Origin of the sequence: Myroides sp. WP-1 (genome assembly GCF_014145635.1) — a bacterium.
Taxonomy (GTDB): domain Bacteria; phylum Bacteroidota; class Bacteroidia; order Flavobacteriales; family Flavobacteriaceae; genus Flavobacterium.
In genome coordinates, this window is the sequence record NZ_JACHTC010000003.1 from 114,369 (window position 1) to 172,039 (window position 57,671).

Below are 57,671 nucleotides of genomic sequence, written 5' to 3' on the forward strand. Positions count from 1 at the left end.
GCTTGGTGTAATAAGTGTGTAGCCGAGTGGTTTGCCATCGATTGCTTACGCGCCTCTACATCTACTTTTGCTGTAAACGTCCCCTCTACATTAGCAGGTAAAGTTCTTACTATATGTAAAATTAGGTTATTTTCTTTTTTCGTATCAATCACCGGGATAGACTCGTTAGCAGATACAATTACTCCACAATCTCCTACTTGTCCTCCACCTTCTGGATAGAATGGTGTAGCATCAAGCACTAACTGGAACAATTTTCCATCTTTCTTGCTATCTACTTTTCTATAACGCGTGATTTTTACTTGATTTTCCAACTGGTCATACCCAACGAATTGCTCTACATTTCCACCAATCAACACCGTCCAATCATCTGTAGAAACTTCTGAAGCAGCTCTTGAACGCGTTTTTTGTTCATTCATTGCGGCTTCGAATCCTTTCTCGTCTAGTTCAAATCCTTTTTCTCTAAGAATCAACGCTGTTAAGTCAATTGGAAATCCGAAAGTATCATATAATTCAAATGCTTTTGCTCCATCTACAACTTTTCCATTGGTTTTCTCAATCACTTGATCCAACAAATGCAACCCTTGCTCTAAGGTACGCAAGAACGAAGCCTCTTCTTCTTTGATTACATTCTCTACTAGTGTTTTTTGAGATACAATTTCTGGAAAGAAAGCTCCCATTTGTACAGCTAAAACCTCAACTAATTGATAAATAAAAGGTTCTTTTGTTCCTAAGAAGGTAAATCCATAGCGAATAGCACGACGCAAAATACGGCGAATTACATACCCTGCTCCATTATTAGAAGGCAACTGTCCATCTGCAATAGCAAAAGCAACAGCACGTACGTGATCTACTACAACGCGGATAGCAATATTTACCTTATTTTGTTGTTCTGTTATATCTTTTACGGTATTATCCGTGTACTTTAATCCCGTAATTTCTTCTACTTTGCGGATTAAAGGTGTAAATACGTCTGTATCATAATTAGATGTTACCCCTTGCATAGCCATACACAAGCGCTCAAACCCCATTCCGGTATCTACGTGTTGTGCAGGTAATTTCTCCAAAGAACCATCTGCTTTACGGTTGAATTCCATGAAAACGTTATTCCAAATCTCCACTACTTGCGGATGATCTGCATTAACCAAAGAAAAACCAGAAACAGCTGCTCTCTCTGCATCGGTACGCAAGTCGATGTGAATTTCAGAACAAGGTCCACAAGGTCCTTGATCTCCCATTTCCCAGAAATTATCTTTTTTATTCCCTAAGATGATGCGATCTTCTGACACATATTGTTTCCAAAGATCAAAAGCTTCTTGATCAAAGGGTACATTTTCAGCTGGGTTTCCTTCAAACACAGAAACATACAAACGATCTTTTTCCAGTTTCAGAACTTCGGTTAAGAACTCCCATGCCCAAGCGATTGCTTCTTTTTTGAAATAATCTCCAAAGGACCAGTTCCCCAACATTTCAAACATCGTATGGTGATAGGTATCAAATCCTACATCTTCTAAATCGTTGTGCTTTCCAGAAACACGTAAACATTTCTGTGTATCTGCAATACGCTTGCTTTTCGGTGTGGCGTTTCCTAAAAAATATTCTTTAAACTGGGCCATCCCAGAGTTGTTAAACATTAAAGTTGGATCGTCTTTCAAAACGATCGGTGCTGAAGGAACAATTAAGTGTCCCTTTTCTTCAAAAAAGTTTAAAAACTTCTGACGAATTTCTTGTGATTTCATATTTTCGGAAACTAATATTTTCTATTCAACATGTAACTATCGAACTATTTATTTTTTTCAAAACTCCCTTTTAGAAGCAAAATGTGTTAATTTTTTATTTCCATTTGACCATTAATCCAATATTAAACCAAAACATTGTTTAAATTTGTTGTTTAATGCCTTTTTAAATCAAACGAGGGCGTTTACAAAATTAGTGCAAAAATAGTGTTTTTTAAATTATGGCTAAGGTAAAATATTATTACGATTCTGAAAAGTTAGCGTTTCACAGAATACGTCCCAAATCTTCGAAGCGAATCGTAAATGTATTGTTATTCATGCTATCTGCAGCGGCATTTGGATTATTGGGTCTATTTATCCTAATCAACTCTAATATTCTAGCCACACCTAAAGAAAAAACGCTAGAAAGAGAAGTTGCTGAATTTAAGACCAACTATACGTTACTCAACAAAAAAATTGATCTAATCACGGAGGTATTGGATGAATTAGAAGTGAGAGACAACGAAATCTACAGAGCCTATTTCAATACGGCACCTATTCCGGAAGAACAACGCAAAGCGGGGTTAGGAGGTCTAAACCGTTACAAAGAGTTTAAAAACTTACAGAACGAAAAACTTCTTCGCTTAACAACCGAAAAAATAGACATCATCGCCAAACAAACAGCAATACAATCGCGTTCTTTAGATGATATCATCAACTTGGCCAAAGGGAAAGAGAAGCTTTTATCGGCTATTCCTGCTATTCAACCTGTAAAAAATGAAAGCTTAAAACACATGGCTTCAGGTTATGGATACCGAAGTGACCCCTTTACAAAGATCAAAAAGTTTCACTCTGGAATGGATTTCTCCGTAAATATTGGAACCCCCATATATGCAACGGGCGATGGAAGAGTTACTAGGGCTAATAATCAACTCTCTGGCTATGGAAACTTAATTGAAGTAGAACACGGGTATGGTTATCAAACGCGTTATGCGCATTTAAGCAAGTACAATGTCAAGGAAGGGCAAACGGTAAAAAGAGGAGATATTATCGGTTATGCAGGTAGTACAGGCCGAAGCTCAGGTCCGCACTTACACTATGAAGTGCACTACAAAGGAAATCCTGTTAATCCGTTGAATTATTACTATGGCGATATTTCAGCCAAAGAGTTTGAGTTATTATTACAAGAAGCTAACCACGAAAATCAATCTTTAGACTAATGAAAGTTAATTTACCTGAAAAGAGATATTACAGCATTGGCGAATTGGCCAAAGCCTTTGACGTCAATACGTCTTTGATTCGTTTTTGGGAAAAGGAATTTGACATTATTAAACCCAAAAAGAACGCCAAAGGTAATCGCATGTTCTCACAGCAGGACGTCAAGAACTTTGAACTCATTTATCACTTAGTCAAAGAACGAGGGTTTACCTTAGATGGGGCAAAGGATCAACTAAAGCTAAAACCAAAAGAAGCCGTTGACAACCTTGAGATTATCAAAAAATTAGAATATATCAAAGAAACTTTAATAAGCATAAAAAACGAACTTTAAAACAGAAAAACAAATGAAAAAAGTCTTACCTATTATCATCGTATTAGTTGTCCTTATTGGTGGATACTTTTTATTATCGATGAATTACCAAAACTCTGCATTAGGTTACAAACAAGCCGTTGACAAATCATGGGCAGATGTAGAAGGTGCTTATCAAAGAAGAAATGACCTTATTGGAAATTTAGTAGAGACCGTAAAAGGGGCGGCTGATTTTGAAAAATCTACATTAGAAGCTGTTGTTAGCGCAAGAGCAAAAGCAACTTCTGTTTCTATTGATCCAACGAATATGACAGAATCACAATTAGCTAACTTCCAACAATCACAATCAGGTGTTTCTAGTGCATTAGGTCGCTTATTAGTTACAGTAGAGAAATACCCTGATTTAAAAGCCAACCAAAACTTCTTAAAACTACAAGATGAATTGGCAAGTACAGAAAATCAAATTTTCACTCAACGTTCTCGTTTTAATGAAGCAGTACAAGGATATAACGGTTACATTTTAAAAGTACCTAATAAATTCTTTTTAAGTGGTTATACTGAAAAACCATTCTTTAAAGCAGAAGCTGGGGCAGAACAAGCACCTAAAGTAAAATTCTAATTGATGATGCAACTAATTCGTCAATTTCTAAGTCCTTCGGATGAACAAGAAATTATAGAAGCTATTACGCAAGCGGAGAAAAACACCACAGGTGAAATTCGCGTTCACATCGAGACAACGTCAACTAAAGAGCCTTATACAAGAGCTCAAGAGGTTTTTTTTGAATTAGCTATGGATAAAACCACGCATGCGAATGGTGTTCTATTTTATATCTGCTTAAATTCTAAAGCTTTTGTTATTTTGGGAGATAAGGGAATTGACCAACGTGTAAAAGCGGAAAATTTTTGGGAAGGCACAAAAGAACTTGTCATCAACCACTTTAAACAGGGGTTATATAAACAAGGGCTAATTTATGGCATACTCAAAGCAGGTAGTCAATTAAAAGTGTATTTTCCTTCTCAAGGGGAAAGCAAAAATGAACTATCAAACGAAATATCAAAAGCTTAACTCAACATGCAAAAACGAAGAAACAACGTCTTATCATTTGTAGTATTTGCTTTCATTTTCCTTTGTTCGCAAATCAATTATGCGCAATTCACTATTCCTGAAAAACCAAAGAAAAGCGAGCAAACATCGGTTTACGATTACGCTCAAATTTTAAGCAGTCAACAAAGCACAGCGTTAGAACAACGGTTACTTGCTTATAGTAAGGAAACCTCAACGCAGATTGTCGTTATTACAATTCCTTCTTTGCAAGGTGAGAGTATTGGCATTTTAGGTCCTAAATGGGGACAAACGTGGGGTATTGGACAGAAAGACAAAGGCAATGGGGTATTAATTTTACTAGCTGCACAGGAAAGACAAATTGGCATTTATCCGGGTTATGGTGCGGAAGTTCAAATAACAGCAGGACAAGGAGGAGAATTGATCCGAAATCGAATCATCCCAGAGTTCAAAAAAGGCGATTACTACGCTGGATTAAACGAAGGGGTTACGGGTATCACAGAAATGCTTGCAGGAACTTACCAGGCAGATGCTCGTGTGGATGGAGATAATGAAATCGGTGGATTAATTTGCGTTTTTATCATTCTTGCTTTAATTATTGGAACTATTTTATTCAAAAATAAAAATAACAATGGAGGTCATGGTGGCAATTCTGGTCATCGCGGCTTCTTAGATGATCTAACTAGCATGGTCATTCTCAGCAACCTAGGCAGAAGCTCAGGTGGAGGTGGCTTTGGCGGAGGAGGAAGCTTCGGTGGCGGCGGCGGTTTTGGCGGCGGCTTCGGAGGTGGAGGTTTCTCTGGTGGTGGATCTAGCGGAAGCTGGTAAATCTAATCTTTATATGATAAAAAAAGCGGTTGTTTGATACAAACAACCGCTTTTTTTTATCGTCTTCCCATTCGCATCATGCCTCCTCCGCGATTTCCACCGCGATTTCCGCGCATTTCTTTTCCGCCAAATCCCTTTAAACTATACGTCAAAGAAAACATAACATAGCGCTTTAAAACTAAACTCTCTGAATCTACAATAGACGTGGCATCAATGGTACGCCTTGAACTTGTATTTTGATTCAACACATCGTAAACTTTTACCTTTGCCTTAAATCGATCATTAAAGAATTCATACGCCAAACTGATATTCCACATATAGAAATCGCGATTATAACCACTGGCAATTTGTGAATTGTAGGTATAATTAAAATCATTTCCAATCGTAAACTTACTCGGCCAGTACAACACCGTTTCCAACGAAGCATTGTGAATATAATTACTAGCGCGATCTACATTGAAGTTCTTGTAACTGGACCAATTCGTGTTATAATTATAGGAAGGTGAAATTCTAAACAACTCACCATAATCTACGTTGACATAAACCCGCGGACTAAGACTATTGGAAATTGCATCGTAAATAACTCCATCAATATAACCTTTTTGCACACTTTGATTGTAACGCATGTTAATTCCATAACGCACACTTAATTCATCCCATTTAGCCGAACGATACCACGATCCATTCAACGACCAACTATAAGCTCCTGATACATTTTTGTATGTAGAAATACTCTTGCGATCTTCATCGTAATCGATGGCATTGACAATGCTATTATTTAAAATATTGACATTTCCATAAACTGAATATCCTGAACGCGTTTGAAAATTATAGGATCTATAACTCAACGTCATGGTATGATTACCTGTCGGACGCAAATCAGGATTTCCAACGAAAGTATGTAGCGGATTACTCACATCAACGATATCCAAAAGCTCTGTAGCACGTTGATAGGTTACGTTGTAATTATACATCAACCAAAACATATTTCCCTTTGATAGTGTGTATCTCAGATTAACTAATACGTTAGGATCAATGTACTTTTTGTCTAAGGTATAATTTTCTTTATTATACAATGCCTCTACACTATTCTTCACCAACTGAGTCGACGTATTAAAATCGGCATAAAATTTCTTATGTGTAAGATTAAATCCGACATAAGGATTCACCGTTGTTCGAACAGTTACATACCGATTAGTCTGCAAGCTATTCAAATCGGTATAATCTTGAGTTGCTTCGTTGTAGTCAAATACTTTTGCGTCTGTAATCTCTTGATTTCTATCCCAACTAGTTCCGATCAACATCGTAAGCGAATCTGTTATCGGTTGGCTATATTCAAAAGACAAAGCATACGAATCATTGGCGTTATTTTGTCTTTGGTATTGGCGACGTTTATCTTCTTCTTGTTCTGTTTTGTAAAAATGAGTTACAGATTCTTGCAAGATATCACTTTCATTCACGCTGTTTGCATTTCTAAACTCCACCGTAAAAAATTGTCGATCTCTTTTTAACTTGCGCATATAACGCATAGAGTTTGCAAAACTATTACTATCCCCTTTGTTTCGTGCATGTGATTCGCTATCGTTGAGTAATTCTCCTTGTTCATTGAGTGATTCAGAGGACGAACTGGTCACCGAACTCGAATAATTCGTTTGAAAATTTGGCGTGATATAAAAGGAGTCTTTTTCGCCTATATAATCAATCGATACATTAGCCGAATGACCTTCTGAATCACTATTAGAACCGGATTCTGAATTAGTTGCAAACTCGCCAGAAGGTAAAAATTGAGTAACCGATGATCGGTTTTTACTTTCTGTGTCGGAGAAGTTATAGTTGTAACTGCCATTTACCTTTAATTTATCCGAAAGATCTTGTACAAAATTTACCCCTAGCATTCTCGACGTTGTAATTCCACCCGAACTTTTTCCCATGCGCATATTGTCAAAAACTTCATCCATAGAAAATCCCATAGCATTAATATTATTGGCAGAACCGATAACGTTGAGTTGCGTTTTATCAAAAAAAGTATTGAAGAACAGACTTCCTTCGTAGCGTTTATCAGACCCATACCCTCCTGTTACTTTTCCAAAATACCCTTTGTTATTCGCTTCGTCAATTGTGATATTAATACTGGCGTCATCTGATTTCGCACGTTCACCGGTAAATTTTTCTTTTTTGGTTTTCTTGTCTGTTACTTGAACTTTATTAATAATTTCTGCAGGCAAGTTTTCCAAGGCAATTTTTCCGTCTTCCCCAAAAAAAGGTTTGCCATTCACCAAGATCTCGTTTACTTGTTTACCGTTTACCGTAATTTTTTTATTCTCGTCAATTTGCAATCCAGGTAATTGCTTTAGCAATTGCTCAAGATTGGCATCGGGACGAACAGTAAAAGAAGAAGCGTTAAACTCAAGTGTGTCTCGTTTTACCCGAATTGGCGGAATATCTGCGGTGATAACCAATTCATCCAAACTCGTAATCAATTCTTGCAGTTGAATAGTCCCCAAGTTGTAGGTTTGTTCACCTGTTGATTCTATAGCCTTACTATAGGGCTTAAAGCCAACCATACTTGCTTTAAAGCGCACTTTTTCTTCAGGTAGTTTCACCTTTAGTTCAAAATTACCTTCCGCATTAGACATGCTATATTCTAGTACGGAATTATCTTTTTCTTTAACCACATAAACTGTCACAGCTTCTAATGGATTTTTCACGCTATCAGTAAGTTTTCCTTGGATACTAACCGTAGATTGACTGAATACAGTCTGAAAAAATAAAACGGTTAACAAGCAAATTAGTTTTTTCATAGTAACAAAAAACGGTCTTTGTTCTTCCAAACAAAGACCGTATATTTTAGTATAATTACAATTATTTTTGTCTAAAATAGATGTCAATAGGCACACCGCTAAAGTCATAAATTTCACGTAATTTATTCTCAACAAACCTTTTATAAGGATCTTTAATGTATTGAGGTAAATTCGCAAAAAACACAAATTGAGGTGATGGCGTTGGCAACTGCATACAATACTTAATCTTGATATACTTCCCTTTAATCGCTGGTGGTGGTGTATGTTCAATGATAGGCAACATTGTTTCATTAAATTTCGAAGTAGAAATTCTGTTCTTTCTATTTTCATAGACCTGAACCGCAGTTTCTAACGCTTTTAATAAACGTTGTTTTGTTATTGTTGATGTAAATACAATTGGCACATCTGTAAATGGAGCAATGCTTTCGCGTATTTTATCCTCAAATTGTTTTGACGTCAGTGTGTCCTTATCGATCAAGTCCCACTTATTCACTAAAATAACAATTCCTTTTCTATTTTTCTCTGCTAACCAGAAAATATTTTGATCTTGTCCTTCAAATCCTCTTGTAGCATCAACCATTAAGATACAAACATCACTGTGTTCGATTGCGCGAATCGAACGCATTACAGAATAGAATTCTAAATCTTCTTTTACTTTTGTTTTTCTACGGATACCCGCTGTATCAACTAAGTTAAAGTCAAATCCAAATTGAGTAAAACGCGTATCGATAGCATCTCTTGTTGTTCCTGCAATATCAGTTACAATATAGCGATCTTCTCCAATCAAGGCATTGATAAAACTAGATTTACCTGCATTTGGACGTCCAACTACAGCAAAACGAGGTAATTCCCCATCTTCTATTTCCTCTCTCACCTCTTCTTCAGGAAGCGCTTTAACAACTTCGTCTAATAAGTCACCTGTACCACTTCCACTCATTCCTGCGATTGGATAAATTTCTCCCAATCCCAAATTATAAAACTCATACGAATCGTCCATGCGTTTCGCACTATCTACTTTATTAACTGCAACAAAAACAGGTTTTGTTTCGCGGTGTAATAATTTTGCTACTTCAGCATCCATAGGAGTAATCCCCTCTTCAACATCCACAACAAATATAATAACATCAGCTTCCTCAATTGCCAAAGCAACTTGACGTCTGATTTCTTCTTCAAAAATATCATCTGATCCCTTTACATATCCTCCAGTATCAATTACCGAGAACTCTCTTCCATTCCATTCTGATTTGCCGTAGTTTCTATCGCGCGTTACCCCGCTAACCGAATCTACAATTGCCTCTCTCCTTTGAATCAATCGATTAAAGAAAGTGGATTTTCCTACGTTTGGTCTCCCAACTATGGCTACTATACTACTCATATACTATTTAAATATGTCGCAAAGTTACTATTTCAATGCAATATTTTACGCTATTATTTAATTTCTCTATTTTTTTTGATTGTATCCGAAACGTTTCAACTGATAATCGCTCGATCTCCAATCTTTATTCACCTTAACAAAAAGCTCTAAGTGTACTTTTTTATCAAAGAATTTTTCCATTTCTATACGGGCAGCAATTCCTACTTTTTTCAAAGCTGCACCTTTATGTCCGATCAAAATTCCCTTTTGCGTATCGCGCTCTACCATAATAATGGCTTTGATTCGAATAATTTCTTCTTCCTCTAAAAATTCTTCTGTTTCTACTTCTACAGCGTAAGGAATCTCTTTTTCATAGTTCAACAAAATTTTCTCGCGAATAATTTCATTGACAAAGAAACGCTCCGATCTATCCGTTAAGGCATCTTTTGCATAAAAAGGAGGCGATTCAGGTAATAATTCAATAATACGATCATAAACGGCTTGTGTATTAAACTTCTCTAAAGCAGAAATAGGAAAAATCTCTGCATTGGGAACCTTAGACTTCCACAACTCCATTTGTTCTTCTAATTGTTGCTGATTAGATTTATCAATTTTATTCAACAACAATAAAATAGGCACCTTAGAGTGAATAATTCGATTAAAAAAAGCTTCGTCTTTCAATTCTTTTTCCCCTACTTCGACCATATAGATCAATACATCTGCGTCTTCAAAAGCAGATTTAACAAAATCCATCATCGATTCTTGTAATTCATACGCTGGCTTAATAATACCCGGTGTATCAGAAAATACAATTTGATAATCCTCTTCATTTACAATTCCTAGAATACGATGTCTTGTTGTTTGCGCTTTTGAAGTTATTATTGATAATCGCTCTCCCACTAATGCATTCATTAGGGTTGATTTCCCTACATTGGGATTACCTATAATATTCACAAATCCAGCTTTATGTGCCATAAAAATATATTTTTCGCTACAAAGGTAGTTTTTATCAATGAGATAGTTGAAAAAAAATGAAAGAACTCGACTTAATTCCCTCTTTCTGTGTTTTTACATGCTGACAAATTTTGATTTATAGGCTATTTTACTAGTTTTATCCTTTTAATATAAAACACCGCATGATGAACGAAAACCAAAAACATTGGTCTAAGGTAGAATATCTACATGAAACTGTACAAAATCCCAATATACATATCAAAGGCAATACGAGTTATTACAGTCATGCTTGGAGTGGAACCTTTGAAGAAAGTGTAGTTCGATACTTATATGGCGATTCTTATAGTTTAAGCCAATGGGAACCGGCTTGGCCTATTGATCAGTTGTATATTGGTTCTCATGTTTGCTTTGCCGCCGAGGTAGTGATTATTATGGGTGGAAATAACACCCATCGCACAGATTGGTTTAGTTTATACCCCTTTGTTGAAACAATCATCGAATCCTACCAACCAAAAGGAGATACAATTATCAAAGATGGCGCATGGATTGGAATGCGTGCTATGATTATGCCAGGTGTTACCATTGGAGAAGGAGCGATTATTGCCTCTGGTGCTGTAGTAACCAAAGATGTTGCTCCTTATACCCTTGTTGCAGGAAATCCAGCCAAACCCATCAAAACAAGATTTGATGAAAATACCACAACACGTTTACTTCAACTAAACCTATACGATTGGGAAGAAGCCAAATTCAACGCCCTACAACCCTATTTAACGGCCAACAACATTGACCTATTGGAAGAACAAAGTCAATTATTCGATCAAACCAATCAACCTTCTAAATAATTCTTTAAAAAAATCTCCCACATACTCTTACTGCACAGCACATTACACCCTAACCAAGTACCATTATCCCAATCAAACTAAAGATTTTGTTTAATTTACTTGGTTTGTACCAATATTAGTTTGTATATTTGCACCACAATAGCGCGGGATAGAGCAGTAGGCAGCTCGTCGGGCTCATAACCCGAAGGTCACAGGTTCGAGTCCTGTTCCCGCTACTAAGCCAAAAGACTTAATCGTTAGATTAAGTCTTTTTTTTGCTTCTACACAAAATATTTTTTGTCTCTCGCCACTTTACCTACCCAAAAGTGACTTTTTTATCCCTTAGAGACAAAAATATGCGGTATTGTCTGTGTAATTTTTATTTAAAATATTTGCCTTAAAATACAGTACACATGAATACATTAGCACAGCAAATTGACGAATTAAATAAGAACTTAACACAACAAGTTCCCCCTGAAGTTTTAACTAGCTTCGGTCAATCTATTGAAGATGTAAAAAAATTACAACTCGAAGACCATTGTATCAAAGTAGGAGACACGTTTCCTAATTTTCAACTTAAAAACACAACGAATCAAGTCATAGAATTAAATGACTTACTACAAAAAGGCCCTGCAATCATTAGCTTCTTTCGTGGTTCTTGGTGTCCCTATTGCAATTTGGAATTACGAGCATTACAACAAAAACTAAGCGAACTAGAAGCTAAAAAAGTTACATTGATTGCTATCTCTCCTCAACTTTCATCTTACAGTGCAACACTAAAAGAAACACTACATTTGGATTTTGAACTCCTAACGGATCAAGACAACCACTTAGCTAAACAGATCGGAATCAATTTTGAACTACAAGATTACGTTAGTCCCATCTATCAAAATTTAGGGATTGATTTAGCTGTTTACAATGGCAATACACAACAAGAATTACCTATTCCCGCTGTTTTTACACTAGATTCTACAGGGCGAGTAACGTACAAATTTGTGGATTCAAACTATATGAATCGCATAGATATGGAAGCCTTAGATTTGCATGTATAAAATTCGACAAGATAATCATTGAACTAAAAAAGCATTCTTATGGGAATGCTTTTTTAAACGAAGCCCTTAACCAAATTACTGAACATCCAAAAAACAAAGAAGACAACTAAATCTAGTAATTTTTCTTACGTACTACTGTTTGCCTTTCTAAATGCAGACATACTACTTCCTTTATGGCGTTTAAAAAACTTATTACAGTGACTCTCATCAGCAAAACCAAACTCATCAACAATTTCATTGATGCGACGTTCACTAAACAACAAGCGATGTTCAATTAATCGAATTTTATAAGCTGAAATATACGATTGGAAAGATTCTCCGCAATGCTTTCGAAAATAGCTTCCCAAATAAGTGGGTGACATGCCAAATTTCGGAGCGACAACTGTTACTTTTAACTGTTCTGGCTCGCGAATATGCTCTTGAATATAGTTGAGAATAGACACCATTTTCATATCCGTATTGTTGGACAAAGGTTCAAACTGAATCATGGCGATATTTCTTGCTGCTATCACTAAAATAGCATTAACCAAGTGCCGAACTAAATCTTCATTATACATAGTTTCTATGGCTATAACCTGTCTCAACGTTTGCATTAATTGATGTACAACGTGTTTATCTTCTTCGTTTACTAAAACGGAAGCCGATAGTTGAGAAGCATAGTAGAGTAAACATTCAATATGATCTATACTCTTCCATTGGTAATCTTTGACATAAGATTCGCCAAATCGAACTACCATAAACTCGCACATTCCCTCTAAATCAAATTCATGACAATCTTGAGGAGTAATCAAAAACAAATCGCCTACTTGAAATTCAATGCGATTGCCGTTAACCGTGTGCTTGCCTTTACCTGCGACAACGTAAACTAATTCAAAAAAGTTAAATATCCTGTCTCGCAACGGACAGCTGTCGATTTGTTCATAATATACTTCTAATGCTTGGTATATGTTTTCTCTTCCCATACCGCAAAGATACCGAAAACAGCTTTATTTATACCGATATATAGACAAAAATCAGTCTATTTTTGCATTAAAATAGAAGTATAAACTATTATTTACCGTCGTAAACCCATGTAATTGACAAAAAAGAACATCGAATATGATCCAACAAGATATCCCTTCAGAATTAGTACAGGCCATCAAAGAGAGTCCTTATAGCGAAATAGATTACGAGTATTTAGTAGCATTTAATCCAACACAAATTCGCATAGAAGAACAAAAAATAGCAGAAACCGAAGAGCCTTTGGTTATTCCTGTAGGATTAACTGTAACCAATATAGAAATTCCCTCTCGAGATAATGATCGCAATATTCGCTTAAGAACTTATTGTCCTACGAATCAAACCGAACTACCTGTACTGTTGTATTTTCATGGAGGAGCTTTTATATATGGCACACCTGAACAGTACGACTTTATTTTTTACGAATTAGCATCTGCCCTTCAACTGGTTGTTGTATCGGTAGACTATCGCCTAGCACCAGAACATCCTTTTCCTGCAGCCTTACACGATGGATATGATGCGCTACGTTGGTTATCTACACAAGCGCATACTTTAGGAGGAAATATCAACAACATCAATGTTGGAGGGAGTAGCGCAGGAGGAACGATTGCTGCCTCTCTTGCCCAATACGCCTTAGCTCAAAGAGAAATAACTATTCGCCATCAGTATTTGATTTATCCCCCTATGGATCACCGCTTGCAAACTCCATCTATGGAATTATTAGCTGATGCTCCCATGCAAAGCAAACAAGCGGCTGTTTGGATGTGGCGACATTATTTAGGAGAAAATCTAAACACACCTCCCCTCTATGCTGTACCCGCTTTGCAAGTCGATCTGAATCATCTTCCACCTGCAACAATTGTCATCGCTGAATTTGATCCTCTCAAAGATGAAGCTAAAGAATATGCTCAACGTCTTCAACAAGCGGAAATTCCAACATCTGTTTTTGAAATAAAAGGAGCTACTCACGTCTTTGACTTTTTCCCTACCCTAATGGCAAGAGAATTTTGGCAAACACAAATCACTTATTTAAAAAATATTTTTACTCGTTAATTCTATGAATATATTAGTTATCAACGGACATCCCAATCCAATAAGTCTCAATGCTACATTAGCAGAAGTTTACATTGAAACGGCACAAACCTTAGGAGCAAACGTGCGTTACCTAGCCATTGGTGAATTAGATTTCAATCCTAATTTAGCTTTTGGTTATGCCAAACGCATGGAACTAGAACCTGATTTAGTGTACGCATTAGAAAACATCAACTGGAGTACACATCAGGTTTGGATTCATCCGATGTGGTGGGTAGGCATGCCAGCAGTAATGAAAGGTTTTTTTGATCGTTTATTCCTGCCTGGATTGGTGTTTAAGCATCATTCCACAACACATACCGAAGGTCTATTACAAGGTAAAACAGCTCGCATTTTAGTAACTATGGGCGATTTATCACCTGAAGTACATCAAACGATCTATCGAGCTAGTGGCTTAATCCCTTTAAAGGAGGGCATACTATCCTACTGTGGTGTACAAATTGAAAATGCAGAGGTAGTGGGTCCATTAAACGATTACAGTGCATTTGATATCGAGCAACTCATCGAACAAGTCAAACAAAAGGCTCGAATAGATGTTGAAAAGCATCAAACCTAGAAAACTTGTTGTTAAATTTAAAAACAAACAACACCACAATTAACTAAAAATCAATAACTTGAGTATAAATAATTAAATTAAACTACTTTTTTAATCACATTTACTTGTTTTGTATCTTTATTAGTTTGTATATTTGCACCACAATAGCGCGGGATAGAGCAGTAGGCAGCTCGTCGGGCTCATAACCCGAAGGTCACAGGTTCGAGTCCTGTTCCCGCTACTAAGCCAAAAGACTTAATCTAACGATTAAGTCTTTTTTTTTGGTTTTATCTAAGCAATGAGCTATTTATAATAGTCCTGTACACAAACTACATCGCGACGTGCTCTAATTAAATGACAGAAGTATTAACCCCCTTGCATGGTTTCCTCCATTGTCGGTCGGTTTCGCTCTCCTTTCATTACACTTTGAATCAAATCTTTAATATTTTTATTTACTTTATCCTTAGGCTCTAAACGAAGTGCTTCTTCAATCAAGCTTAAAGCTTCCTGATCCCGTTCAGCCAACACTAAATTCATCGCGTGATTTCCCATTAAAGCAAAATCGTTGGGTTTTCGCTTTATTGAAGCCTCAGAATAGAATAAGGCTTTTTCTAAATTTTGAAGATGGATAGCTTCTAAAGCAGCCTCCATGGGAATCGAGTGATTTTCTTCATTTACAGTAAAAGCTTTTTCTAACAAAGCAAAAGCTTCATCGTGTCGATTTAATCGTTGAAGCGCTTTAGCAGACAATACCATACTCGGCCAATGGTCATCGAACATAGCCAAGCACTGTTTAAAATATCCAACAGATTCTTCTAACTTCAATTGATCAGCTGGATCCAAGGGTTGCATGCTATAATCACCCAACAAAATAAGTCCTTGTTGTTTTTCACAAGCTAAGTCGTAAAGCCTATTAAAATCATCGATCTTCTTTTGTTCTGTTGCTTCTTCATCGAGTTGATCGTAAATTGTTCCATTCATCAATTGTTCGATTTCATCTGGCAACAACTCTTTACTATAAGGAGAATAGGGGTTCAAAACTAGGGTAGATCCTTTAGTAAGCCCAAATAGATCTTGTCCTTTTAAACTGACATAAGAAACCTTGTCACGCATGATATCTTGATCAAAAATGCGATTTAAAGAAGTAAAAACGGGAATTACTCCATCGTTAAAGGACACCAATTTCACTGTGGTATTCGTCTCTACTTTTTGTGTTCCCTCCTCCATTTCTATATAATCAGGTGTTAAAACGACCAATTGATTCCACATTAATTTTTGATAGAAATACTTTCGCGCATCTAAATCTGAAGCAGCTTCCATTAAATAGCGTTCGAGTTCATTTTCAGGAAAGGTTGATTCTTGTTTTTTCTTCTTTTTAAAAATATCAAATAGTTTCATTTATTCTTTTTTCTAGCCAATATAACTTTTGTTGTAAATAATTACGTTATTCACTTTTTTGCTTTTTATCTAGCGCTCCTTTTTTAAAGTTTTCTTTTGTTTTCATTCTCAGCTGAACAACTACAGTTGGTGACTCCAATCCTGTTTGATCTAGAGATGTTATACTGTAATCTATCATATAGTTTTGATCTAGAATAACTAGCTCTGGTTTAACATTCAACACTACCGCATCAACCATAAAGATTAAATTCCCATTGAAACTAGCATTTTCTTTTGCCCATTGGTCTAAGGAAATTAAACTTGATTTACCGCCATTTTTTTCTTGCAAAATTATTTTTTTATCAAAATTAAGTGTTCCCATTTTAAAGTTGCCCTGTTCTGTTTTCACATAGTCGAAATACTTCGGATTGATCGTTAATTGACTGTAGCCACTATATTCCTTTTTATCAATTTCAATGGTGTATTGAAAATTTAATTTCTCTAAGTCTTTAGCAAATATTTGCGTTGGCATAGCTGCCGAAATATCCGTTGTTTGCTTCTTTTGTGCTATTGCAGTTGTTCCTATTAATCCCATACAAAGGAATCCTAAAACGCGTAAGGTTTGATATGTTCTCATCTGTTTTTTTATTAAATGTAAGTAAAAACACGATATCTTGTACAGCACAATGAAAAAAGGTTTGCGTATAACACACAAACCTTCTCTCTTTATTCTTTACATCAGTTCTGCAGCAACATCTTCCCATTCTTGCATCAATGACTCTACTTTCTTTTTGTTTTGCTCATAAGCCTTAAAAAAGCTTTCATCCTGCATCAGTTTTTCATAGTCTACAGCTAAACGTTCATCGTCTTTTGCTATTTTCTTTTCTAATGCATTGATTTCACTTTCGATTTTACTCAATCTATTTTGCAATGTTTTCTGTTTCTTTTGATCCTCATAGGACAAGGTAACAGTTTTTTTCTCTTCTACTTTAACAACTTGTGGTTCCTGTTTTTCACTTTTTTTCTCAATTTCACGCATATTCTGTGCCTTGCGTTCTTCTAAGAAATAGTTGATATCCCCCAAATATTCTTTAATTTTTTGATCTTTAAATTCGTACACTAAATTCGTCAATCCTTGTAAGAAATCACGGTCGTGAGAAACTAAGATCAAAGTACCTTTAAAATTAAGCAAAGCTTGTTTCAACACATTCTTAGATTTAATATCTAAGTGGTTGGTTGGCTCATCCATCAGCAATACGTTGATTGGCGACAACAACATGCGGCATAAAGCTAAGCGATTTCGCTCCCCTCCTGACAGCACTTTTACTTTTTTCTCTACATCATCTCCTCGAAACAGAAAAGCACCTAACATATCTCGCACTTTAACGCGATTGGCATCGGTAGCAGCGTCTAACATCGTATCTAGCAAGGTTTTTTCACCATCTAAATAATCCGCCTGATTCTGCGCAAAGTATCCTATCTGAACATTGTGTCCTAATTTAATTGTCCCCTCGTATTCGAATTCTTTCATCACCGCTTTAATCAGCGTTGACTTTCCTTGACCATTTTGTCCAACAAAAGCAATTTTGCTACCGCGTTCAATCAGGAAATTGACATCTTTAAAGATAACCTTATCGCCAAAGCGCTTAGTTACCTGTTCCATTTCTAACACAACTTTACCAGGGTCAATACTCACCGGAAAAGAGATATTCATAACCGCATTGTCATCTTCATCAACCTCAATGCGTTCTACTTTATCCAATTTCTTGATCAGTGATTGCGCCATAGAAGCTTTTGTTGCTTTATATCGGAAACGCTCGATTAACTTTTCCGTTTCCTCTATTTTTTTTGCTTGGTTCTTTTGAGCGGCCAATTGCATTTCACGCAATTCCTCACGTAAAACTAAATATTCCGAATAGGGTTTATCAAAATCGTAGATCTTACCCAAAGAAATTTCAATAGTGCGATTTGTTACATTATCCAAGAACATTTTATCGTGAGAAATAATCACTACAGCTCCGGGATAACCTTTCAAGAAATTTTCCAACCAAATAATACTTTCAATATCCAAGTGGTTCGTTGGCTCATCGAGTAACAAAACGTCGTTATCTTGCAACAACAATTTCGCCAACTCAATACGCATACGCCATCCACCAGAGAATGTATCGGTTAAATTATCAAAATCTTCGCGCTTAAATCCAAGACCTTGCAAAACACGCTCGGTATTACCTACGTAATTATACCCTCCGATAATTTCAAATCGATGAGTTAAATCACTTAACTTTTCAATTAATTCGCTATATGATTCTGATTCATAATCTGTTCGTTCTGCTAATTCTTTATTTACTCGGTCTAATGCAGCCTCGACTTCTTTAATTTCAACAAACGCTTGGTACGCTTCTTCTAAGACAGTACGACCTGGAATAAAATCAATATCTTGACGTAAGAACCCTATTTTCAGTTCTTTTTCCATTGCGATACTCCCTGTATCAGGATCCATATCTCTGGACAAAAGCTTTAACATTGTAGACTTTCCAGCACCATTCTTACCAACGAGTCCTACGCGATCTCCAGCACCAATTCTGAATGTTACACTTTCAAAGAGGAATTCTCCTGAAAACGAAACAGACAAATTATGTATATTCAACATAAATATTACTTCTTTAATTTAAACTTTTTGTAGCGGTGGATAGATAAATTCTCATCTAACGCTATATTATTTTCTGTATAGTTATACAGTTGTTCGGCTAAATAAGGCGCCAATAAAACACCTCTGGTTCCCAAACCATTTAGCACCAAAATTCGATCTGATTCTAAACTTCGTCCGAGCAATGGACGTCTATCTTTAACAGTTGGACGAACACCTGCCAAGTGTTTTATCACTTCAAAATCAAGAGATATAAAACTTCTCAGTCCTTCTAGCAACTCTTCCTCACCTGCTTTGGTAGGCTCATCTGTTTTATCCTCCCAATTATATGTTGCTCCTAATTTATAACAATCATCGCCAATGGGAATCAAAAAAACACCTGCTTTCAACATGAAATCACAAGCTAGATTAGGTATTTTGACAATCATTAACTCACCTTTTGTTCCATCGAGTGGCAGTTGATTGAAAAATGGATTTTGCAACAGACCAAAACCCTCAGCAAAAACAATGCGTTTTGCATGAATACCTTTATAGGACACGCCCTCATCATCATACTGTAAAGCCTCATAATCAAAAGACTCAACTTTATAGCACCCCAACTGAGTCAGGTACTGACGATATGCGGGAATTAACTCATCTGTTTCCAAATATCCTGTTGATTGAACTTTCCCCAATCCAAACGACAAATCTACTCCTTCTATTTTTTTCTTTTCTATTTCAGGAGACAAAAAATCTTGTAAATTAGGTCTATCTGCTGCTTGAAACCAGTTGTTTTGTTCTTCAACAGATGCCAAACGGCGGTAAAGATCCATCGGATACCAGCACTTAACTTGTAATTTTGCCTCTAAAGCAGGATAAAAAACTTCTGCGATTGCCAGTTGTTCTTTTATTTTCCAAACATCCGTAAATCGCTTTAAAACAACTGGATTATACATTCCACCCGCAATCAAAGAAGAGGAGCGTTTCTCTGCATCAATCACAATAAACGTCTTTCCTTCCTGTGCTAATTTTTCAGTAAAAGCTATACCAGCTAAACCAGTTCCAACAACGATATAATCCACCATAATCAATCCATAAAAAAAAGCTCTTATTTAATTTAGATAAGAGCTTTATAAATTAGTAATTACAAAATTAGTAATTCCATAAATCATCTTCAAGGTTTCTGATCAATTCTTTGATGCGTTCGCCTTCAAATAATTGACTTAACTCTCCACCTTTGATATAATCGTTGATACGAGTATCACCATATTGATTATCTGCTTTGTAAATCGTAGAACTAAATCTTCTAGCGTTTAGCAAATGATCAAAATTCATTGGGTTCATTGGATTTTTAGAGTTGAATACTTGCGCTTCAAACAAAGTGTTTCTAGCATCCGGGAAGAATATCCAGAAAAGTTCAACCGCGTTTTCAACTTCAGCCCCTTTCGTATATAAATCTACTACTACTGGTGCTATTCCCAATAAACGGTATTTTAATTGACCTTCATTGCGATCAAAATACCACATACCCACTACGTGATAAGATTTTACATCAGATGGACGTAACTCAACACGTTGAATATATTCTTCTGGAATTCTCTCACCAGCATTATAGTATTCAATACCAGCATCTGTAGTATCAATTTTAACGAAAGATGTTTCAAGCTCCTTTAACGATCTTTTTCTTTTAAAGTCGCTATCATCATATACTTCTGTGATAGCTCCAGACTTAATACCGTCAATTAAAGCTTGGAACATAGATTTTCTTCCATCTCCAGAAACTTCTTCAATTGGATAGTAATAAGACTCATTAGCTTTCTCTTCTAGAGAAATGTTTTCCCATACTTTAATACCAAATAAGATGTCCTTATCTGCTACATACCCGTATGGAATTGGTCCTTCGCTTTGTACGTATATTTCTTGAATACTTTTCATTCCAATCTCCTCAGCAGACTTAGCGTTTAATAAGTTGCTTTGTGCAAATGATTGCACTGAGAATATCGAAAATGCTACAAATAGTGAAATTTTTTTCCAGTTCATATTATTCAAAGTTTTCTTCTTTTATTTATTTCGAAATTACATGATTTCGAATGTACAAGGTGCCGTTTTCTTCAGTGCATAATCTCCAGCACCGTCTAAACGTACCTTGATATCAGAAATAACAACTACATCTCCTAGTCTTGCTTTTGAAATCGCAGCTTTTGCTCTTTCGTTCATTCTATTTCCTTGAACTACCACTGAAGGTTGTCCAGGAACTTGCAATACAAATCCTGTAACTGTTAACCCTAATTCAAAATCAAAATCCTCTAATTTTGCACCGATTGTTACAATCTCTAAGTTAGACTTAGGACCTTTCGCAGCGTATTCTCCACGAACTGTACCACGAGGTGCAGGAATATCTTTAATTCTAAATACTTTTTTGTCGCTTACCGATGTTCCGTCAGGTAATTTACCTGTTACGTTGATCGTAACTTCTCTACCAGCTTGAGGACGCATATTATATTGTCCTGCTTTTCCTCCTTTAGATAAACCAGGAGCAGAAGCTACTACTTTATCATCAGAGATACCAGCAAATGAAATTGTCATTGGGTTTATCACCCCACGGTATACAACGTTCATTTTATCTGCAGAGATATTTGCTGAATTTGGTTTTGGCACAACAACATAGTTTCCTTTGATGTCGATTTCAACAGGTTTTCCGTCTTCCATAAATGTAAATTTACCTTTTACATCATGCTCACCAACGTTACCTGTACCAAAGCTCAAGTTAACTTGACCATCTTCTAACGCTCTTGATAAATCAACTTTTTGACCATTCACTACTACTTCTGTAGGAACTGTAGATTTATCATAACGTCCTAATACAACTTTTCCTTTAAATTGTTCTCCAGCGAAGAAAGCTGATTTCTCAGGAATAACAATTGCAGCATAGTTACGCATAGAAGCCGCTTGACTTAATGTGTTTCCTAATAAGCTATTGTAGATCTCATGCTCAATAACCATTGCGTCATTTTGCATTGTAGATAATTTAGTCAATGAAGCGATTGCTGGAAACCCTTGGAAGTTGTAATTCAAATATGGTTTTACAACACCTTCTCCATCTTTCACGTCAGAGATATCAAATCTATTTTGCAAATCTACAACAATTGGTTGAAACTTAACGTCTTCACCAACAATCCCTAAGATTGCGCTTTTATACTTTTCAATTGCTCCAATAAATTCTTCTCCTGCTGCAGAATATTTATCTCCACTAAACCAAGCTTGATCAATCACCTCACCTTTTTCCATACGTTCAGCTGGTAATTTACCATCCACACGTTGTGCTTCTAAAGGATCTGTAATTTGTTTCTTTACAGTAGCAACGTAATCATAAAATTCTTTCGTTACTGTTGCCACTTGCTTCGCTTTCTTATAAGGCTCGCCAAAACGAGTTGGATCATCTGCTGATTTAGCCTCTAATCCTCCTAATAATCGTTCGTTATTATCAATCGCCGAAACGTTCGCCGATTCAAATTTATCGTTTACCATACCAAAAGCTGATAAAACCTCCTTTGACATCTGAAGTGCCATCATCGCGATGAACACAAGATACATAAGGTTAATCATCCTTTGCCTAGGCGTCAATTTTGCTCCTCCTGCCATTATTTATAACTTTATCTGGATTATAAATTAATTAGCACCGCGGTTACCCATTGCAGAAAGCATACCTCCATAAACTGTGTTTAAAGAAGATAAGTTGCTTGTTAAAGCAGACATTTGCTCTTTTAATTTGATGTTATTTTCAGCAACTTCTTTATTAATCTCAGCATTGCGAGTAGCGCTTTCCAACTGAACTTTATACATTGAGTTTAAAGATTCTAATTGAGCTGCAGCCATTGACATTTCTTCAGCATATTTTCTTGTAGAAGCAACAGAGTCAACTGTTGGAGCAATTTCTTTAGAAGCTGCTTCAAAGTTTCTGATACTTTTGCTTAAGCTACTCATTAATTCTCCATCAATTTTTGCTTCTTTCAATAAATCATCTAGTTTTTTAGATAACATACCTTCTTCTTCTGTTGATCCACCGCCAACAAATCCTACAGCACTACCACCACCTCTAACTTGTGTTGGTTCTCCTCCTTTTAATTCAGGATAAACTTTTGACCAGTCTAACTCGTCATCAACTGGTTCGAAAGCAGATATCGCAAAAATAAGAGCTTCTACAACCAATCCTAAAGTTAGCATATTATTTCCATTAATTGGACCTAACTCCATGTGCGTAATTTTAAATAATGCACCGATAATTACAACTGAAGCCCCCATTCCATAACAGAAGTTCATTACTTTTTTAGGTATTGCCATAATTTTTTAAATGTTTTAATTGTTTGTCTATAATCTATAATTGTTTTGGTTCTGTTTATTTAGCCATTTTTGTGGCATTGCTTCTTGACATTGATCCAGAAACAGATTGTACTAATCTAAATCCGATGTAAGATCTAGCTGAATCTGCATACTCAGAATCACGTGTAGCAACTTGTAACATATAAGCAGGGTCTCTCCAAGATCCTCCTCTGATTACTTTTAATGGCGTATCTGATCTTCTGTTTTTTGGTTTTAAGCTTGACATGAAGTCATAAGATGACGAATCATACGGTGAGCTAGTCCACTCAGCCACGTTTCCAGACATATTGTATAAGTTATATCCGTTTGGTGGATAAGCGCGTGCTTCAGCTGTATAAGTAGCTCCATCTGCTGCATAATCAAAACGACTTGGTTTGAAGTTAGCCATGAAACATCCTTTTTCATCTGTTGTGTAAGGACCACCCCAAGGATACATTGCACCTTCTAAACCACCTCTAGCAGCAAATTCCCATTCGCTTTCCATTGGCAATCTGTACTCATGTACTTCTGACGGCATACTTTTTGAACGTAAGAACGTGTTTTTGTATAATGTTCTCCATGCTGCAAATGCTCTAGCTTGATGCCAGTTTACTCCTACTACTGGATATTCACCAAAAGCTTCGTGCCAGAAGTAATCGTTGTGCATTGGCTCATTGTAAGAATATTGGAATTCTTTAATCCAACGCGTTGTATCTGGATAAATCAACAACGTTTCAGTTTTCAAGTGTCTGCTGCGTTTTCCACGAGGATCTGTTCCTTTATCTTTCATTGCTCCTTCTAAATCCACATAGGTATATTTGAATTTAATTTTAGAAGCGTCAAACATACCCAATCCGTTGTACGTCTCTGAAGCTGGGATATACAATGAATCCATTACTTCAACATAGTACTCATCTGGATAACGATCTACAGTTGCAGGTAAGTTTACTTTTTTGTTTAATCTTCTACCAGCATACATGTCATCACTACTATCCATGCTGTAGTAGTTTTCATACATATATCTTTGATAAGGTGTCATACGATCTAGATTTTCTTCATTATCTAAAAACGCATAAGCACCAATACCACCACCATCTGGAGTTAACCCCATATCATCAGCTGCAATAGCTAAACGAGTTCGGATAACCGAATCTTTTACCCATTCAACGAATTTTCTATACTGGTTGTTTGTAACAGCTGTTTCATCCATATAGAACGAACCAACAGTTACCGTTTTTGTTGGAGCATCCTGTGCACCAAGGAAATCTTCATTTGATTGTCCCATTGTAAAAGTTCCACCTGGAACTAGAGACATACCATGAGGCTTCGTAGTTGACCATCTCTTCCCTTCTACTCCTCCTAACAACTCACCTCGATCTCCAGTACCACAGCTGCATACCAAAGCTAAAACTGCTCCTAACGTAATGATCTTCTTCATATATTATTTAGGTTTTCTTATATACTTCTTAAAAATGTAAACGTATTCAATTATTTTTAATTTTCAAAAACAAAGCTAAAAAAAATTTAGTTTATATTTAACATATAAAAATGTTAAATTTTTTTTAGTCACACTAAACTCTTTTTAAATGCTCTCCACCATCTATCAGGCAATTGCTGTGCGGTAGCTTTTTCATAATCTTCATAGCTACAAGGCAACAATGTTTTCTTTGTTAACTTTTCGTTAACACCTGTACCAACATTTACTTCTATCCACCATCTTCCCGAGATATCACTCTTGTAGAATACTAGATTTTCATAATCATCAAATGGCACTATATACTTGATATAATTATCTTTACAAGCAAATGGATATTCATTGTAGCGATAATTCACTCCTTCAATAAAATACCACAAAACCTGTCCTAATAATAACGTTTCGTTCATTTGATTATTGTAATTAAATATTCCAAATGTACTAACTTTATCACTTAAACCACTATACCTTGCCAAAGAACAAATTTCTCGTCCATCAAATCCATTGGGATTAAAAGTCGAAAAATTACCTGAATCGCTTGATTTGACAGCATTAATATCAACACTCACAATATCAGCATCTCGCAACACTGGTTCCGCCAGTGCAATATTATTAATAATTTCCCCAACTCTGTAAGCTTCGAAGAATAAATTTTCAATTAAATCGATTTCTTCTTGAGAATTATAATACGTTTGGTAGCCTAAATTTGAAAAATTGAACAAATTATTGGGTTCTTCTAGAATAATTCGCGATATGAAACTTTCTGCAGCACATCCCCCATCTTTTGCGACATCTAATTTATGATCAATACAAACTAAATTTACCATTTGTTCGAGCTTGTCATAACCGCGATACATCGCATAAGTTAAATCCTGACTTCCACCAATAACAACCGGAATCACGCCATTCTTAACTAAATCTTCTACAACTGTACGAAGCAAAAAATAAGTATCCTCAATAGTATCACCTGGCAGAATATCTCCTAAGTCCACGATTCGAACATGCCAATTTCCGGGAAACAACGTATAAAAAGACTTTCTGACTTTCATTAAGTCTACGATATCAACTTCTGATTCTAACCCTCTATTATCTGTAACTCCGATAAGCGCAATTTTGTATTGACTATACTTGTCGAAATCACCACCAGAATGGAAGTGAACCTTCTTCCCTAGACTTTGACTAGGCAATCCATCGATATAATTCCTGAATTCAACACTAACTGGACGTAAAAGTTCTAACATGTTTTCTATTATTTCTTAGTCGTCGTTTTTTTTGTAGTTGCTTTCTTAGCAGCTGGTTTAGCGGCTGCTTTCTTAGCAGGTGCTTTTGTTTTTTTAGCAGGTGTTTTCGCTTCGATCATTGCCTTTACTTCATCCAAAGTCAAAGCTTGTGCATCTACTTCTTTAGAAAGTTCAATCTTCGTTTTTCCTTTTAAAATAACAGATCTTCCCCATCTTGCTTTTTCTACGCGAATTCCCTCTTCAATCCAATCGTGAATAACTTTATCTTTTTCTTTTTGAATTTTATCCTCAATCAATTCAATTACATCTTGATTGGAAAGATTATCAAAATTATATTTCTTATTGACGTTGATAAAAATATTATTCCATTTTAAATATGGGCCAAAACGACCAACACCTTTTTGTACTGGCAAATCTTTATATGTTGCAATAGGGCGATCCGCTTCTTCTTTTTCTTGAATAAACTCTAATGCTTTTTCAAACGTAACATCCAAAGGTTCTAATCCTTTAGGAAGAGAGATAAACGTTTTACCTACGCGAACATAAGGTCCAAAGCGTCCGTTATTTACTTCTACTTCTTCTCCTTTATACTCACCTAACATTTTAGGTAACAAAAACAGTTTTAACGCTTCTTCTAACGTTATTGTTCCAATATTTTGATCCGGAGCTAAACTAGCAAACTGCTTATTTTCATCTTCTGCATCTCCAATTTGTGCCATAGGTCCAAACTTACCTAAACGCACAAGCACGGGTTTTCCAGACGCTGGATCAGTACCTAGTATACGCTCTCCTGATTCGCGTTCAGCATTTTCTTCAACATCTTTAACCGTTGGATGGAAATGATCGTAAAACTCACGCATCATTTTAGCCCAATCTTCTTCTCCTGCAGCAATTGCATCAAAATCTTCTTCTACTTTTGCCGTAAAGTTATAATCTAAGATGGTTTTAAAATTCTTAACTAAAAAGTCATTTACAATGATACCGATATCCGTTGGAATCATTTTCCCTTTATCAGAACCTGTTTTCTCAACCAACACTTTTTCGGTTAGTGCCTCCTGAGCAAGCGTCAGTACTTTATAAGGACGTTCTTTTCCTTCTGTCGTTCCTTTCTCCACATAATTTCGCGCAATAATTGTCGAAATTGTCGGTGCATAGGTCGACGGTCTTCCAATCCCTAATTCTTCTAATTTCTTAACTAAAGAAGCTTCTGTATAACGAGCAGCTGGTTTACTAAAACGCTGTGTTGCTACAATACCATTTGACAAAAGTGACTCACCTACTTTTAAGTGTGGTAAGATTCCTTCTACTTCTTCCTCTTCATCATCATGTCCTTCGAGGTAAACTTTTAAAAATCCGTCAAACAAAAGCACTTCACCAGTTGCAACAAATAAGTCACTATATTTATTAGCACCTATTTTCACATTGGTACGTTCAAGTTTTGCATCACTCATTTGAGAAGCTAACGTACGCTTCCAAATCAGATCATATAAACGCGCCTGATCCCTATCTAAAGGCACACTGTGTAGTGCCATATTAGTCGGACGAATAGCCTCGTGCGCTTCTTGCGCTCCTTTGCTTTTCGTTACATAACTTCTCGATTGTACATATTCAGCCCCGTACGATTTTGCAATCTCAGCAGCTGCGGCTTTAGTTGCCTCTTCGGATAGATTTACACTATCCGTTCTCATATAAGTAATAAATCCTTCTTCGTATAAACGCTGCGCCAACATCATGGTTTGTCCAACCGAATAATAAAGCTTACGTGCTGCCTCTTGTTGAAGCGTTGATGTAGTAAAAGGTGCTGCAGGAGATTTTTTAGCTGGTTTTGTTTCTAAATCTTTAATCGCATAAGTTGCACCAATATTGAGATTTAAAAAATCTTTAGCTTCTTGTTCGCTAGCAAAGCTCTTTGACAATCTTGCTTTAACAACTTTGCCTTCAGCTGTCTTAAACTCTGCCGTAATCACATAAGAAGATTCAACATTAAATTCGTTAATCTCTTTTTCTCTCTCCACAATTAACCGAACAGCAACAGACTGAACTCGTCCTGCCGACAATCCGCCTTTCACTTTCTTCCACAAAACAGGCGATAATTCATACCCCACTAAACGATCTAAAACGCGTCTTGCTTGTTGGGCATTTACTAAATTATAATTAATCCCTCTCGGGTTTTCAATTGCTTTTAATATAGCTGACTTAGTAATTTCGTGAAAAACAATTCGCTTTGTCTTATTTTGATCTAGTTTTAATTCCTCTGCTAAATGCCATGCAATAGCTTCCCCCTCACGGTCCTCATCGGAAGCTAACCAAACAACCTCTGCATTTTTAGAAAGGTCTTTTAACTTTTTAACTACTGCTTTTTTATCACTAGAAACCTCATACTTGGGTTTGAAATTATCTTCTACGTTTACTCCTATTTCTTTAGAAGGCAAATCCGCTATATGTCCATAACTAGATTCTACCTGATAATCTTTTCCTAAAAATTTTTCAATTGTTTTTGCCTTTGCAGGCGACTCCACGATCACTAAATTCTTTGCCATACTTCATTATTTTGTGAAGCAAAAATATGCGTTTTTTCTTAATATTTCCACTTCAACCGATATAATTCACACTTTCTCTTAAAATCCTCTCCTATGATTTAAAAAATACACAGTTTTTTAACGTTGATTACCAAAAAATCCTCTTTTGTACCTTAACAACGTTTACTAAGAAAAATTCTTCAAAAGTAAAGAAACAAAAGCAATTTATCCGTACTAAGGTAGTATTTTAGCTTCTACACGCTAACAAATAGCTCTTAACTTATCAATTCAATTCTTATTTCACACCACAAACATCCAACTATTTTAGAAACATTCACATATTATTCTCAAAAAAAAGCTTTATCATCTGTTAAGAATAGATCAACAAACTACCTTTTAACTTCCAAACAAGGACATTCTCTTCTTTGTAATGTACTATCAAAATACTATTAAATATAAAGCTGTCAACTTGTCAGCAAATAAATTTAAACTATCTTTGTGTCTTAAAATAAAACTCCCTTTTAAATAATCATATGGAAAAGGTAATTGACGAAAATAAACAAGGAACAAGCTTACAGCTAGCACAAAATAAAGACAATACCAAAAAGCTTTTTATTGAAAGTTACGGTTGTCAAATGAACTTTTCGGATAGCGAGATTGTTGCCTCAATTTTATCTGACGCAGGATACAACACAACCAACAACTTAGAAGAAGCTGATTTAGTTTTAGTAAATACTTGCTCTATTAGAGACAAGGCGGAACAGACAGTGCGCAAACGCTTAGATCAATACAACCGCATCAAAAGAAAAAACCCAGGTATGAAAGTGGGAGTTTTGGGATGTATGGCAGAACGTTTAAAGAGCAAATTTCTAGAGGAGGAAAAAATTGTAGACATGGTGGTTGGACCTGATGCATACAAAGATTTACCAAATCTCTTAAAAGAAGTAGATGAAGGAAGAGATGCGATCAACGTAATTCTATCGAAAGATGAAACGTATGGAGATATTTCACCTGTTCGTTTACAAAGTAATGGTGTTACAGCCTTTGTATCAATTACAAGAGGTTGTGATAATATGTGTACCTTCTGTGTTGTACCTTTTACGAGAGGACGTGAACGCAGTAGAGAACCGCATAGTATCATTTCAGAAATTCAAGATCTACACGAAAGAGGGTTTAAAGAAATTACATTATTAGGACAAAATGTAGACAGCTACCTTTGGTATGGAGGTGGATTGAAAAAAGACTTTGATAAGGCAACCGAAATTCAAAAAGCAACGGCGGTTGATTTTGCTCAATTATTGGAGTTATGTGCAACCAAATTCCCGAAAATGAGATTTCGTTTTTCGACTTCCAATCCGCAAGATATGCATATGGAAGTAATCGAGGTTATTGCACGCCATGAAAATATTTGTAAATACATTCACTTACCTGTTCAATCGGGAAGTACTCGTATTTTACAAGAGATGAATCGCCAACACACTCGAGAAGAATACATCGAATTAATTGATAAGATTTACGCGTTAATTCCAGACATTTCACTATCTCAAGATATGATTACGGGGTTTCCAACAGAAACAGAAGAAGATCATCAAGATACACTTTCGTTAATGGAACACGTTCGATATGACTTTGGATTCATGTTTGCTTATTCTGAGCGACCAGGTACATTAGCGGCTCGTAAATTAGAAGATGACGTTCCTGAAGAAACAAAAAAACGCCGTTTAAGCGAAATCATCGCTGTTCAAGGTAAGATCAGTTTAGAGCGCACTAAGCGTTTTGTTGGACAAACTGTTGAAGTATTAATTGAGAAATCATCGAAGCGTTCAGATTTAGAATGGAGCGGAAGAAACTCTCAAAATACAACAGTTGTGTTCCCGAAAGAAAATTATAAAGTAGGAGATTTTGTTGAAGTGTACATTGAAGATTGTACATCTGCAACGCTTATTGGAAAGGCCGTAGGTTACTCGCCAATGCAAGCTTAATCCCTCTTGTTGAAATAGCTCTCTCAAAAAGTTTACTACATGGAAAACGTTCAAGCGATAAAACAACGATTTGAAATTATAGGAAATGATCCTAAACTAAACCGCGCGATTCAGAAGGCAATTCAGGTTGCTCCAACTGACATTTCAGTTTTAGTAACAGGAGAAAGTGGGGTTGGGAAAGAGAGTGTTCCCAAGATTATCCATTCCCTTTCGCATCGCAAGCACGGAAAATACATAGCAGTCAACTGTGGAGCAATTCCAGAGGGAACGATTGACAGTGAGCTTTTTGGACACGAAAAAGGGGCCTTTACAGGGGCAATCGGCACTCGTGAAGGATATTTTGAAGAAGCTAATGGAGGAACTATTTTTTTAGATGAAGTAGGAGAATTACCTCTAACAACGCAAGTGCGTTTGCTACGTGTTTTAGAAAATGGAGAATTTATCAAGGTAGGTTCATCTCGTGTTCAAAAAACAGATATCCGAATTATTGCCGCTACCAATGTCAATATGATAGAAGCGATTCATAAAGGAAAGTTTAGAGAAGATTTATATTATCGTTTAAGCACAATTGAAATTGCACTTCCTCCGTTGCGAGAACGAGGGGAAGACATTCACTTGTTGTTTCGAAAATTCGCCTCAGACTTCGCGCACAAATACAAAATGCCTCCTGTTCGTTTAGATGCTGCTGCGGCTAATTTTTTAATTCGCTACCGTTGGGATGGAAATATACGACAGCTGCGAAATGTAGCAGAGGAAATTTCCGTATTGGAAACGAACCGCGAAATTACACTTCCCATCTTACAATCGTATTTACCCAATTACGACAGACAATTACCTTCTGTTGTACAGGGTAAAAAAGCAGAAAGTGACTTTAGTACAGAGCGCGAGATTTTGTATAAAATCTTGTTTGACATGCGCAATGACATCACAGATTTAAAAAAACTTACCTTAGAACTTTTAAAACAAGACAAAGGACAAGTACAGGAAAGCAATCAGTTATTGATTCAGCGTATTTATGGAAATAAGTCCAATGAATCAGCAGATTACAACGCAAACCCTTCGGATATTTTACAGTTGGAAAACAGTAATTTACACCCTACTCAACCTGTTCATTCAACGTTTCATCCGACTCTTGTTGAAGACGACGATGACGATGACGATTACCTTATTGCAGAAACAATAGAGGACGAACCATTGAACTTAGAGGAACAAGAAGTAGAATTAATTCGAAAAGCCTTAGACCGCAACAAAGGCAAGCGAAAAGCTGCAGCAGAAGAACTGGGAATTTCCGAGCGAACACTCTATCGAAAGATCAAACAATATAACTTATAAATAATGAAGTTAAAACCGATCATTGCGATTCTTTTTATCGCGTTAGGCTTACAAAGCTGTAAATATTATAACTTTACAGGTACAGGAAAAATCGATGCTGATTCATTTCAAGTGAATTACTTTCAAAATAATGCTCCACTAGTTGAACCCGGTATTGAGCGTACATTTACCTTGGCTTTGCAAGATCTAATCCAAGGACAAACGAGTTTGACATTGACCAATTCGGATGCTGATTTAATATATGAAGGAGAAATTGTCGATTACAGAATTAGTCCAATGACAGCAACAGCAGATCAAAGAGCAGCGCAAAACCGCTTGTACATTGCTGTAAATGTTCGTTTTACAAACAAAAGAAATCCAGAAGATGATTTTGAAAAACGCTTCTCTTTCTACTATGACTACGATGCTAATGCTCAATTGGTTGGAGGTACATTAAACACTGCTTTAGACGAGATTTTTGAACGCATTACACAAGATGTTTTCAACGAATCTTTAGCTAAATGGTAAAAAATTAATCAAATTGAATATAAACACTCTACATACCTACTTAGCTGATCCCTCGCTATTACAGCGATCAGATATCCAAGAATTAAAACAATTATTGGAACAGTATCCCTATGTACAAGCGATAAGAAGTTTATACCTTAAAGCTTTATATTCAAACGAAAGTACTTCTTACAATCAGGAGCTCAAAAAAACAGCGGCTTATACACTAGATCGCGACATGTTGTTTAACTTCATAGTTTCTGATGACTTTACAGTATATCGTCCGTTAACAACCGAAGATGAAACGACAGCAGAAGTTCAAGAAGAACCTGTTGTACTAGCGAAGGAAAAAGTTGTAGAACAAAACATTAGCACACTTTTGGAAAATATTTCTAAAGTTGCTTATGCCATTACGCAAGAGGACCGATCCGTATCGACAGGACAGAGCGAGGAAAAAGGAGAAAAAAAGACAGAAGAAGAACAACTAATTGAACCTGTCTCAACTCAAGATACCGTTGATGGTTCTGTTGAATTGAATATAACTGAGGAGATAGCTACCACTGAAAATACAGTTGAAGCATTAGAGCACAAGTTAGAAATTGGCAAACCTTTAGCATTTGAAACAGGAGAAAAATACTCTTTTCACGAGTGGTTACAATTGTCAAAACAACAGCCAATTCTCAGAGAATCGAATACAAAAAGCGAAGAAATACCACAAGAACAGGAAGAAAAAAAGGAAGAATCTACAGAAGATGAAAAAAAATTTCAAGAAACTTTAGAAAAAAAACAAGCGTTAATTGACAAATTCATCGAGACAAATCCTAAAATTATCCCAACAAAAAAAATCACGGCAAGTCCCATCAATATTGAATTATCCGTTCAAGAGAACACGAGTTTAATGACAGAGACTTTAGCTAAAATTTATTTGGAGCAAAAAAAATATCAAAAAGCAATACAAGCTTATGAGATTTTAATTTTGAAATATCCAGAAAAAAGTAGTTTCTTTGCAAACCAAATATTAGATATAAAAGCGTTACAACAACATAATAGTTTATAAGCATGAACACATTTACAGTATTTTTAGTATTGATTGCTATCGTATGTTTTTTATTAATTGTGGTTATTATGGTACAAAATCCTAAAGGTGGAGGTTTAGACTCATCTTTTGGAGGATCTACTGTTGCAGGAGGTGTAAAAAACACGAATGACTTCTTAGATAAGAGTACTTGGACTTTAGGAGCGGTGTTAATCATCCTTATCTTAATGTCAAGCATTAGCTTTAGTGGTGGTGCGATTGGAGATTCTAAACTTTTAGATCCAAATGCAGAAATGCCAGTACAGCAAACAGTTGTTCCTGCTGCTAATACAGAAAATACAACTGAGGCTCCAGCAACTGAAGCACCAGCAACTTCTGAGACTTCAACGCCAGAAACTACACAAGAATAAAAAATTAGTTTTAAAAAATACAAAATGCCAGCTGTCAAGTTGGCATTTTTTTTTGCTCATTACGTGCCAATACAAGGTTTGGCACACTTTGTGACTAATTATAATCAATTAAAATAATTACTCAATTAAAAACAAAATAATATGTCAGTAAATATAAAGCCCCTTGCAGATAGAGTTCTTATCAAACCTCTTCCAGCAGAAACAAAAACTGCTTCTGGTATAATAATCCCAGATAATGCTCAAGAAAAACCACAAAAAGGGACAGTAGTAGCTGTCGGAAACGGTACGAAAGACCACGACATGACAGTTACAATAAACGACACTGTCTTATATGGTAAATATGCTGGGACTGAATTAAAACATGAAGGAGTTGATTACTTAATAATGCATGAAAGCGATATTCTAGCAATTTTGTAAATCAAACGTAAACAATAAAACTAAAAAAGTAATGGCAAAAGATATTAAATTCGATAGAGAAGCACGAGAAGGTTTAAAACGCGGTGTTGATGCTTTAGCAAATGCTGTTAAAGTAACATTAGGACCAAAAGGAAGAAACGTAATCATTGGAAAATCGTTTGGCGCACCAACAATCACTAAAGATGGTGTTTCTGTAGCGAAAGAAGTGGAGTTAGAAGATGCACTAGAGAATATGGGTGCTCAAATGGTAAAAGAAGTTGCTTCTAAAACCAATGACTTAGCAGGAGACGGAACAACAACAGCTACAGTATTAGCACAAGCCATCGTAAAAGAAGGATTGAAAAACGTTGCTGCTGGTGCAAATCCTATGGATTTAAAACGCGGAATAGACAAAGCGGTTGAAAGTATTGTTGCTAATTTAAAGGATCAAGCACAAGAAGTGGGTGCTTCAATAGATAAAATTAAACAAGTAGCTTCTATTTCGGCGAATAACGATGAAATCATTGGAGAATTAATTGCGCAAGCTTTCGAAAAAGTTAATAGAGAGGGTGTAATCACTGTTGAAGAAGCAAAAGGAACAGAAACTTTTGTTGATGTTGTGGAAGGAATGCAATTTGACCGTGGATATTTATCTCCCTATTTCGTAACAAATTCAGAAAAAATGGAAGTTGAATTAGATTCACCTTACATTTTATTATATGACAAAAAGGTATCTTCTTTAAAAGAATTACTACCTGTATTAGAACCCGTTGCTCAATCGGGGAAACCCTTATTAATCATTGCTGAAGATGTTGACGGGGAAGCTTTGTCTACTTTGGTAGTAAACAAATTGAGAGGAGCTCTAAAAATTGCTGCTGTAAAAGCACCTGGATTTGGTGACAGAAGAAAAGCAATGTTAGAAGATATCGCTATCTTAACTGGTGGTGTAGTAATCTCAGAAGAGCAAGGGTACACGTTAGAAAACACTTCATTGGAGATGTTAGGTACATGCCAACGTGTACGTATAGATAAAGATAATACTATGTTAATTGGTGGTGTAGGTAATGACCACATGATACTTAACAGAGTAAATCAAATCAAAGCACAGATAGAAACAACTACTTCTGACTATGATAGAGAAAAACTTCAAGAGCGCTTAGCCAAATTAGCGGGTGGTGTTGCTGTGCTTTACGTTGGTGCTCCTACGGAAGTAGAGATGAAGGAGAAAAAGGACAGAGTAGACGATGCCTACCATGCAACAAAAGCTGCAATTGAAGAAGGTATTGTTGCTGGAGGGGGAGTTGCTTTACTTCGTGCAAAAGCAAATCTTGATTCAATTAAAGCGGTAAATGCTGACGAAGAAACAGGAATTCAAATCATTGCTAAAGCGGTTGAATCTCCATTGAGAACTATCGTAGAAAACGCAGGTTTAGAAGGTTCTGTAGTTGTAGCTAAAGTATTAGAAGGAAGTAACAACTTCGGATACAACGCTAAAACAAACGAATACATCGATATGTTACAAGCTGGTGTAATCGATCCTAAAAAGGTAACTAGAGTTGCTTTAGAAAACGCAGCTTCAGTTGCAGGTATGATTCTTATTACTGAATGTGCTTTAGTGGATATTAAAGACGAAAATGGTGGAGGAATGCCAATGGGAGGCGGAATGCCAGGAATGATGTAATATCATCCAATTATAAAAAAACGGCTTGAAGAATTCTTCAAGCCGTTTTTTTATTTGAGTTTATTTGTTGTAAAGTTTTGTTTGATTGTGCCTCAAAAAAAGTAAGCTTCATCAAGGTTTTAGCGCTCTATTATTCCACTCTCCATTTTTGTATTCAAACAAAATTCGCTCGTGAAAACGAGCTTCACTAAAAAGGAGAAATTCAATGCGAAAAGGTTGAACCGCCCATGCAGCAAAAGAGGTTGGAGTGGGAAGCGCTTTTCCTTCATACTGTTGCAATAAAGCAGTATATGCCACCTCTAATTCACTTAGATTGATTAAATCTTCTCCTTGTGCGCTAACGATAGAAACGACTTGACTCTCTCTGTTACGCTCCTGAAAATAACGATGACTAGAAAAGGTATCCAACTCCTCGATTACACCTTGTATGCGAACTTGTACATTGGTACTCGTCCACCAAAAAGCAAGTGACACCTTGTTATTCTCCTCTACTTCTCGTCCTTTACGCGCCGTCTTACTTCCCGTAATAATGAAGCGATTATCTATGATCTCTTTACAAGACACAAAACGACTATTGGGAAATCCATCCAATCCAACAGATGTAAAACAACATGCCGAAGGAATTTTGACAGGGGTTAATTTCAATTCTTTTTCATACAATTGACGGAATAAAGAAATCGGTTCTTTCATACCTTTTTAATTTAGGATCAAATTCATCTTCTCTAAAAATAAAAAAACATCTTTGCTTTTAGAAACAAAGATGTCTTTTTTATATAAAATTCGTTTGTACTTCCTTTATTAGTCAGCAAATGCTGTTCGTCATTACAAGAGATTACTTCACGATTTCCTTCAAATCAGCAATTGTCGCCATAGGATCTGCAGCACTAAAAACAAAATTACCCGCTACAAGTGCTTCTGCCCCAGCCTCTACTAAAGCTTTTGCATTTTTACTATTTACACCTCCATCAATCTCAATGATTACATTCGCTCCCTTAGCATCAATCATCGCTTTTAATTTACGCACCTTTTCATACGTATTTTCAATAAAGCTTTGTCCACCAAAACCAGGATTTACACTCATAATCAAAACTAAATCCAAATCTTGTATAATATCTTCCAAAACAGAAACCGGTGTATGTGGATTTAACGCTACTCCAGCTTGCATTCCCTCAGCTTTGATTGCTTGTATAGTACGGTGTAAATGCGTGCACGCTTCGTAGTGTACTGTTAAAATATCCGTTCCCAAGTCTTTAAATGTTTTGATATAACGATCGGGATCAACAATCATCAAATGCACGTCTAACGTTTTCTTTGCGTGTTTGTTGATTGCAGCTAATACGGGCATACCGAATGAAATATTAGGAACAAAAACTCCATCCATAATATCGATATGGAACCAATCTGCTTGGCTTTCATTCACCATTTCAATATCGCGTTGTAGGTTTGCAAAATCCGCTGCCAAAACGGAAGGTGCAATTTTTATATTTTTCATACTATCGTGTTGTTTGTACAAAGATAAAAAAATCCCAAGAGGAAATTCCTCTTGGGATTTTATAATTCTATTATTGCTCTTTTATAGTAGCTTCAAAAAGTTCTGCAAAATACTTGACAATCTTAGCGCGCACCTCATCTTCATCAACATAGTTTACACCAAGCTCTACATGTAGGGACGTAACACCTTTACCTCGAATTCCACAAGGAATAATATTGTCAAAATACCCTAAATCTGAGTTGACATTCAAGGCAAAACCGTGCATGGTTACCCAACGAGAAGCTCGTACCCCCATAGCGCAAATCTTTCTTGCAAATGGTGTACCCGCATCAAGCCAAACCCCAGTTTCTCCTTCACTTCTACCAGATTCAATACCGTAATCCTTTAGCACGAGAATCATTGTTTCTTCCAATAAACGCAGGTACTTGTGAATATCAGTAAAGAAATTTTCCAAATCCAAGATGGGATATCCTACAATTTGTCCAGGACCGTGATACGTGATATCACCTCCCCTGTTAATCTTGTAAAAAGTAGCACCTTTAGCTTTCAATTGCTCGTCATTGAGCAACATATTTTCCATGTCTCCGCTTTTACCCAAAGTATACACATGTGGGTGCTCGACAAACAAAAAGTAATTCGGTGTTTGCTCCTCTGTTTCTTCTCGTCTGTTTTTTATTTTTATGTCTAAGATTGACTGAAAAAGCTCCTCTTGATACGTCCAAGTGTCTTTATAATCTTTCTCTCCTAAATCGATTAAAGTAACTTCTTTATTCATTTTTAAAAAAACTTATCTACTGTATTTCGGATTATTAAGAATAACCAATGCGCCAATAACCCCAGGAATCCATCCCGCAAGGGTAAGAAGTAAAACAATTAAAATAGATCCACATCCTTTATCGTAAACAGCGATAGGCGGAAAAATAATCGATAGAATAACTCTCCAAATACTCATAATCACATATTTATAAGTTACAAATTTCGTCATTTTTTATCAATAACGGGTATAATTTAAAGGAAAGGCGATCTACAAAACCCAATAAAAGCATCAAATGACTAATTAACTGACATTTGGCAAGATACAAATGCCCCTAATTTTTAAAGATTACCTATATTTGCACTTTATAAATTAATTCATAATTCACAATTATTATGCAACTTTCAGAACAAGAAATCATCAGAAGAGAGAAGCTCGCAAAATTGCAAGAGCTTGGTGTGAATCCTTATCCTGCTAACTTATTTCCAGTAAATCATACATCCAAGCAGATAAAGAACGGTTTTGAAGAAGGTAAGAAGGTAATTGTGGCAGGAAGATTAATGTCTTCACGTATTCAAGGAAAAGCTTCTTTCGCAACGATTCAAGACAGTGAAGGAAAAATTCAATTATACATCAATAGAGACGAACTTTGTCCGGGTGAGAACAAAGATTTATATAACGAAGTTTACAAAAAACTAATCGATTTAGGAGATATTATTGGTATTGAAGGGGAGTTATTCACTACACAAGTAGGAGAAAAAACGGTGCGTGTACAAGGGCTTTCTTTGTTGAGTAAATCACTACGTCCATTACCCTTACCTAAAACAGATGCGGAAGGAAATACCTTTGATGCTTTTACTGATCCAGAATTGCGTTACAGAATGCGTTATGTAGACTTGGTTGTTAATCCGCAACACAAAGAAATTTTCGTTAAGCGTACTAAGTTATTCAACGCTATGCGTCAGTTCTTCAACGAGGCTGGTTATATGGAGGTTGAAACACCTGTATTGCAATCTATCCCAGGTGGTGCTTCTGCACGTCCTTTTATTACACACCACAACGCATTAGATATTCCGTTGTATTTGCGTATCGCAAATGAACTGTATCTAAAACGTTTAATTGTAGGTGGTTTTGACGGAGTTTACGAATTTTCTAAAAACTTCCGCAACGAAGGAATGGATAGAACACATAATCCAGAATTTACGGCGATGGAAATCTATGTCGCTTACAAAGATTACAACTGGATGATGGAGTTTACCGAGCGTTTATTAGAGTTTTGTGCTATTGCTGTTAATGGGACTACAAAAGCGACATTTGGCGAGCACGAAATCGACTTTAAAGCGCCGTATAAACGAATTACTATGGCTGATTCAATCAAAGAATTCACTGGTTTTGACATTACTGGAAAGACAGAAGATGAAATTCGTCAAGCGGCTTTAGGTATGGGAATTCCTGTAGACCAAACGATGGGTAAAGGAAAATTAATTGACGAGATTTTCGGTGAAAAATGTGAAGGAAACTATATCCAACCGACCTATATTACAGATTATCCAAAAGAAATGTCTCCTTTAACCAAAGCACATAGAGACAATCCTGAGTTAACGGAGCGTTTTGAATTGATGGTTTGCGGAAAAGAAATTGCCAATGCTTATTCAGAGTTAAACGACCCTATTGATCAAAGAGAGCGTTTTGAAGCTCAAATGGCTTTAGCGGATCGTGGAGATGACGAGGCAATGTTTATCGATCAAGACTTCTTGCGTGCATTAGAATACGGAATGCCACCTACTTCAGGATTGGGAATTGGAATGGACCGTTTAATCATGTTCTTGACCAATAATCCATCTATTCAAGAAGTATTGTTCTTCCCGCAAATGAGACCAGAAAAAACAGCGCCTACTGTAGAATTATCAGATGAAGAAAAAATCATCATTCAAATTCTAGAGAAAAACGAAAATAAAGTTGAACTAGGTTCGTTAAAAGAGCAAGCAGCTTTGAGTGGCAAAAAATGGGATAAAGCAATGAAAGCACTTTCTTCACATAACTTGACCAAAGTAGTGACGGAAGATGAGATTAAATATGTTGTTTATCAACACTAAAAAAAAGAGGGATGTCATCAAGCATCCCTCTTTTTTTACATTCAAACAAGTACAAAAAAAAAGCACTGCGTGGCAGTGCTTTTTTATTATCCTAAATATGTTTTCAATATTTTACTTCTCGAAGTGTGTTTTAGACGACGAATCGCTTTTTCTTTAATTTGACGAACGCGTTCTCTTGTCAAGTCAAACGTTTCTCCTATTTCTTCAAGCGTCATTGGATGTTGATCACCCAAACCGAAATACAAACGAACAACATCAGCCTCACGTGGTGTTAGCGTTTCTAATGCTCTTTCAATTTCAGTACGCAAAGATTCATGGATTAATTCACGATCTGGATTTGGTGATTCACCAGAACGCAATACGTCGTACAAGTTAGAATCTTCACCTTCCACTAAAGGAGCATCCATAGACAAGTGACGTCCAGAGTTTTTCATACTCTCTTTAACGTCATTTACAGTCATATCCAACTCAACTGCAATTTCCTCTGCAGAAGGTGGACGCTCATTTGACTGCTCTAATAATGCGTACATTTTATTAATTTTATTAATCGAACCAATTTTGTTTAAAGGTAAACGTACAATTCTCGATTGTTCAGCTAAAGCGGATAAAATAGATTGTCTAATCCACCAAACCGCGTAAGAAATAAATTTAAATCCACGAGTTTCATCAAAACGCTGTGCAGCTTTGATCAAACCTAAGTTTCCTTCATTAATTAAATCCGGAAGAGTTAATCCTTGATTTTGGTATTGTTTTGCTACCGAAACCACGAATCTCAAGTTCGCCTTAGTTAACTTTTCTAATGCTCTTTGATCACCGGCCTTAATTCGCTGTGCTAATTCTACCTCTTCATCTGCAGTAATCAAATCTACTTTACCAATTTCTTGCAAATACTTATCTAGTGAAGCAGTTTCACGATTCGTAACTTGCTTGGTAATTTTAAGTTGTCTCATATTATTTTACTCCTTATTTGTCTTTGTTCTTATGGTCTACATTAGTTATACGTATCCTTTATTCGAAAAGTTACAATATTTGAAAAAATATTTTTTTTCACAATTCTAGTTGAAAAATATAAAGCCTTAAAAACGGTGTTTCAAGGCTTTAAACGAATTTTTTATTTTAGGAATAAGTTGGAAGTTTTTTAGTAATAGTTTGTCTTACTCAATTCTTTTTCATCTACTTCCACTTCATCTAAATAGCGTTCCAAACTATCATCAAGTTCTTTCATCCAAACCGTATGATGTTCTTCTGCAGTTACGTTACTCATTACTGATTTATACACTTGATCTCGATATGTAAGGATATCCACTTCTTTAGAATCTAAATAACGCTTGAACATTTCTCCTACTTCATCAATATTAAAAGTTGGATAGTCGGTTAACGTAATTAGATCTTTAATATAAGCGGTTTGGAAATCCACTTGTTCATTACTTGTTGTTGTTTGCTCTTCTCCTTTTAGCCACTTCGCGATATCAGCTTCTCGATCTGCTTTTGAAGGAAGAGGAAGTCTTCCTAACATATAATCTCTAGCAAACCATGCCTGAGCGTCAAACATATTAAACGTATAATACTGATCTTGCATTCCCAAGAAGATTAGACGTTCATTTTCATTAAATACAACTCCTTTATATAAATTATCAGGATACAGGCAGTTCTTCGTTTTTAGACGCAGATTATCTGGCAAGAATGGGAATTTGTGTTGATACCCCGTACACAGTACTACTGCATCAAATTCTTTTGACGTTCCATCTTTAAAAAAAGCTTTATTGTCTTCAAAATGAGTAACAATAGTCTTTTCTTCTACTCCTTTAGGCCATTTCACCCCAATTGGATTGGTTCGATATGAAATGGTTACAGATTTACTACCATGCTTAAAACACTGCACTCCGATATCTTCTGCAGAATAACTACTTCCGATTAACAGGATATCTTTATCGATAAATTGATCCGCACCACGGAAGTCGTGTGCGTGCATTACAGTTCCTGGGAAGTTGTCAATTCCTTTAAAGAACGGCATGTTTGGTGTAGAGAAGTGTCCTGTACCCACAACGAGGTAATCAAAAAATTCTTCAAACGTTTTGTTGGCCACCAAGTCGTCAAAAATAACACGGAATTGCTTTTTGTCTTCCAAGTAGTCTACCCAACGAGCAACGGTATTAAACTTAATGTAGTTTCTTGCATTACTCTGTTTGATTCGTCCCTCGATATAATCGAAAAGAACTTCTCTTGGAGGATAAGAGGAAATAGGTTGTTTGAAGTGGTCCATAAAGGTGTAATCAGCAAACTCCAAACACTCTTTAGGTCCGTTTGACCACAAGTACTTATACATACTTCCGTGTAAGGGTTCTCCGTATTTACCAACACCTGTACGCCAGGTATAGTTCCACATTCCACCCCAATTATCTTGTTTTTCGTAACATTTAATTTCAGGAATTGGATTCCCTTTTTTCTGTTCTGATTCGAAAGCTCTTAACATAGCAAGCCCACTTGGACCTGCTCCAATAATTCCTACTTTAAAATTAGTCATTATATACTACTATTTTTAGGCCCCTAACTTTCTTGCGAAATGGAGCTAATTAATAAACGATATTTTAGATTTCATCAAAGAAAGAATCTTGTACGCAGATTCTTACAGACACTCTTGTTGAGTGATTTGATAGGTCATCACGAAGGAAAACCTAATTATAGGAGAACCTTGAAAGGTTCTTAGTAGACAAAGAGGAGAATCCTCTATCCATTACTGTCTAAATACAAGTGATTTTTATCAATCACTTTATAGCTATTCTAGCAAATATAAGCAATTTTTCAGACATAACCAAACCTACCTATTTTCAACTACTTAAAAATCAAGCGATAATTTCAATTTAAATTTAGTTAGGAATACTTAAAAAAGTATATTTTTACTTCTACAAAACTAAAACACGATGAATCAAACACCGAAACTATCTTTCGCTTTACACAGTGGTTCTTTTTTCAGCGTCTTATTGATTATCGGCTTTTCGATATTGAGTCGTATAGGAAGCGAAGGAATCTATACCTATTCAGTGATAGGAGCATTATATGAGCTACTTTGGCTCCCCTTACTAGCTATCTTGTTTGGGATTCCTATTGTATGGTTTATTTTAGCTCTAAAGAAAAGAGTCGGATGGAGCAAAATAATTCTTCCCCTTATTCTATCTGGTATAACCTTAGTATATCTAATTATTTCTCAATAAAAAAGAGCCGTTAAAAACGGCTCTTCAGTTTATTATAACGTGTAGTTTCCTTGTTTGTCTTTCAACATGGCATACATTTTCTGATAGGTTTGAACCTCTGTTTGCAAGCGTTTCCCTTCTCGAATTAAATAACCTGCCATTACTTCAAGCTCTGTTTGCACTTTGTTACTCGTAAAATCGCTATGCATAGACGTGGTCGAATCAAAGGGTATTGCTGCTAAACGCTCCATAATTACCTCAACAATATCCTCTGTTAGATGAACACCCTTCGCTTGAGCAACTGCACTTGCTTCTGTTACTAATGTACGTATCGTAGCGGTATGATCACGCATTACTACACCAAATGAGCAGTTGTAAAATGTGGTTGCAACTGCAGAAGAAGAAACTAGGATATACTTCTCCCATACTTCTTTGGCAATATCTTGCGTACAAAAAGATGTAATTCCTGCTGCTTGTAATAAGTGATTCACTTGAAGCATTAAAGGCGTTATTCTTTCTGTTCGTCCAAACACAATCTTTTGTCTACCACTTGGATTGTCAATTACCCCTGGTTCTTTCAAACGAGAGACCATGTACGTACATCCTTGCCATACTTCAGCCTCCAACTCTCGATCGAGCTTTTCAAAAGCTTCAACTCCATTCAATAACGGCAAAATAACTGTGTTTTTAGACACGATCTCCTTTAAATCGACTATTACTTCATCTAAGTCATATTCTTTTGTACAGAGTAAGATAAAATTCATTTTACCTAAATCTTGTACGTTCTCTACTACTCGAGCTGGTTTCGCTACGATAACGCGATCTTTAGACTGTACTGTCAGTCCATGTCTTTTTATCTGTTCTCCATGAGCACCTCTTGCTACAAAATGAATATCAACTTGTTCTTCGTCTTCAAAATGATGTGCCAACAATCCGCCATAAAAACCACCTACTCCACCCAGACCAATGACACCTATATTTACTTTACTCATACTGTATTACTTTATTGTGTTTTAAAGATACTCAAAAACCAAAAAAAACTGCCATCACTAAAGGGATAAAACAAAAAAACACCTCAATTGAGGTGTTTTTATATGATAGAACAAATTATTTATTCTCTACTTTTTTTGTTCCTTGAGTACCTTCTGGCTTATTGCCTTCTGGTTTATTTTCTCTTGGAGGACGTGGTAAAAGTGCCTTTTTAGAAACTTTAGGTTTTTTCGTTTTCGGATCGATACCCATGTATTTCACTTCAAACTCATCTCCTAATTTCAATACATCTGCAGGATTTTCAATGCGTTTCCAATCCAATTCAGATACGTGAAGTAATGTTTCTTTTCCAGGTACGAATTCTACTACTGCACCGAAATCTAACATTTTTACAACTTTCACTTTGTAAACTTCTCCTTCAACAGGAGAGAAGATTGTGTTGTTGATTGATTGGATAGCTCTGTCCATTCCTGCTTGACTTGTACCTAAAACTTCGATTACACCTTTGTCATCTACTTCGTTGATAACAATTGTAGTTTCAGTTTCAGCTTGAAGTGCTTGAATGTTTTTACCACCAGGTCCGATAACTGCACCGATGAAATCTTTTGGAATCTCAATCGTAACAATTTTAGGTGCTTTAGGTTTCACAGTAGCATTAGGAGCAGCGATTGTTTCTTCTAATAATCCTAAGATATGTAGACGACCATCTAGTGCTTGTTTTAATGCTTGTTCCATGATATCATATGCTAGTCCATCGATTTTAATATCCATTTGACAAGCTGTTATACCATCTCTTGTTCCTGTAACTTTAAAGTCCATATCTCCTAAGTGATCTTCATCTCCTAAGATATCAGACAATACAGCCCAACGTCCTGTTTTAGAATCTGAGATTAATCCCATTGCGATACCAGAAACGGGTTTCACAATTTGAATACCTGCATCCATTAGCGCTAAAGTACCAGCACAAACTGTTGCCATTGAAGACGAACCGTTTGATTCTAACACTTCAGATACTAAGCGAATAGTATAAGGACAATCAGCAGGAATCATGTTTTTCAACGCGCGTTGTGCCAAGTTTCCGTGTCCAACCTCTCTACGTGAAGTACCTCTTAAAGGTTTTGCTTCACCTGTTGAGAATGGAGGGAAGTTATAGTGTAAATAGAATCTTTCTTCTCCTTGTTCACTTGGTAAATCGATGATATTAGCATCTCTTGAAGTACCTAGTGTTACTGTTGCTAAAGCTTGTGTTTCACCACGTGTAAAGATAGATGATCCGTGTACTGAAGGCAAGTAATCTACTTCACTCCAGATTGGACGAATTTCTGTCGTTTTACGACCATCTAAACGGATGTTTTGATCTAAGATCAAGTTACGCACAGCTTCTTTTTGTGTTTTTTTGAAGTACGTACTGATTAATTCAGCTTTTTCAGCTAAATCTTCTTCAGAGAACAAAGCTTTAACCTCTTCATATACTTCAGCAAATTTCTCTCCACGCTCGCTTTTAGCACTTGCATGTGAAGCGATATCATACAATTTAGCGTATGCAGCATCATGAACGATTTTTTCTACTTCAGCATCGGTTACTTCTGGTTCGTACTCACGGAAAGTAAGACCTAAAGCTGCACGCATTTTCTCTTGTGCTTCGATTTGAACTTTGATAGCGTCATGAGCAAACTTAATTGCATCGATCATTTCTTGTTCTGAGATTTCTCTCATTTCTCCCTCTACCATACAAACAGAGTCTTTAGAAGCACCGATCATCATATCGATATCCGATTGATCTAATTGTTCTTTTGATGGGTTGATGATGAATTGTCCGTCGATACGTCCAACTCTCACCTCAGAGATTGAATTGTAAAAAGGAATATCTGATACAGCTAATGCTGCAGAAGCAGCTAAACCAGCTAATGCATCAGGCATTACGTTTTCGTCATGAGACATCAACTGAATCATAACTTGTGTTTCTGCGTGATAATCGTCTGGGAACAATGGGCGTAAACAACGGTCAACTAGACGCATTGTCAATACTTCTTGATCACTAGGACGAGCTTCGCGTTTAAAAAAGCCTCCTGGAAAACGTCCAGCAGCAGCGAATTTTTCTCTGTAATCTACAGTTAAAGGAAGGAAGTCTACACCAGGGTTTGCTGTTCTCGCAGAAACTGCTGTAGCTAAAAGCATACAGTCTCCCATACGAACAACAACAGAACCATCTGCTTGTTTGGCTAATTTCCCAGTTTCGATTGAGATGCTACGTCCATCTCCTAAATCGATAATTTCTTTGGTTACCTTAGGAATCATAATAATTTAATACTTTAGGGTTTCTGTCTCTCCGAAGAGAGACGTAAAATGTGTTGTGTGTGTTGTGTTGTGTGTTGTGTAGTATATGAAACCCAATGAAAAACCAGATCTAACTCTGCTAAAGGCAAAAAAACAAAAAGAGGCGCGCAGGCACCTCTTTCCTATATTGATTATTTTCTAATACCCAATACTTTAATGATCTCACGATATCTGTTAATCTCAGTTTTCTTTAAGTAGTCAAGAAGTCTTCTTCTTTTACCTACTAAAAGAACTAATGAACGCTCTGTGTTGTAATCTTTACGATTTCTTTTTAAGTGCTCAGTTAAGTGAGAGATTCTGTAAGTGAACAAAGCGATTTGTCCTTCTGCAGATCCTGTGTTTGCAGCTACACCTCCGTGTTGTTGGAAGATCTCAGCCTTTTTTTCTTTTGTTAAATACATGCCAATATTCTTTAATGATTTTTATGTACGAACTCTAGTTTTCTAAAATTCAATTGCAAAGGTACTTTTATTTTTCAAATCATCATCACAGTTCTTTATTTTTTTTCAAAAAAAAAGTAAATCACACGGCATCACTACATTAGCTATAAAGTGAAGCAATCGATTCATTCAGGGTTTCTAAGAAAATCTGATCTTCTTTTGTAAAGGCATTCAACGTATGAGAGTCAATATCAATTTGTCCAATATTCACACCACCAACAAATAAAGGTACAACAATTTCTGATTTAACGGTCATACTACAGGCGATATAATTACTTTGGGCTCTTACGTCTTCTACCAAAAAAGTTTGATTGCTTTCTGCTACTTGCCCACAAATTCCCTTGCCAAATGGAATAACCGTATGATCTGTTGCTTCTCCTGTATAGGGCCCTAGATGTAATAATCGTTTTTCTGCCTCAGCAAAGTAAAAACCCACCCAATTATAATGTGGTATTTTGTTTTCTAAGACATCGCAAATCGCTTGTAATTTTTCTGTCACACTAGCTTCTCCTGCTATAATGTGTTTTGCTTCTTCTAAAAGTGTTGAATATATTGTTTGCATCTTTTATTATTTTATTGACCAAAGATACGCGATCTCCTGTAGGCATTTTTTCTTTTTTCACCCCCCTATTTTAAACAAAAAAACTTCTACTCTATTGAAATCCTGCTTTTTTTCTTATTTTTGTTCCATGCAAAACAAACGACTTGTCAGTATTTGGTTTTTATTGATTTTCCTATTTTCAAACATAGGATGGTCAATGAGCGTGCATTATTGTCAAGGCGAAGCGCATTACAGTCCATTGCGTTATGCTCATACACATCAACAAGATGCTGATACGGGGTGTACCATGGAAACAGAACAGCAAACTCAACAAGAAGAAAAAGCTTGTTGTTCTACGGTCAAAGCGGTTGAAAAACCAATCAAGAAATTTGCTGATAAAAAATGTTGCCAGGACGAGTTGATAAAGTCCAATCCTTCGGATCACAATATTCAGCATGTCTATGCACCTAATTTCGAATTCACTCTTCCGGATTATAGCTGGACAACACTCTCTACTTATGGTATTGACTCTCCCGTTCAAAAACAGGAGGTACTCGCCTATTACATGGAGGCCAATGCTCCTCCTCTCTATCAATTATATTGTCGCTTAGTACTTTACGCGTAATTGTTTGTTACTACATTTTAGTTTGATCTACTCTCAATAGATTGAACAACTATATTTTGTATGAACAATTAGACGTAAACAATGATTAAACACTTCGTAAGCCTTGTTGTATTAACAACAGGTACTTCGCTATATGCACAACAAACGATCACAGGACAAATCGTAGACGAAACACATACCCCTATTATCGGAGCTTCTGTTTTTTATGCCAATCAATCTATTGGCGTAGCCACAGATGCACAAGGAAAATTCACGCTAAATTTTATTGAAAAAGAACCTTTAACGGTTTCTTATATCGGTTATCAAACACAAACCTTCTCTCCTCAAGCAGGGCAATCTTATCACCTTGTTTTACAGCCAGAGGAATCATTAGGTGAAGTGATCATCAAAACAAAACAACGCAATACAACTCGCTCGATCAAGGGAACTACGAATAGTTTTACGATGAATAGTGGTGAGTTACTAAAAGCCGCTTGTTGTAATATTTCAGAAGCTTTTGAAACGAACCCTTCTATTGATGTCAACTATACGGATGCGATAACAGGAACCAAACAGATCAAAATGTTAGGACTTACAAGTCCGTATATTCTAATTGCAGAAGAGAATATTCCGTCAGTACGTGGTGCTTCTCAAATTTACGGAATGACTTTTACGCCTGGCACTTGGGTAGAAAGCATTCAAGTAACCAAGGGAGCTGGAACAGTCATTAATGGATACGAAAGTATTTCTGGGCAGTTAAACACCGAGTTGATAAAACCCGCTACGGATCGACCTTTCTATTTAAATTTATACGGATCGAATGACGAGCGTTTTGAAGCCAATATTCACGGCAATTACCACATCAATGACAAATGGAGTTCTTCTCTTTTTATTCACGGTAACTTGAGAACTGGTGATCACGATAAAAATCACGATGGTTTCTTAGATATGCCTAAAGGTGAACAGATCAACGTAATGAATCGTTGGCAATATACCAATGCAGAAAAAGGGATCGTGAGTTTTATTACGGCACGCTACATGAAAGACAATAAAGTTGCAGGCCAAGTAGATTTTGACAAAAAGAAAGACAAAGGATCAACCGTACTTTGGGGATCTGAAATCAACACCGAAAAACTCGATTTATCCACCAAGTTAGGGTACGTATTTGCAGACATGCCTTTTCAGAGTGCTGGACTTCAAGTGGCGTATAATTACCACAAACAAGATTCATATTTTGGGTTGAACTTGTATGACATCAAACAAAATAGCTTATACTCTAACTTTGTTTTCAATTCTATCATCAGCAATACGCTTCATAAATTTACAACTGGACTTAGTTTTACGTTAGATCAGTATACGGAACAAGTTTTTGTTCCAGGTATTCATGGCGATTTCAATCGAACAGATAATGCGCTGGGTGCATTTTATGAATACACGTATGACAACACAACTGATTTTAGTGTAGTTGCAGGTATGCGTGTTGATTATCATAATCGCATGGGTGTATTCGCTACTCCTCGTTTGCATTTGCGTTATAATCCATGGGAAAATGGTGTTTTACGCGCTTCTGTAGGAAGAGGAAAACGCATAGCGAATGTATTTGCGGAGAATCAAATTTTCTTTGCTACCAATCGCCATTTTCAAATTGAAGGGAACAAGGGTAAGATTTATGATTTAGATCCTGAAATTGCATGGAACTATGGACTGAGCTTTACACAAAACTTCCACTTTATTGGTCGAAAAGGGGATGTAACATTAGATTTCTACCGCACAGATTTTGAAAATCAAATTGTTGTAGACGCGGATTACAACGCTCATCAATTGCTGTTTTACAATTTAGATGGCAAATCCTATGCAAATAGTTTACAGCTGGAAGTGAACTATAACTTAGCTCGAAATTTAAATTTGCGTTCAGCTTATAAGTATTATGACATTGCAACGGATCAAAAGACAGGTAAATTTGAGAAAGCATACCAACCAAAACACCGCTTTTTTGCCAATTTAGAGTATACAACGAATGAAAAAGACAATGGTGCACATTGGAAATTTGACTTCACCTATAATTGGTTAGGTAAACAGCGTATTACTTCAACGGAACAATATGCTGAAGTCAATCAGCTGAAGTCTACTTCAAACCCATATTCACTCATGAATTTTCAGATTACCAAAGTATTTTCTCCGCGATTTGAATTTTACATAGGAGGGGAGAATATTGGAAATTACAAACAACGCAACCCAATTGTTAGTGCACAAAATCCTTTTGATGCGGATTTTGACACTTCTATGGTCTATGCGCCAATTGCTGGTTCTATGTACTATGCGGGATTGCGATTCAAACTTGATTAATTAACTCAAACACTTACAATATGAAAAAAGTAATTTTAACTCTAGGGCTTACCCTATTTACAACTGTAGCCTTATTTGCACAAGAAAAAGAGCAACCAAAACAAATTATTGCGGTAAAAGGACAATGTGAAATGTGTAAAAAACGCATCGAAAAAGCAGCATTGGATGTTAAGGGAGTTCGCTCTGTTGATTGGTCTGTGGCAGATCAACAATTGACGGTATACCTCAACCCTAAAAAAACATCAGGAAAAGAGGTACAAGAAGCAATCGCTAAAGTAGGTCATGATACCGCTTTAATCAAAGCAACAGACGAGGCTTATAACAACTTACACAGCTGTTGTAAGTACGAAAGATAGAAAAACAAAAAAAGCACTAACTAGCGATTAGTGCTTTTTTTTCAAACAACAATATGCTATTCTGTAGCCAAACTCACAAACTACAAAATATCCTTTTTCTTTTTCATAGCATTTCTCCCTATCTTCAGTAAATCATCTTGAATAAGACACTAAAACATTATTTACTTGAAAGATAAAAAGAAACGTAATTCTCTTTATAGCTGTATTTTATTACACAACAAATGTAAGATGCTATGCATGCATAAAACATGATTTTTATCACTTTTTGAAAAAATTACGCAAAAAAGTAAAATTTAATAAAAAAAAGCACTTATGATGACCATAAGTGCTTTTTTTTGCGTCCGCGGAAGGGCTCGAACCCTCAACCCTCAGAGCCGAAATCTGATATTCTATCCAATTGAACTACGCGGACCAACCAAAAAATTTATTTTGTCAATAGTGTTTTTACTATTGTTGATATTGTTTTTCCATCAGCTTTTCCTGCCAATTCTTTCGATGCTTGTCCCATCACTTGTCCCATTGCAGCCATACCTGCATGATTTCCATCAGCGATGATCTTTGCAATAATAACTTCTACTTCTTCATTTGACAATTGTGCTGGTAAAAATTGTTCAATAACAGCTACTTGTGCCAATTCAGGTTCAGCTAAATCAGCTCTTCCTTGTTCTGAGAAGATAGCCGCACTATCCTTGCGTTGTTTGACTAATTTTTGTAAGATTTTTATTTCCTCTTCTTCGCTAATCTCTTCCTTAGAACCTGACTGAGTTTGCGCTAATAACAATTCTGCCTTAACTGCTCTCAATGCCTCTAAAGCGATACTATCTTTCGATTTCATGGCGCTTTTCATCGCATCCATAATATTTACTTGTAAACTCATATCTTTTTTATTTGGTTTTGCAAAGATATAAAAAAGCCGATAAAACAAGACAAATTCACTATTTTTACTTTTTAGTTCTACCTTTTTTCTTTCCTTATTTTAAGTCTAAAAGACCTTTTTATTTCTTCTCTGACTTTTAAAAACAACTTTTCCTTGCTCTTTCGCTTGGTAATCAAAAACTAAAAAACAGTAGTTTTACTTTTATTTAGTCTTCCTAAAACGTTAAAATAGAGTGATAAGCCCCTATATTAAGGAGAAAATTTTATTTTTACCCTCGAAAAATATTCTAGAAAACACGATTTACCCCCTTCTTAATTATGTTATCTTCTATTGAACTAAAATCCATTTATGGTTTTGATGCTGGTACAGCAACTTATTTAACCGAAAATGACACTCTTTTCCAACAACACAAAGATGTTTATCAGTTGCTTTGGCTTCAAAAAGGAAAAGTATCTGTTATTATGTCTACCAATAAAAAAGAACTGACAGAAGGTGATTGTTTATTTTTAGGTAAGAATGAACTATTCCGATTAACGGCAGATGAGAGTTACACACTTGCCTATGTACAATTTACGGACAACTTTTATTGTCGCACAGAAGTAGACCGCCATTTCTTGGATAAATGTGTCTTTTTTGACAACACAAAGGCGATTAATTCTATCACACTAAAACCTGAGCAAGCGGCCTTTGCCCAATACTACTTTGTTTCTTTACTCAAATTAAAGAACAAAACGTATAGCAATCTTAATTATATGACTACACATAATATAATTGAACGCGTTTTACTGTTCATTATGGCTTGTCATATTAATACCTATGTTGAGTTTAACAAAGAAAAACTATCTCCCGCACAATTGTCAAAGGTGATTCAATTTAATGAGTTGATCAAATCTAATATTCGTTCAGAACGCCACGTGCAGTTTTATGCGGATCAAATGAAAATTACGGTACCCAAGCTCAATGAGATCAGTAAAGAAATCTATGGAACCACGCCTAAAAAAATTATTGCCAGTGCGGTTGTCAATGAGATCAAACTCCTATTAAAGCACACCCCCATGACCATTAAAGAGATTGCCTATGAACTCAATTTTGAAGATACGAGTAATTTTACGCGTTTTTTTATAAAAGCAACTGGATTAAGCCCGAAAGAATACAGGGATAATTTATAACCTAACCGCAACAACAAACTCTCTTTTTGCGAATAACATATCACTAGTAAAGCCATGAAACACCTGTTTTATGGCTTTATTGTTTTATTCTCGTGCGGATTTTATTCTTAAAACAACCATCAACAACCTTTTACACACTTACAAATTGAGAGTAATTCTTCTATTTTAAGTGTTTTTTGGCTATTTCAAATAAAAATGACCATTCTTTCAAGAGAATTGACCTATAATGAGAAGCTCAGCTACTATACTTTTGTCTCATCAAAACAAGTAAAAAAAAACACTTTATAAAAAATCTTGAAAATGAAAACAACATTCAAATTAGCTTTAGTAGCCGCTTTATCTTTCATCAGTGTAACATCATTTGCTCAAGAGGGCAATAAAAAAAGTTCTGGGACTACTAATCTAAACGTTAATTTGTCAGACGTCTATGAGTTAAACGTTACTAATGCGTCAGTAACTATTCCCATGAATACGGTGGAACAATTCCAAAGAGGAAGTACATCAGGTGAATTAAAAAATCACTTAGAAGTAACAGCAACTCAAAAATATGAGATTAAAGTAGTAGCAAGTAGCGATTTAAACAATAGTGGAGTAACAATTCCAGTAAACACAGTAGAAGTGAGAATTAAGGGAAATACAAACTTAGCTGAAGGAGCAGGTCCAAGCAACTTCACAGCATCTCACAATATTGCACAATTAGCGACTACAGAGAGTGCTCCATTAGTAACTACATCCGCAGGAACAGCAAAAATGGGTTATGCAGTAGAGTATGCCATTCCAGCTAGTCAAACTTCTGCTTATACAGATAAAAAAGAAGGAACATATACGACAACAGTTACCTACAATTTATACGCATTATAATACAAACCATACAAATTACCCTTTTTCATCTACTGTTGTGCTATTAGCAGAACAGTAGATTTTTTTTGCTTTAATGTGTAAAAAAAGACGATCCTTTTTATTCTGATCACGCTTGAGAAGTTTAGCTTCTATTTGCTTGTAAACCCGCTAAAAATATCAGAATTTACTTAATTTATCCATTTTTTAGTGGTAAATTTAACCTAGATAATTTGATGAAATGCGAAAATTTCTAGCCCCTTTATTCCTGTTATTTAGTTTTGTTCTCAGTGCGCAAAATTCAGCTCAAACCAACTTAAATGTGGTATTGAAACCGATACAATCGATCAAAATTAACGATCAACAACAACAGATTAATTTATCTTTTGAAACGGTTGAAGATTATACTAAAGGCAAGATTAGCGATCAAGCAGATCACATCGAAATTATGAGTAGCGGAACCTATGAAATTCGCGTTGTAGCGAATTCTCCTCTTCAACATGACTCCGATGAAATTCGATTGGAAAATATTGGTTTAAATCCAAGTTTGGGTGGTATTGGTGAGTTTAGAGAGACTATTTCTCTACTACCTGTATCGCTTTCCATGCGAGAAAAAAACATGATACAATCCAATGTTGGCGATGTAAAGCGCACCTTTAATGTGTCCTATAAAATGAATGCATCTGACGAATTACTGAACAAATCTATTGGTACTTATAGCACTGTTATAACGTATACTATTTTATCTTTGTAATTGAAACGTGTACAAAAAAAACATTTTTATTCTCTTCTTTTTGTTGACTAACCTACCGCTCCTAGCCCAAATTGGCTCTACAAGAGCGAAGATTGTCTTGAATTTCCGCGAACAACAATCGCTGGTTATCAATCATTCAACTGTTGAATTAAACCTCAGCAAAGGAAAAGAATATGCTCAAGGAGTCGAAACGGGAATTTTAAAAAATCATGTACTCGTTCAGTGTTCTACACCGTATGAGCTAACAGTACGAGCAGTCAACGGATATTTCCAATATGAAAATACACTTTCAACGCTTCCTGTTTCAATCATACGGATAAAACCGAGTTTCACCACTACGCCTGCATTGGATTTTCCTTTACAACTACAAGTGGTCGATTTAAACGTACAGCCTCAACTTATTCTTCAATCAAATAATAGAGGGAATAGCCAACAGCTTGACATCAACTATTCAATTCCCATTCAAAAGATTGGTTATACGTTAAACCAAAAAACGGGAACCTATCAAACAACAGTTATCTATACATTATTACCTCATTAATTAATTGCTCTATTTACAATGAAAAAAACACTTTTTCTCTTTTTACTGTTTTGTTCTATTGCTTCATTTGCACAAGCAGGACTATCGATATCCCCAGGAAAAATGTACTTCAACAATGCTGCAGGGACAGTTGCTACTCAAAAGGTGCGTATTGCAAATCCAAACGAAAAAGCCGTAGAAGTTGGTGTCTCATTGGGTGATTGGAATTATGATGAAAGGGGAAGTAATCACATTGCAGAAAGCAATACTTTAGAGAATTCGGCTTCTTCTTGGATTCAGGTTTTACCTAATTCGTATTTTGTAATTGAGCCGAATGAAATAAAAGAAGTAGATGTTATTCTCAATGTTCCTCCGTCTTTAGCAGAAGAAATTCCTGTTCATACTGCTATGATTTTCTTTACTCAGTTAAACCCTGGCAATGCAGTGGATGAAAATGGGGCGGCAATTAAAGTAACCGTTCGCATGGGATTAAAAGTGTATCACGCTTTGCCAAATCGAATAGAATCAGTAGATGTCATTAACTTAGAGCCTAGTAAGACTGCAGAAGGTAATCGCGCCATTGCGGTTACGTTTCAAAACAATGGACAATTGTGGAGTGATGGCAAGATTACAGCCACAATTTTTGATCAGCAAACAGGAGTAAAACACGCGCTTAATACGCTTGATTTTTACAGTTTACCTCAAGATACGAGAAAACATTCCTATCCTCTACCCGAAGATTTACAACCGGGCGCTTATACTTTTATCGTACAATTAACCTATGGCAAAGACAACAAAGTAAAAGTTGCCGAACTTGATTTTACGCTATGAGTTGGCCTACTAAAATAGTTGTTCTTTTTATATTTCTTTTGGGAAGTCAACTTTCACATGCACAATATGATCTAAATGTGTATGACGGAGGGCAACTTCAATTGAATTCATATAGTGATTTAAAATTTGGAAAAACTGAAGAACGCCAAATTTCAGTACAATTCAGAAGGAATTATGGCATTCATGCACCCGCTAAATGGAAAATTACCGTTCGTTTACTAGATGATTATCGCGCAGAAAATTACAGTGTGCCTGCAGAAAACTCCGCTATTAGCATCAATCGTCAGAGTGGTAACTTTAACCAGATGGCTTTTAGTAGCATGGGTAGAAACTTGCCTTTGAGTAAATTTCAAGAAAGTACAATCGTCGAGAGCACAACTGCATTGCCAGAAGGCAATTATTATACATTATCTTTCGACTTGCTCATTCGCGGAGGTGTTGAAGTATTAACTATTCCCAATGGCATTTACCGAAGTACCTACGAGTTTTCGCTCTATGATACGTCTTCGGGGAGAGACGTATTACTCGCCCGTAAGACTTCTGCTCCAGGGGTTGCGCGTTTTCAAATTAACTATGTAGGAAACCATGGAGATCAATTAGCAGAATTACGCAATGGAGCCAATGAATTTATATTTAATTTCGACTCTCCTGACGACATTGTAAAAGGCAAAAAAATAACGATTAACAATGCGTTGTATATTCGCAGTTATCAAGGACATCAAGTTTTAGTTAAAACCGCAGATAACGTGCTATACAATTCAACATTAACCAACAGTATACCAGTCTCAGTGCTAAAGCTAAAAGCAACGCTAAATCGCATCGAAGGCGGTAATGCCTCTGATGTTACTTTATTCGGTCCGATCTCGCTATCAGCACAAGAACAAGCACTAGTCTCTTTTCCGAGATGGAGTCAATCCATGTCGTACAATCTTGAGCTTAGCATTCCTCCAAATACCAGAGAGCTTCAACAGGCCAATGGAAGATATGAAACTTATCTTTATTTTATTATTGTTCCCAATTAATGAGTAAAAAGCTTTTTGTCCTATATTTTCTTCTCTTAGGTTCCTCTCTTTGGGCACAAGGGTCTTCCGTTTTTCTAAAATTCACTTCGGCAGCTTCTCAAGCAGATGAAATTGGCCAGGTAAATACTAGTGTTGAAATCTCCAATCTAGGTCAATCAGAATGGACGGGAAATCTACAGCTGGAGAGTACTTCTTCTGCTGTTCGTATTACTAGTTTAAAAGCAAAAACGGTTCGTTTAAATCCAGGTCAGAAGATATACGTTCCCATTATCGCACAAGTAGATCAAGGCAGCGCATTAAGCAGTGATATAACTATTAAAGCACAAATAATTCCCCAAAGTGGTCCTGCCACACCTTGGATAGAGCACCCTATTTTGATTCAGCAAAATCGCCATCTCTTATTGATTAATTTAGAAAATCAATTGCAGTTTAGACAAATTGGCGATAGTATCACCCTAAAAGCTTTAATACAAAACAGAGGAAATACTGAAGAGAAAGTACACTACATCATTACCTTTCCGTATCAATTAAACAAAGCGCGTACAGAAACCTTACAATTTACAGTACGTCCACAACAAGATACTCTGATTACGTTTCCACAGTACATCAGCAAAGAGGCTTTTAAATTAGAAGATTTTGAAATTAGCTCAACCTTGCTCTATGAAAATGGAGATTTCATAGGTCGTACTATCTACAACGTCAGTTCACTCAAATCAAAGCGAAAACACAAAGTTGAATCTTCTTATTCCAGGTTCAGCAGTCCGACTAATTCCATTGAGTTGAATCGAGTTATGGGTAACAATGTGATGAGCGCTACTCAATTAATGGGGAGTACTTCGCTACAGTTTTCTGAACA

The 57,671-nt window shown here is 36.2% G+C and carries 54 protein-coding genes and 3 tRNA genes (2 of these 57 cut by a window edge); 30 read left to right on the top strand and 27 right to left on the bottom strand.

All coding sequences use genetic code 11. The annotated features are described in order from the left end of the window. On the bottom strand, window positions 1–1,736 hold the 5' portion of the coding sequence (gene alaS, locus H4K33_RS03990) for an alanine--tRNA ligase (protein ID WP_182647191.1). The gene continues 901 nt to the left of window position 1, outside the view; 1,736 of the gene's 2,637 nt are visible here — the first part of the coding sequence; its start codon is at window positions 1,734–1,736; its stop codon lies beyond the left edge, outside the window. A gap of 218 nt (window positions 1,737–1,954) precedes the next feature. Between alaS and H4K33_RS03995 the strand changes: the two genes are divergently transcribed. Genes H4K33_RS03995 through H4K33_RS04015 form a run of 5 tightly spaced genes read left to right on the top strand, consistent with a single transcriptional unit; the run spans window position 1,955 to window position 5,131 of the window. Beyond that, entirely contained in the window at window positions 1,955–2,932 is a 978-nt protein-coding gene (locus tag H4K33_RS03995; RefSeq protein WP_182647192.1) for a M23 family metallopeptidase, read from the top strand. Continuing rightward, window positions 2,932–3,261, top strand: a complete 330-nt coding sequence (locus H4K33_RS04000; RefSeq protein WP_182647193.1) for a MerR family transcriptional regulator — start codon at window positions 2,932–2,934, stop codon at window positions 3,259–3,261. The genes H4K33_RS03995 and H4K33_RS04000 overlap by 1 nt, the downstream gene beginning before the upstream one ends. Window positions 3,262–3,274: 13 nt before the next feature. After that, the gene (locus H4K33_RS04005) at window positions 3,275–3,859 is read left to right on the top strand and encodes a LemA family protein (RefSeq protein WP_182647194.1); all 585 of its coding nucleotides are present in this window, start codon (window positions 3,275–3,277) and stop codon (window positions 3,857–3,859) included. A gap of 6 nt (window positions 3,860–3,865) precedes the next feature. Next, entirely contained in the window at window positions 3,866–4,306 is a 441-nt protein-coding gene (locus H4K33_RS04010) for a TPM domain-containing protein (protein ID WP_182647375.1), read from the top strand. A 6-nt stretch (window positions 4,307–4,312) separates the two neighbouring features. Further along, window positions 4,313–5,131, top strand: coding sequence for a YgcG family protein (locus tag H4K33_RS04015; protein WP_182647195.1), 819 nt, complete (start codon window positions 4,313–4,315; stop codon window positions 5,129–5,131). 56 nt (window positions 5,132–5,187) lie between these two features. Here the strand turns inward: H4K33_RS04015 and H4K33_RS04020 are convergent, their stop codons facing one another. The 3 genes from H4K33_RS04020 to era all read right to left on the bottom strand — a co-directional run bounded on the left by H4K33_RS04020 (window position 5,188) and on the right by era (window position 10,261). Further along, window positions 5,188–7,932, bottom strand: coding sequence for an outer membrane beta-barrel protein (locus H4K33_RS04020; RefSeq protein WP_182647196.1), 2,745 nt, complete (start codon window positions 7,930–7,932; stop codon window positions 5,188–5,190). Between the two features lie 61 nt (window positions 7,933–7,993). After that, the gene (gene der, locus H4K33_RS04025; RefSeq protein ID WP_182647197.1) at window positions 7,994–9,307 is read right to left on the bottom strand and encodes a ribosome biogenesis GTPase Der; all 1,314 of its coding nucleotides are present in this window, start codon (window positions 9,305–9,307) and stop codon (window positions 7,994–7,996) included. 66 nt (window positions 9,308–9,373) lie between these two features. Next, window positions 9,374–10,261: a GTPase Era gene (gene era, locus H4K33_RS04030; RefSeq protein ID WP_182647198.1), complete on the bottom strand. Its 888-nt coding sequence runs from the start codon at window positions 10,259–10,261 to the stop codon at window positions 9,374–9,376. A gap of 161 nt (window positions 10,262–10,422) precedes the next feature. On the opposite strand from era, the gene H4K33_RS04035 reads away from it, so the two are divergent. From H4K33_RS04035 to H4K33_RS04045, 3 genes are all read left to right on the top strand, one after another. Continuing rightward, complete coding sequence (locus H4K33_RS04035) at window positions 10,423–11,082, top strand: CatB-related O-acetyltransferase (protein ID WP_182647199.1); 660 nt, start codon at window positions 10,423–10,425, stop codon at window positions 11,080–11,082. A gap of 142 nt (window positions 11,083–11,224) precedes the next feature. Beyond that, a tRNA-Met gene (locus tag H4K33_RS04040) sits at window positions 11,225–11,297 on the top strand. Window positions 11,298–11,474: 177 nt separating this feature from the next. Continuing rightward, window positions 11,475–12,113, top strand: coding sequence for a peroxiredoxin-like family protein (locus tag H4K33_RS04045; RefSeq protein WP_182647200.1), 639 nt, complete (start codon window positions 11,475–11,477; stop codon window positions 12,111–12,113). A gap of 125 nt (window positions 12,114–12,238) precedes the next feature. Here H4K33_RS04045 and H4K33_RS04050 read toward each other — a convergent pair whose 3' ends face one another. After that, a complete protein-coding gene (locus tag H4K33_RS04050; RefSeq protein WP_182647201.1) occupies window positions 12,239–13,075 on the bottom strand; it encodes an AraC family transcriptional regulator in 837 nt (278 codons plus the stop codon). A 136-nt stretch (window positions 13,076–13,211) separates the two neighbouring features. On the opposite strand from H4K33_RS04050, the gene H4K33_RS04055 reads away from it, so the two are divergent. The 3 genes from H4K33_RS04055 to H4K33_RS04065 all read left to right on the top strand — a co-directional run bounded on the left by H4K33_RS04055 (window position 13,212) and on the right by H4K33_RS04065 (window position 14,980). Continuing rightward, the gene (locus H4K33_RS04055; protein ID WP_182647202.1) at window positions 13,212–14,165 is read left to right on the top strand and encodes an alpha/beta hydrolase; all 954 of its coding nucleotides are present in this window, start codon (window positions 13,212–13,214) and stop codon (window positions 14,163–14,165) included. Window positions 14,166–14,169: 4 nt separating this feature from the next. Continuing rightward, window positions 14,170–14,760: an NAD(P)H-dependent oxidoreductase gene (locus H4K33_RS04060; RefSeq protein ID WP_182647203.1), complete on the top strand. Its 591-nt coding sequence runs from the start codon at window positions 14,170–14,172 to the stop codon at window positions 14,758–14,760. Between the two features lie 147 nt (window positions 14,761–14,907). Beyond that, window positions 14,908–14,980: transfer RNA gene (locus H4K33_RS04065), tRNA-Met, on the top strand. Between the two features lie 125 nt (window positions 14,981–15,105). On the opposite strand, the gene H4K33_RS04070 is transcribed toward H4K33_RS04065, so the two are convergent. From H4K33_RS04070 to topA, 10 genes are all read right to left on the bottom strand, one after another. Next, window positions 15,106–16,137: an SseB family protein gene (locus tag H4K33_RS04070; protein WP_182647204.1), complete on the bottom strand. Its 1,032-nt coding sequence runs from the start codon at window positions 16,135–16,137 to the stop codon at window positions 15,106–15,108. Window positions 16,138–16,183: 46 nt separating this feature from the next. Next, a complete protein-coding gene (locus H4K33_RS04075) occupies window positions 16,184–16,753 on the bottom strand; it encodes a hypothetical protein (protein WP_182647205.1) in 570 nt (189 codons plus the stop codon). 96 nt (window positions 16,754–16,849) lie between these two features. Continuing rightward, complete coding sequence (locus H4K33_RS04080; protein ID WP_182647206.1) at window positions 16,850–18,766, bottom strand: ABC-F family ATP-binding cassette domain-containing protein; 1,917 nt, start codon at window positions 18,764–18,766, stop codon at window positions 16,850–16,852. A gap of 5 nt (window positions 18,767–18,771) precedes the next feature. Then, window positions 18,772–19,827 carry an FAD-binding oxidoreductase gene (locus tag H4K33_RS04085; protein ID WP_182647207.1) on the bottom strand — a complete coding sequence of 352 codons (1,056 nt, stop codon included), beginning with the start codon at window positions 19,825–19,827 and terminating at the stop codon, window positions 18,772–18,774. Window positions 19,828–19,894: 67 nt separating this feature from the next. Further along, window positions 19,895–20,782, bottom strand: a complete 888-nt coding sequence (gldN, locus tag H4K33_RS04090; RefSeq protein ID WP_182647208.1) for a gliding motility protein GldN — start codon at window positions 20,780–20,782, stop codon at window positions 19,895–19,897. Window positions 20,783–20,818: 36 nt separating this feature from the next. Beyond that, window positions 20,819–22,384 (bottom strand): gliding motility protein GldM, encoded by a 1,566-nt coding sequence (gldM, locus tag H4K33_RS04095; protein ID WP_182647209.1) that lies wholly within the window; start codon window positions 22,382–22,384, stop codon window positions 20,819–20,821. A 27-nt stretch (window positions 22,385–22,411) separates the two neighbouring features. Continuing rightward, window positions 22,412–23,083, bottom strand: coding sequence for a gliding motility protein GldL (gldL, locus tag H4K33_RS04100; protein ID WP_182647210.1), 672 nt, complete (start codon window positions 23,081–23,083; stop codon window positions 22,412–22,414). Window positions 23,084–23,138: 55 nt separating this feature from the next. After that, complete coding sequence (gene gldK, locus H4K33_RS04105; protein ID WP_182647211.1) at window positions 23,139–24,539, bottom strand: gliding motility lipoprotein GldK; 1,401 nt, start codon at window positions 24,537–24,539, stop codon at window positions 23,139–23,141. 128 nt (window positions 24,540–24,667) lie between these two features. Continuing rightward, window positions 24,668–25,816, bottom strand: a complete 1,149-nt coding sequence (locus H4K33_RS04110) for a formimidoylglutamase (protein WP_182647212.1) — start codon at window positions 25,814–25,816, stop codon at window positions 24,668–24,670. 8 nt (window positions 25,817–25,824) lie between these two features. Continuing rightward, a complete protein-coding gene (gene topA, locus H4K33_RS04115; protein WP_182647213.1) occupies window positions 25,825–28,356 on the bottom strand; it encodes a type I DNA topoisomerase in 2,532 nt (843 codons plus the stop codon). A 512-nt stretch (window positions 28,357–28,868) separates the two neighbouring features. Between topA and miaB the strand changes: the two genes are divergently transcribed. The 7 genes from miaB to groL all read left to right on the top strand — a co-directional run bounded on the left by miaB (window position 28,869) and on the right by groL (window position 35,658). Continuing rightward, window positions 28,869–30,317, top strand: coding sequence for a tRNA (N6-isopentenyl adenosine(37)-C2)-methylthiotransferase MiaB (miaB, locus tag H4K33_RS04120; protein ID WP_182647214.1), 1,449 nt, complete (start codon window positions 28,869–28,871; stop codon window positions 30,315–30,317). A 39-nt stretch (window positions 30,318–30,356) separates the two neighbouring features. Continuing rightward, entirely contained in the window at window positions 30,357–31,649 is a 1,293-nt protein-coding gene (locus H4K33_RS04125) for a sigma-54-dependent Fis family transcriptional regulator (protein ID WP_182647215.1), read from the top strand. A 3-nt stretch (window positions 31,650–31,652) separates the two neighbouring features. Further along, on the top strand, window positions 31,653–32,156 hold the full coding sequence (locus H4K33_RS04130) for an LptE family protein (protein ID WP_182647216.1): 504 nt from the start codon (window positions 31,653–31,655) through the stop codon (window positions 32,154–32,156). Between the two features lie 13 nt (window positions 32,157–32,169). Further along, a complete protein-coding gene (locus tag H4K33_RS04135) occupies window positions 32,170–33,192 on the top strand; it encodes a tetratricopeptide repeat protein (protein WP_182647217.1) in 1,023 nt (340 codons plus the stop codon). Window positions 33,193–33,194: 2 nt separating this feature from the next. Then, a complete protein-coding gene (gene secG / locus H4K33_RS04140; RefSeq protein WP_182647218.1) occupies window positions 33,195–33,581 on the top strand; it encodes a preprotein translocase subunit SecG in 387 nt (128 codons plus the stop codon). A gap of 141 nt (window positions 33,582–33,722) precedes the next feature. Then, the gene (groES, locus tag H4K33_RS04145; protein ID WP_182647219.1) at window positions 33,723–33,998 is read left to right on the top strand and encodes a co-chaperone GroES; all 276 of its coding nucleotides are present in this window, start codon (window positions 33,723–33,725) and stop codon (window positions 33,996–33,998) included. 31 nt (window positions 33,999–34,029) lie between these two features. Further along, entirely contained in the window at window positions 34,030–35,658 is a 1,629-nt protein-coding gene (gene groL / locus H4K33_RS04150; RefSeq protein WP_182647220.1) for a chaperonin GroEL, read from the top strand. Between the two features lie 111 nt (window positions 35,659–35,769). On the opposite strand, the gene H4K33_RS04155 is transcribed toward groL, so the two are convergent. The 4 genes from H4K33_RS04155 to H4K33_RS04170 form a co-directional block, all read right to left on the bottom strand. Continuing rightward, window positions 35,770–36,348 carry a pyridoxal 5'-phosphate synthase gene (locus H4K33_RS04155; RefSeq protein ID WP_182647221.1) on the bottom strand — a complete coding sequence of 193 codons (579 nt, stop codon included), beginning with the start codon at window positions 36,346–36,348 and terminating at the stop codon, window positions 35,770–35,772. Window positions 36,349–36,490: 142 nt separating this feature from the next. Then, complete coding sequence (rpe, locus tag H4K33_RS04160) at window positions 36,491–37,150, bottom strand: ribulose-phosphate 3-epimerase (protein ID WP_182647222.1); 660 nt, start codon at window positions 37,148–37,150, stop codon at window positions 36,491–36,493. 70 nt (window positions 37,151–37,220) lie between these two features. After that, window positions 37,221–37,925, bottom strand: a complete 705-nt coding sequence (gene lipB, locus H4K33_RS04165; protein WP_182647223.1) for a lipoyl(octanoyl) transferase LipB — start codon at window positions 37,923–37,925, stop codon at window positions 37,221–37,223. 12 nt (window positions 37,926–37,937) lie between these two features. Next, on the bottom strand, window positions 37,938–38,102 hold the full coding sequence (locus tag H4K33_RS04170) for a YqaE/Pmp3 family membrane protein (RefSeq protein WP_182647224.1): 165 nt from the start codon (window positions 38,100–38,102) through the stop codon (window positions 37,938–37,940). A 197-nt stretch (window positions 38,103–38,299) separates the two neighbouring features. Between H4K33_RS04170 and lysS the strand changes: the two genes are divergently transcribed. Then, window positions 38,300–40,000, top strand: coding sequence for a lysine--tRNA ligase (gene lysS, locus H4K33_RS04175; protein ID WP_182647225.1), 1,701 nt, complete (start codon window positions 38,300–38,302; stop codon window positions 39,998–40,000). 86 nt (window positions 40,001–40,086) lie between these two features. On the opposite strand, the gene H4K33_RS04180 is transcribed toward lysS, so the two are convergent. Together H4K33_RS04180 and H4K33_RS04185 are read right to left on the bottom strand one after the other, a co-directional pair. Beyond that, entirely contained in the window at window positions 40,087–40,950 is an 864-nt protein-coding gene (locus tag H4K33_RS04180; RefSeq protein WP_002987652.1) for an RNA polymerase sigma factor RpoD/SigA, read from the bottom strand. 188 nt (window positions 40,951–41,138) lie between these two features. Next, complete coding sequence (locus H4K33_RS04185) at window positions 41,139–42,524, bottom strand: NAD(P)-binding domain-containing protein (protein ID WP_182647226.1); 1,386 nt, start codon at window positions 42,522–42,524, stop codon at window positions 41,139–41,141. A gap of 397 nt (window positions 42,525–42,921) precedes the next feature. On the opposite strand from H4K33_RS04185, the gene H4K33_RS04190 reads away from it, so the two are divergent. After that, on the top strand, window positions 42,922–43,212 hold the full coding sequence (locus tag H4K33_RS04190) for a hypothetical protein (protein WP_182647227.1): 291 nt from the start codon (window positions 42,922–42,924) through the stop codon (window positions 43,210–43,212). A 32-nt stretch (window positions 43,213–43,244) separates the two neighbouring features. On the opposite strand, the gene H4K33_RS04195 is transcribed toward H4K33_RS04190, so the two are convergent. The 4 genes from H4K33_RS04195 to H4K33_RS04210 form a co-directional block, all read right to left on the bottom strand. Beyond that, entirely contained in the window at window positions 43,245–44,183 is a 939-nt protein-coding gene (locus H4K33_RS04195; RefSeq protein WP_182647228.1) for a ketopantoate reductase family protein, read from the bottom strand. A 115-nt stretch (window positions 44,184–44,298) separates the two neighbouring features. After that, window positions 44,299–46,479, bottom strand: a complete 2,181-nt coding sequence (locus H4K33_RS04200; RefSeq protein ID WP_182647229.1) for a polyribonucleotide nucleotidyltransferase — start codon at window positions 46,477–46,479, stop codon at window positions 44,299–44,301. Between the two features lie 170 nt (window positions 46,480–46,649). After that, entirely contained in the window at window positions 46,650–46,919 is a 270-nt protein-coding gene (rpsO, locus tag H4K33_RS04205) for a 30S ribosomal protein S15 (protein WP_002987657.1), read from the bottom strand. Between the two features lie 139 nt (window positions 46,920–47,058). Beyond that, window positions 47,059–47,520 carry a GAF domain-containing protein gene (locus tag H4K33_RS04210; RefSeq protein WP_182647230.1) on the bottom strand — a complete coding sequence of 154 codons (462 nt, stop codon included), beginning with the start codon at window positions 47,518–47,520 and terminating at the stop codon, window positions 47,059–47,061. A 196-nt stretch (window positions 47,521–47,716) separates the two neighbouring features. On the opposite strand from H4K33_RS04210, the gene H4K33_RS04215 reads away from it, so the two are divergent. The 3 genes from H4K33_RS04215 (at window position 47,717) to H4K33_RS04225 (ending at window position 50,805) form a co-directional block, all read left to right on the top strand. After that, window positions 47,717–48,124 carry a hypothetical protein gene (locus H4K33_RS04215; RefSeq protein WP_182647376.1) on the top strand — a complete coding sequence of 136 codons (408 nt, stop codon included), beginning with the start codon at window positions 47,717–47,719 and terminating at the stop codon, window positions 48,122–48,124. An 81-nt stretch (window positions 48,125–48,205) separates the two neighbouring features. Continuing rightward, complete coding sequence (locus tag H4K33_RS04220) at window positions 48,206–50,449, top strand: TonB-dependent siderophore receptor (RefSeq protein WP_182647231.1); 2,244 nt, start codon at window positions 48,206–48,208, stop codon at window positions 50,447–50,449. A gap of 20 nt (window positions 50,450–50,469) precedes the next feature. After that, a complete protein-coding gene (locus H4K33_RS04225) occupies window positions 50,470–50,805 on the top strand; it encodes a heavy-metal-associated domain-containing protein (protein ID WP_182647232.1) in 336 nt (111 codons plus the stop codon). A 338-nt stretch (window positions 50,806–51,143) separates the two neighbouring features. Here the strand turns inward: H4K33_RS04225 and H4K33_RS04230 are convergent. Next, window positions 51,144–51,217, bottom strand: a tRNA-Arg gene (locus H4K33_RS04230). A 12-nt stretch (window positions 51,218–51,229) separates the two neighbouring features. Next, window positions 51,230–51,682, bottom strand: a complete 453-nt coding sequence (locus H4K33_RS04235; protein ID WP_182647233.1) for a GatB/YqeY domain-containing protein — start codon at window positions 51,680–51,682, stop codon at window positions 51,230–51,232. Between the two features lie 317 nt (window positions 51,683–51,999). Here H4K33_RS04235 and H4K33_RS04240 point away from each other — a divergent pair, with 317 nt between their 5' ends. The 7 genes from H4K33_RS04240 to H4K33_RS04270 all read left to right on the top strand — a co-directional run. Then, complete coding sequence (locus H4K33_RS04240; protein WP_182647234.1) at window positions 52,000–52,851, top strand: AraC family transcriptional regulator; 852 nt, start codon at window positions 52,000–52,002, stop codon at window positions 52,849–52,851. A gap of 300 nt (window positions 52,852–53,151) precedes the next feature. Continuing rightward, window positions 53,152–53,712 (top strand): hypothetical protein, encoded by a 561-nt coding sequence (locus H4K33_RS04245; RefSeq protein ID WP_182647235.1) that lies wholly within the window; start codon window positions 53,152–53,154, stop codon window positions 53,710–53,712. 217 nt (window positions 53,713–53,929) lie between these two features. Continuing rightward, window positions 53,930–54,442 carry a hypothetical protein gene (locus H4K33_RS04250; protein WP_182647236.1) on the top strand — a complete coding sequence of 171 codons (513 nt, stop codon included), beginning with the start codon at window positions 53,930–53,932 and terminating at the stop codon, window positions 54,440–54,442. Window positions 54,443–54,482: 40 nt separating this feature from the next. Beyond that, complete coding sequence (locus H4K33_RS04255) at window positions 54,483–54,983, top strand: hypothetical protein (RefSeq protein WP_255493544.1); 501 nt, start codon at window positions 54,483–54,485, stop codon at window positions 54,981–54,983. Window positions 54,984–55,001: 18 nt separating this feature from the next. Next, the gene (locus H4K33_RS04260) at window positions 55,002–55,793 is read left to right on the top strand and encodes a hypothetical protein (RefSeq protein ID WP_182647238.1); all 792 of its coding nucleotides are present in this window, start codon (window positions 55,002–55,004) and stop codon (window positions 55,791–55,793) included. Next, window positions 55,790–56,815, top strand: a complete 1,026-nt coding sequence (locus H4K33_RS04265; RefSeq protein WP_182647239.1) for a hypothetical protein — start codon at window positions 55,790–55,792, stop codon at window positions 56,813–56,815. Before H4K33_RS04260 ends, H4K33_RS04265 begins: the two co-directional genes overlap by 4 nt. Beyond that, window positions 56,815–57,671, top strand: partial view of a hypothetical protein gene (locus H4K33_RS04270; RefSeq protein ID WP_182647240.1) — the beginning only. Its footprint extends 1,873 nt past the window's final position; only the first 857 of its 2,730 coding nucleotides appear in the window; its start codon is at window positions 56,815–56,817; its stop codon lies beyond the right edge, outside the window. The genes H4K33_RS04265 and H4K33_RS04270 overlap by 1 nt, the downstream gene beginning before the upstream one ends.

Bases quoted from the DNA above. Each gene is read 5' to 3' on its own strand.
- H4K33_RS03995 (WP_182647192.1), top strand. From the start codon at position 1,955: ATGGCTAAGGTAAAATATTATTACGATTCTGAAAAGTTAGCGTTTCAC.
- H4K33_RS04000 (WP_182647193.1), top strand. From the start codon at position 2,932: ATGAAAGTTAATTTACCTGAAAAGAGATATTACAGCATTGGCGAATTG.
- H4K33_RS04005 (WP_182647194.1), top strand. From the start codon at position 3,275: ATGAAAAAAGTCTTACCTATTATCATCGTATTAGTTGTCCTTATTGGT.
- H4K33_RS04010 (WP_182647375.1), top strand. From the start codon at position 3,866: ATGCAACTAATTCGTCAATTTCTAAGTCCTTCGGATGAACAAGAAATT.
- H4K33_RS04015 (WP_182647195.1), top strand. From the start codon at position 4,313: ATGCAAAAACGAAGAAACAACGTCTTATCATTTGTAGTATTTGCTTTC.
- H4K33_RS04020 (WP_182647196.1), bottom strand. From the start codon at position 7,932: ATGAAAAAACTAATTTGCTTGTTAACCGTTTTATTTTTTCAGACTGTA.
- der (WP_182647197.1), bottom strand. From the start codon at position 9,307: ATGAGTAGTATAGTAGCCATAGTTGGGAGACCAAACGTAGGAAAATCC.
- era (WP_182647198.1), bottom strand. From the start codon at position 10,261: ATGGCACATAAAGCTGGATTTGTGAATATTATAGGTAATCCCAATGTA.
- H4K33_RS04035 (WP_182647199.1), top strand. From the start codon at position 10,423: ATGATGAACGAAAACCAAAAACATTGGTCTAAGGTAGAATATCTACAT.
- H4K33_RS04045 (WP_182647200.1), top strand. From the start codon at position 11,475: ATGAATACATTAGCACAGCAAATTGACGAATTAAATAAGAACTTAACA.
- H4K33_RS04050 (WP_182647201.1), bottom strand. From the start codon at position 13,075: ATGGGAAGAGAAAACATATACCAAGCATTAGAAGTATATTATGAACAA.
- H4K33_RS04055 (WP_182647202.1), top strand. From the start codon at position 13,212: ATGATCCAACAAGATATCCCTTCAGAATTAGTACAGGCCATCAAAGAG.
- H4K33_RS04060 (WP_182647203.1), top strand. From the start codon at position 14,170: ATGAATATATTAGTTATCAACGGACATCCCAATCCAATAAGTCTCAAT.
- H4K33_RS04070 (WP_182647204.1), bottom strand. From the start codon at position 16,137: ATGAAACTATTTGATATTTTTAAAAAGAAGAAAAAACAAGAATCAACC.
- H4K33_RS04075 (WP_182647205.1), bottom strand. From the start codon at position 16,753: ATGAGAACATATCAAACCTTACGCGTTTTAGGATTCCTTTGTATGGGA.
- H4K33_RS04080 (WP_182647206.1), bottom strand. From the start codon at position 18,766: ATGTTGAATATACATAATTTGTCTGTTTCGTTTTCAGGAGAATTCCTC.
- H4K33_RS04085 (WP_182647207.1), bottom strand. From the start codon at position 19,827: ATGGTGGATTATATCGTTGTTGGAACTGGTTTAGCTGGTATAGCTTTT.
- gldN (WP_182647208.1), bottom strand. From the start codon at position 20,782: ATGAACTGGAAAAAAATTTCACTATTTGTAGCATTTTCGATATTCTCA.
- gldM (WP_182647209.1), bottom strand. From the start codon at position 22,384: ATGGCAGGAGGAGCAAAATTGACGCCTAGGCAAAGGATGATTAACCTT.
- gldL (WP_182647210.1), bottom strand. From the start codon at position 23,083: ATGGCAATACCTAAAAAAGTAATGAACTTCTGTTATGGAATGGGGGCT.
- gldK (WP_182647211.1), bottom strand. From the start codon at position 24,539: ATGAAGAAGATCATTACGTTAGGAGCAGTTTTAGCTTTGGTATGCAGC.
- H4K33_RS04110 (WP_182647212.1), bottom strand. From the start codon at position 25,816: ATGTTAGAACTTTTACGTCCAGTTAGTGTTGAATTCAGGAATTATATC.
- topA (WP_182647213.1), bottom strand. From the start codon at position 28,356: ATGGCAAAGAATTTAGTGATCGTGGAGTCGCCTGCAAAGGCAAAAACA.
- miaB (WP_182647214.1), top strand. From the start codon at position 28,869: ATGGAAAAGGTAATTGACGAAAATAAACAAGGAACAAGCTTACAGCTA.
- H4K33_RS04125 (WP_182647215.1), top strand. From the start codon at position 30,357: ATGGAAAACGTTCAAGCGATAAAACAACGATTTGAAATTATAGGAAAT.
- H4K33_RS04130 (WP_182647216.1), top strand. From the start codon at position 31,653: ATGAAGTTAAAACCGATCATTGCGATTCTTTTTATCGCGTTAGGCTTA.
- secG (WP_182647218.1), top strand. From the start codon at position 33,195: ATGAACACATTTACAGTATTTTTAGTATTGATTGCTATCGTATGTTTT.
- groES (WP_182647219.1), top strand. From the start codon at position 33,723: ATGTCAGTAAATATAAAGCCCCTTGCAGATAGAGTTCTTATCAAACCT.
- groL (WP_182647220.1), top strand. From the start codon at position 34,030: ATGGCAAAAGATATTAAATTCGATAGAGAAGCACGAGAAGGTTTAAAA.
- H4K33_RS04155 (WP_182647221.1), bottom strand. From the start codon at position 36,348: ATGAAAGAACCGATTTCTTTATTCCGTCAATTGTATGAAAAAGAATTG.
- rpe (WP_182647222.1), bottom strand. From the start codon at position 37,150: ATGAAAAATATAAAAATTGCACCTTCCGTTTTGGCAGCGGATTTTGCA.
- lipB (WP_182647223.1), bottom strand. From the start codon at position 37,925: ATGAATAAAGAAGTTACTTTAATCGATTTAGGAGAGAAAGATTATAAA.
- H4K33_RS04170 (WP_182647224.1), bottom strand. From the start codon at position 38,102: ATGAGTATTTGGAGAGTTATTCTATCGATTATTTTTCCGCCTATCGCT.
- lysS (WP_182647225.1), top strand. From the start codon at position 38,300: ATGCAACTTTCAGAACAAGAAATCATCAGAAGAGAGAAGCTCGCAAAA.
- H4K33_RS04180 (WP_002987652.1), bottom strand. From the start codon at position 40,950: ATGAGACAACTTAAAATTACCAAGCAAGTTACGAATCGTGAAACTGCT.
- H4K33_RS04185 (WP_182647226.1), bottom strand. From the start codon at position 42,524: ATGACTAATTTTAAAGTAGGAATTATTGGAGCAGGTCCAAGTGGGCTT.
- H4K33_RS04190 (WP_182647227.1), top strand. From the start codon at position 42,922: ATGAATCAAACACCGAAACTATCTTTCGCTTTACACAGTGGTTCTTTT.
- H4K33_RS04195 (WP_182647228.1), bottom strand. From the start codon at position 44,183: ATGAGTAAAGTAAATATAGGTGTCATTGGTCTGGGTGGAGTAGGTGGT.
- H4K33_RS04200 (WP_182647229.1), bottom strand. From the start codon at position 46,479: ATGATTCCTAAGGTAACCAAAGAAATTATCGATTTAGGAGATGGACGT.
- rpsO (WP_002987657.1), bottom strand. From the start codon at position 46,919: ATGTATTTAACAAAAGAAAAAAAGGCTGAGATCTTCCAACAACACGGA.
- H4K33_RS04210 (WP_182647230.1), bottom strand. From the start codon at position 47,520: ATGCAAACAATATATTCAACACTTTTAGAAGAAGCAAAACACATTATA.
- H4K33_RS04215 (WP_182647376.1), top strand. From the start codon at position 47,717: ATGAGCGTGCATTATTGTCAAGGCGAAGCGCATTACAGTCCATTGCGT.
- H4K33_RS04220 (WP_182647231.1), top strand. From the start codon at position 48,206: ATGATTAAACACTTCGTAAGCCTTGTTGTATTAACAACAGGTACTTCG.
- H4K33_RS04225 (WP_182647232.1), top strand. From the start codon at position 50,470: ATGAAAAAAGTAATTTTAACTCTAGGGCTTACCCTATTTACAACTGTA.
- H4K33_RS04235 (WP_182647233.1), bottom strand. From the start codon at position 51,682: ATGAGTTTACAAGTAAATATTATGGATGCGATGAAAAGCGCCATGAAA.
- H4K33_RS04240 (WP_182647234.1), top strand. From the start codon at position 52,000: ATGTTATCTTCTATTGAACTAAAATCCATTTATGGTTTTGATGCTGGT.
- H4K33_RS04245 (WP_182647235.1), top strand. From the start codon at position 53,152: ATGAAAACAACATTCAAATTAGCTTTAGTAGCCGCTTTATCTTTCATC.
- H4K33_RS04250 (WP_182647236.1), top strand. From the start codon at position 53,930: ATGCGAAAATTTCTAGCCCCTTTATTCCTGTTATTTAGTTTTGTTCTC.
- H4K33_RS04260 (WP_182647238.1), top strand. From the start codon at position 55,002: ATGAAAAAAACACTTTTTCTCTTTTTACTGTTTTGTTCTATTGCTTCA.
- H4K33_RS04265 (WP_182647239.1), top strand. From the start codon at position 55,790: ATGAGTTGGCCTACTAAAATAGTTGTTCTTTTTATATTTCTTTTGGGA.